Annotated in this window: 46 protein-coding genes (2 of these 46 cut by a window edge); 34 read left to right on the top strand and 12 right to left on the bottom strand. The window is 60.8% G+C overall.

The window, feature by feature from the left end:
• The 10 genes from ACR0MO_RS07420 to ACR0MO_RS07375 all read left to right on the top strand — a co-directional run.
• Window positions 1-1,407, top strand: partial view of a type VI secretion system contractile sheath domain-containing protein gene (locus ACR0MO_RS07420; protein ID WP_480890883.1) — the 3' portion only. It extends 1,533 nt beyond the left edge of the window; the window shows 1,407 of its 2,940 coding nt (coding positions 1,534-2,940); its start codon lies off the left edge, out of view; its stop codon occupies window positions 1,405-1,407.
• 34 nt (window positions 1,408-1,441) lie between these two features.
• Complete coding sequence (locus tag ACR0MO_RS07415) at window positions 1,442-3,571, top strand: type VI secretion system Vgr family protein (RefSeq protein WP_480890486.1); 2,130 nt, start codon at window positions 1,442-1,444, stop codon at window positions 3,569-3,571.
• 13 nt (window positions 3,572-3,584) lie between these two features.
• Window positions 3,585-4,196 carry a DUF6931 family protein gene (locus tag ACR0MO_RS07410; RefSeq protein WP_480890484.1) on the top strand — a complete coding sequence of 204 codons (612 nt, stop codon included), beginning with the start codon at window positions 3,585-3,587 and terminating at the stop codon, window positions 4,194-4,196.
• 2 nt (window positions 4,197-4,198) lie between these two features.
• Window positions 4,199-4,507 (top strand): PAAR domain-containing protein, encoded by a 309-nt coding sequence (locus ACR0MO_RS07405; RefSeq protein WP_480890482.1) that lies wholly within the window; start codon window positions 4,199-4,201, stop codon window positions 4,505-4,507.
• 10 nt (window positions 4,508-4,517) lie between these two features.
• Window positions 4,518-5,984 (top strand): type VI secretion system-associated FHA domain protein TagH, encoded by a 1,467-nt coding sequence (tagH, locus tag ACR0MO_RS07400; RefSeq protein ID WP_480890479.1) that lies wholly within the window; start codon window positions 4,518-4,520, stop codon window positions 5,982-5,984.
• 39 nt (window positions 5,985-6,023) lie between these two features.
• Window positions 6,024-7,364 (top strand): type VI secretion system baseplate subunit TssK, encoded by a 1,341-nt coding sequence (gene tssK, locus ACR0MO_RS07395; protein ID WP_170622535.1) that lies wholly within the window; start codon window positions 6,024-6,026, stop codon window positions 7,362-7,364.
• Window positions 7,365-7,462: 98 nt separating this feature from the next.
• Window positions 7,463-8,911 (top strand): type IVB secretion system protein IcmH/DotU, encoded by a 1,449-nt coding sequence (gene icmH / locus ACR0MO_RS07390; protein WP_170622536.1) that lies wholly within the window; start codon window positions 7,463-7,465, stop codon window positions 8,909-8,911.
• Entirely contained in the window at window positions 8,911-12,483 is a 3,573-nt protein-coding gene (gene tssM / locus ACR0MO_RS07385; RefSeq protein WP_170622537.1) for a type VI secretion system membrane subunit TssM, read from the top strand. The genes icmH and tssM overlap by 1 nt, the downstream gene beginning before the upstream one ends.
• A complete protein-coding gene (tagF, locus tag ACR0MO_RS07380) occupies window positions 12,483-13,169 on the top strand; it encodes a type VI secretion system-associated protein TagF (RefSeq protein ID WP_170622538.1) in 687 nt (228 codons plus the stop codon). The genes tssM and tagF overlap by 1 nt, the downstream gene beginning before the upstream one ends.
• Window positions 13,166-13,888, top strand: a complete 723-nt coding sequence (locus tag ACR0MO_RS07375; RefSeq protein WP_170622539.1) for a protein phosphatase 2C domain-containing protein — start codon at window positions 13,166-13,168, stop codon at window positions 13,886-13,888. The genes tagF and ACR0MO_RS07375 overlap by 4 nt, the downstream gene beginning before the upstream one ends.
• Here the strand turns inward: ACR0MO_RS07375 and ACR0MO_RS07370 are convergent.
• The 3 genes from ACR0MO_RS07370 to ACR0MO_RS07360 are packed head-to-tail and all read right to left on the bottom strand — an operon-like array spanning window position 13,885 to window position 17,948.
• Entirely contained in the window at window positions 13,885-15,120 is a 1,236-nt protein-coding gene (locus ACR0MO_RS07370; protein WP_480890475.1) for a hypothetical protein, read from the bottom strand. The genes ACR0MO_RS07375 and ACR0MO_RS07370 overlap by 4 nt on opposite strands.
• Window positions 15,121-15,128: 8 nt before the next feature.
• Window positions 15,129-17,336, bottom strand: coding sequence for a protein kinase domain-containing protein (locus ACR0MO_RS07365; RefSeq protein WP_480890473.1), 2,208 nt, complete (start codon window positions 17,334-17,336; stop codon window positions 15,129-15,131).
• Window positions 17,337-17,372: 36 nt separating this feature from the next.
• A complete protein-coding gene (locus ACR0MO_RS07360; protein ID WP_170622542.1) occupies window positions 17,373-17,948 on the bottom strand; it encodes an OmpA family protein in 576 nt (191 codons plus the stop codon).
• A gap of 166 nt (window positions 17,949-18,114) precedes the next feature.
• Between ACR0MO_RS07360 and ACR0MO_RS07355 the strand changes: the two genes are divergently transcribed.
• The 4 genes from ACR0MO_RS07355 (at window position 18,115) to ACR0MO_RS07340 (ending at window position 26,344) form a co-directional block, all read left to right on the top strand.
• Window positions 18,115-18,954: a M15 family metallopeptidase gene (locus tag ACR0MO_RS07355; RefSeq protein ID WP_480873408.1), complete on the top strand. Its 840-nt coding sequence runs from the start codon at window positions 18,115-18,117 to the stop codon at window positions 18,952-18,954.
• Between the two features lie 203 nt (window positions 18,955-19,157).
• A complete protein-coding gene (locus tag ACR0MO_RS07350) occupies window positions 19,158-20,873 on the top strand; it encodes a ShlB/FhaC/HecB family hemolysin secretion/activation protein (RefSeq protein WP_480890470.1) in 1,716 nt (571 codons plus the stop codon).
• Window positions 20,818-24,393: a two-partner secretion domain-containing protein gene (locus ACR0MO_RS07345; protein WP_480890467.1), complete on the top strand. Its 3,576-nt coding sequence runs from the start codon at window positions 20,818-20,820 to the stop codon at window positions 24,391-24,393. The genes ACR0MO_RS07350 and ACR0MO_RS07345 overlap by 56 nt, the downstream gene beginning before the upstream one ends.
• Before the next feature lie 19 nt (window positions 24,394-24,412).
• A complete protein-coding gene (locus ACR0MO_RS07340; protein WP_480890464.1) occupies window positions 24,413-26,344 on the top strand; it encodes a caspase family protein in 1,932 nt (643 codons plus the stop codon).
• A gap of 29 nt (window positions 26,345-26,373) precedes the next feature.
• On the opposite strand, the gene ACR0MO_RS07335 is transcribed toward ACR0MO_RS07340, so the two are convergent.
• The gene (locus ACR0MO_RS07335) at window positions 26,374-27,429 is read right to left on the bottom strand and encodes an OmpA family protein (protein ID WP_480890461.1); all 1,056 of its coding nucleotides are present in this window, start codon (window positions 27,427-27,429) and stop codon (window positions 26,374-26,376) included.
• Window positions 27,430-27,580: 151 nt separating this feature from the next.
• Between ACR0MO_RS07335 and ACR0MO_RS07330 the strand changes: the two genes are divergently transcribed.
• Window positions 27,581-29,065, top strand: coding sequence for a caspase family protein (locus ACR0MO_RS07330; RefSeq protein WP_480890458.1), 1,485 nt, complete (start codon window positions 27,581-27,583; stop codon window positions 29,063-29,065).
• Window positions 29,066-29,335: 270 nt separating this feature from the next.
• On the opposite strand, the gene ACR0MO_RS07325 is transcribed toward ACR0MO_RS07330, so the two are convergent.
• Window positions 29,336-30,478, bottom strand: coding sequence for a mandelate racemase/muconate lactonizing enzyme family protein (locus ACR0MO_RS07325; protein WP_480890457.1), 1,143 nt, complete (start codon window positions 30,476-30,478; stop codon window positions 29,336-29,338).
• 154 nt (window positions 30,479-30,632) lie between these two features.
• Between ACR0MO_RS07325 and ACR0MO_RS07320 the strand changes: the two genes are divergently transcribed.
• The gene (locus tag ACR0MO_RS07320) at window positions 30,633-31,997 is read left to right on the top strand and encodes an FAD-dependent oxidoreductase (RefSeq protein WP_480890454.1); all 1,365 of its coding nucleotides are present in this window, start codon (window positions 30,633-30,635) and stop codon (window positions 31,995-31,997) included.
• 91 nt (window positions 31,998-32,088) lie between these two features.
• Here ACR0MO_RS07320 and ACR0MO_RS07315 read toward each other — a convergent pair whose 3' ends face one another.
• Entirely contained in the window at window positions 32,089-32,736 is a 648-nt protein-coding gene (locus ACR0MO_RS07315) for a GntR family transcriptional regulator (RefSeq protein ID WP_170622551.1), read from the bottom strand.
• A gap of 89 nt (window positions 32,737-32,825) precedes the next feature.
• Window positions 32,826-33,707: a LysR family transcriptional regulator gene (locus ACR0MO_RS07310; RefSeq protein WP_170630591.1), complete on the bottom strand. Its 882-nt coding sequence runs from the start codon at window positions 33,705-33,707 to the stop codon at window positions 32,826-32,828.
• Window positions 33,708-33,813: 106 nt separating this feature from the next.
• Between ACR0MO_RS07310 and ACR0MO_RS07305 the strand changes: the two genes are divergently transcribed.
• The 6 genes from ACR0MO_RS07305 to ACR0MO_RS07280 all read left to right on the top strand — a co-directional run bounded on the left by ACR0MO_RS07305 (window position 33,814) and on the right by ACR0MO_RS07280 (window position 39,820).
• Complete coding sequence (locus ACR0MO_RS07305) at window positions 33,814-34,569, top strand: class II aldolase and adducin N-terminal domain-containing protein (RefSeq protein WP_480890452.1); 756 nt, start codon at window positions 33,814-33,816, stop codon at window positions 34,567-34,569.
• 4 nt (window positions 34,570-34,573) lie between these two features.
• Window positions 34,574-35,602 (top strand): fatty acid desaturase, encoded by a 1,029-nt coding sequence (locus tag ACR0MO_RS07300; RefSeq protein WP_480890449.1) that lies wholly within the window; start codon window positions 34,574-34,576, stop codon window positions 35,600-35,602.
• Window positions 35,603-36,451, top strand: coding sequence for a 3-methyl-2-oxobutanoate hydroxymethyltransferase (locus ACR0MO_RS07295; RefSeq protein WP_170622555.1), 849 nt, complete (start codon window positions 35,603-35,605; stop codon window positions 36,449-36,451). It begins immediately after the preceding gene.
• Window positions 36,448-37,749, top strand: a complete 1,302-nt coding sequence (locus tag ACR0MO_RS07290) for a M24 family metallopeptidase (protein WP_480890446.1) — start codon at window positions 36,448-36,450, stop codon at window positions 37,747-37,749. Before ACR0MO_RS07295 ends, ACR0MO_RS07290 begins: the two co-directional genes overlap by 4 nt.
• 4 nt (window positions 37,750-37,753) lie before the next feature.
• Entirely contained in the window at window positions 37,754-38,065 is a 312-nt protein-coding gene (locus ACR0MO_RS07285; RefSeq protein WP_480584181.1) for a non-heme iron oxygenase ferredoxin subunit, read from the top strand.
• A gap of 84 nt (window positions 38,066-38,149) precedes the next feature.
• Window positions 38,150-39,820 (top strand): BCCT family transporter, encoded by a 1,671-nt coding sequence (locus ACR0MO_RS07280; protein ID WP_480873386.1) that lies wholly within the window; start codon window positions 38,150-38,152, stop codon window positions 39,818-39,820.
• Between the two features lie 123 nt (window positions 39,821-39,943).
• Here ACR0MO_RS07280 and ACR0MO_RS07275 read toward each other — a convergent pair whose 3' ends face one another.
• A complete protein-coding gene (locus ACR0MO_RS07275) occupies window positions 39,944-40,816 on the bottom strand; it encodes a LysR substrate-binding domain-containing protein (protein WP_170622558.1) in 873 nt (290 codons plus the stop codon).
• Between the two features lie 106 nt (window positions 40,817-40,922).
• On the opposite strand from ACR0MO_RS07275, the gene ACR0MO_RS07270 reads away from it, so the two are divergent.
• The 3 genes from ACR0MO_RS07270 to ACR0MO_RS07260 all read left to right on the top strand — a co-directional run bounded on the left by ACR0MO_RS07270 (window position 40,923) and on the right by ACR0MO_RS07260 (window position 44,691).
• Window positions 40,923-42,473, top strand: a complete 1,551-nt coding sequence (locus ACR0MO_RS07270; protein WP_480890443.1) for a trimethylamine methyltransferase family protein — start codon at window positions 40,923-40,925, stop codon at window positions 42,471-42,473.
• A gap of 12 nt (window positions 42,474-42,485) precedes the next feature.
• Complete coding sequence (locus ACR0MO_RS07265) at window positions 42,486-43,577, top strand: aminomethyl transferase family protein (RefSeq protein WP_480890440.1); 1,092 nt, start codon at window positions 42,486-42,488, stop codon at window positions 43,575-43,577.
• Between the two features lie 109 nt (window positions 43,578-43,686).
• Window positions 43,687-44,691 carry a carbohydrate kinase family protein gene (locus tag ACR0MO_RS07260; RefSeq protein ID WP_480890437.1) on the top strand — a complete coding sequence of 335 codons (1,005 nt, stop codon included), beginning with the start codon at window positions 43,687-43,689 and terminating at the stop codon, window positions 44,689-44,691.
• Between the two features lie 37 nt (window positions 44,692-44,728).
• Here the strand turns inward: ACR0MO_RS07260 and ACR0MO_RS07255 are convergent, their stop codons facing one another.
• Window positions 44,729-45,910, bottom strand: a complete 1,182-nt coding sequence (locus ACR0MO_RS07255; protein WP_170622562.1) for an aromatic ring-hydroxylating oxygenase subunit alpha — start codon at window positions 45,908-45,910, stop codon at window positions 44,729-44,731.
• Window positions 45,911-45,969: 59 nt separating this feature from the next.
• Here ACR0MO_RS07255 and ACR0MO_RS07250 point away from each other — a divergent pair, with 59 nt between their 5' ends.
• On the top strand, window positions 45,970-46,593 hold the full coding sequence (locus ACR0MO_RS07250) for a cupin domain-containing protein (protein ID WP_480890434.1): 624 nt from the start codon (window positions 45,970-45,972) through the stop codon (window positions 46,591-46,593).
• 3 nt (window positions 46,594-46,596) lie between these two features.
• A complete protein-coding gene (locus ACR0MO_RS07245; protein ID WP_480890431.1) occupies window positions 46,597-48,993 on the top strand; it encodes an FAD-dependent oxidoreductase in 2,397 nt (798 codons plus the stop codon).
• 18 nt (window positions 48,994-49,011) lie between these two features.
• Here ACR0MO_RS07245 and ACR0MO_RS07240 read toward each other — a convergent pair whose 3' ends face one another.
• From ACR0MO_RS07240 to ACR0MO_RS07230, 3 genes are all read right to left on the bottom strand, one after another.
• Window positions 49,012-49,215 carry a hypothetical protein gene (locus ACR0MO_RS07240; RefSeq protein WP_480890429.1) on the bottom strand — a complete coding sequence of 68 codons (204 nt, stop codon included), beginning with the start codon at window positions 49,213-49,215 and terminating at the stop codon, window positions 49,012-49,014.
• A gap of 67 nt (window positions 49,216-49,282) precedes the next feature.
• Window positions 49,283-50,626 carry an MmgE/PrpD family protein gene (locus ACR0MO_RS07235; RefSeq protein WP_480890426.1) on the bottom strand — a complete coding sequence of 448 codons (1,344 nt, stop codon included), beginning with the start codon at window positions 50,624-50,626 and terminating at the stop codon, window positions 49,283-49,285.
• A gap of 38 nt (window positions 50,627-50,664) precedes the next feature.
• Window positions 50,665-51,585 (bottom strand): LysR family transcriptional regulator, encoded by a 921-nt coding sequence (locus ACR0MO_RS07230; RefSeq protein ID WP_480707885.1) that lies wholly within the window; start codon window positions 51,583-51,585, stop codon window positions 50,665-50,667.
• Window positions 51,586-51,734: 149 nt separating this feature from the next.
• On the opposite strand from ACR0MO_RS07230, the gene ACR0MO_RS07225 reads away from it, so the two are divergent.
• The 7 genes from ACR0MO_RS07225 to ACR0MO_RS07195 all read left to right on the top strand — a co-directional run.
• The gene (locus ACR0MO_RS07225; RefSeq protein WP_170622568.1) at window positions 51,735-52,751 is read left to right on the top strand and encodes a TRAP transporter substrate-binding protein; all 1,017 of its coding nucleotides are present in this window, start codon (window positions 51,735-51,737) and stop codon (window positions 52,749-52,751) included.
• A 60-nt stretch (window positions 52,752-52,811) separates the two neighbouring features.
• Complete coding sequence (locus tag ACR0MO_RS07220; RefSeq protein WP_170622569.1) at window positions 52,812-53,354, top strand: TRAP transporter small permease; 543 nt, start codon at window positions 52,812-52,814, stop codon at window positions 53,352-53,354.
• Window positions 53,354-54,694: a TRAP transporter large permease gene (locus ACR0MO_RS07215; protein ID WP_170622570.1), complete on the top strand. Its 1,341-nt coding sequence runs from the start codon at window positions 53,354-53,356 to the stop codon at window positions 54,692-54,694. The genes ACR0MO_RS07220 and ACR0MO_RS07215 overlap by 1 nt, the downstream gene beginning before the upstream one ends.
• A gap of 24 nt (window positions 54,695-54,718) precedes the next feature.
• The gene (locus ACR0MO_RS07210; RefSeq protein ID WP_170622571.1) at window positions 54,719-55,207 is read left to right on the top strand and encodes a universal stress protein; all 489 of its coding nucleotides are present in this window, start codon (window positions 54,719-54,721) and stop codon (window positions 55,205-55,207) included.
• 196 nt (window positions 55,208-55,403) lie between these two features.
• The gene (locus ACR0MO_RS07205; RefSeq protein WP_480873363.1) at window positions 55,404-56,654 is read left to right on the top strand and encodes a sarcosine oxidase subunit beta family protein; all 1,251 of its coding nucleotides are present in this window, start codon (window positions 55,404-55,406) and stop codon (window positions 56,652-56,654) included.
• A 12-nt stretch (window positions 56,655-56,666) separates the two neighbouring features.
• A complete protein-coding gene (locus tag ACR0MO_RS07200; RefSeq protein WP_170630557.1) occupies window positions 56,667-56,954 on the top strand; it encodes a sarcosine oxidase subunit delta in 288 nt (95 codons plus the stop codon).
• A protein-coding gene (locus tag ACR0MO_RS07195; RefSeq protein WP_480890422.1) for a sarcosine oxidase subunit alpha family protein crosses the window boundary here: on the top strand, window positions 56,951-57,671 show its 5' portion. It continues 2,240 nt past the right edge of the window; 721 of the gene's 2,961 nt are visible here — the first part of the coding sequence; its start codon is at window positions 56,951-56,953; the stop codon falls past the right edge of the window. The genes ACR0MO_RS07200 and ACR0MO_RS07195 overlap by 4 nt, the downstream gene beginning before the upstream one ends.

Below are 57,671 nucleotides of genomic sequence, written 5' to 3'. Positions count from 1 at the left end.
GCTGCCAAGCAGTTGATTGCCTGGGGTGAGGAATTTGGGCAGGCGGTGGTGCCGCCGCGCAAGACTTCGGGCGGCAATACGGTGCGCGCCGACCTGAAACTCAGCGATTTTCAGAAGCTGATCGGCGATACCTCGGGCGAATTGGCGCAAGCCTCGCCGGTGGATGATCTGCTGAAACGGGTGGTCGGCCCGCATATCCGCAAGCTGCCCAGCCCGGACGTGAGCGCCATGCAGACGGCGGTGGATGAGGCGCTGAGTGCGGCGATGCGGATGGTGCTGCATCACCCGGAATTCCAGTCGGTCGAGGCGCAATGGCGCAGCCTCGATCTGATTGCCCGCAGCGTCGAGGATGACGATACGCTGGATGTGATCCTGTATGATGTGTCCGCCGAGGAAATCGCTGCCGATCTGGCCGCCGAAGAGGATCTGGCCAAGACCGGTCTGGTGCGGTTGCTGACCGAAGAACCGCTGGATGAGGAAAACGGGCGCGGCGGATATTCGGCGATGATCGGGCTTTATACGTTCGAGGAAACGCCGCCCCATGCCGAGCTGCTGGGCCGGATCGGTCGGGTCGCGGCCCATGTGGATGCACCCTTCCTCAGCGCCATTACCCCGGCCTATCTGGACATCAAGAAAGAGGACCGGCATCCGCTGGTGGTCAAAGCCTGGGATACATTCCGCGCCATGCCCGAGGCGGGGCATGTGGGTCTGGCCTCACCCCGGTTCCTGCTGCGCCGCCCCTATGGCGCCAAGTCCGAGCCGATCTACGAGTTCGATTTCGAGGAATTCACCGAGACCGAGGGCCTGCGCGGCATGCTCTGGGCCAACCCGGCGGTTCTGGTGACGATCCTGCTGGCGCGGTCCTTCAAACAGAATGGCAAGGCGATGAATCTGGGCTCGGTTATGAGCCTTGGAGGCATGCCCTATCACTATGTCAATGACCGCTATGGCGATCAGGTGGCGCTGCCCTGCACGGAACGCAATATCACGCTGGACAAACACGAACACTCGGTCCAGCGCGGCTATATGCCGGTGCTGTCGGTCAAGGGTCGCGATGAGATCCGGCTGGGTTCGTTCAACTCGGTGGCGGGGCAGGAAATTCTGGGGCCGTGGACCGGCGTGCCGGTGCCGGAACCCTCGCCCGATGTGCCGCCCGAGCCCGAGGCAGAAGAAACGCCGGATGCGGATGATTTCGATCTGGATCTGGGTGGCGACGACTCGGATGATCTCGATCTGGGCGGCGATGATGCGCTGGATCTTGGGACCGACGATTTTGATCTGGATCTGGGCGATGGTGACTCCAGCGATCTGGATGATTTCCTGTCCGGATTTGGCGATGACGACGACGATGAAGAAGACGACGAAGAAATGGACCCGGAACTGGCTGCCTTGCTGGCTGATCTGTGACGGCAAGGCGAACAAGATGTGGAAGGAACGGTAAATGGCTGAGAGTTTGCAAAGCAAGGAATGGCCGCTTCGGATCACCGGGTCATATACGTATGACGAGGATGAGTTGGTCATCCGCCGCGCCATCGTGACCGAACAGCTGGGCGAGTTGACGGATATTCAGGTCGAGGTGCTTTCGCCTGACAAGTCCATCGCGCTGGACAAGCTGCTGGGCAAGATCATGACCATCCATATGGCCGCAGCAGAAGGGGCCGAGCGCAAGTTTACCGGTACCATCGTGCGGGTCGAGCGCCTGGCGCTGCGGGACGGGTTCGTGCAGCTGCTGGTCGAACTGCGCCCCTGGTTCTGGATGCTGGATCAGACCACTGACAGCCGCATCTTTCAGGAAAAGACTGCCGTGCAGATCATCGAGCAGATCTTTGGCGAATACGGGTTCTCGGACTTCAAGAAAAGCCTCAGCGCGACTTATCAGCCACGCGAATATTGCGTGCAGTATCGCGAGACGGATTTCGACTTTATCTCGCGCCTGATGCAGGAAGAGGGCATCTATTACTACTTTGACTACTCAAAGGCCGAAGACAAGCTTGAGACGCTGGTGCTGTGCGACGATGTCTCGGCCCACAAGCCGATTGAAGGGGACTCGTCGGTCGAATACCGCCCGGGTGACGATTACAAGCAGCGCCTGTCGGATTGCGTGTCCGAGTGGGCCAGTTCCCAGCAGATCGTGCCGGGTGTCGTTTCGCTGAGAGATTTTGAATTCGAAACGCCGAACGCCAAGCTGGAAGTGCGCGCCAACACCAAGACCAAGGCCAAGCACAAATACAATAAATACGAACTGTACGATACGCCGGGGCACTACAAGGAAACCAAGCTTGGCACGACCCGCGCCCAGATGCGGATTGAGGCCGAGGATGCCCGGTTCGACCGCCGCCGGGCGCGCGCCTCGGTCCGCGCGATGGAGGTCGGACGGACGTTCACGCTGAAGGAGCATCCTGACAAGGATCAGAACGATGATTACCTGATCACGGGCGCAACTTATTATCTGCAGACCACCGAAGGTTACGGGTTCGAAAAGAACGAAAAGGATCTGGACACCGGTGCGCTGGAATTCCCCGACGACAGCGGCGAGATGTTCATGGTCGAGTTCGACGCGCAGCCGAAATCGGTCAAGTATCGCTCGGCCCTGACGACGCCGTGGCCCGAGATCTCGGGTCTGCACACGGCGATTGTCACCGGCAAAAGCGGCGAGGAGATTTGGACCGACAAGCATGGCCGCATCAAGGTGCAGTTCCATTGGGACCGCGAAGGCAAGAAGGATGAAAACACCACCTGCTGGGTCCGCGTTGTGACCCCGTGGTCCGGCAAGAACTGGGGCATGGTCAGCATTCCCCGGATCGGGCAGGAGGTTGTGATTCAGTTTGAAGAAGGCGACCCGGATCGGCCGATCTGCACCGGTATGCTGTATAACGCCGATACGATGCCGCCTTACGCTCTGCCCGCCAATCAAACCCAGTCGGGCATCAAGACGCGGTCTTCGAAAGGCGGTAGCGCCGAGATGTTCAATGAGCTGATGTTCGAGGACAAGAAGGGCGAGGAACTCGTGCGCTTTCAGGCGCAGAAGGATCACGAGAAACTGGTCAAGAACAAGTCCACCATCACCGTTGGCTATGACAAGCTGGATGTGGGCGGCAATGGCGGTGATGGCTGTCTGAGTCAGGTGGTCAAGAAAAACGTCGATGAGACGATCAAGGAAGGCGATCACACCTTCACCATCGAAACCGGCAGCCAGAAGGTCAGTATCAAGACCGACCAGACCGAGACTATCGAAGGGAAGTCCACCCGCACCGTGACCGGCAACCATGCCGAGACGATCAAGCAAGGCAACCTGACGACCGAGGTCAGCCAGGGCGATAAATCCACGACGGTCAAGATGGGGGACATCAAGGTCGATGCCAAAATGGGCAAGATCACCATGACCGCCATGAAGTCGATCGAATTGAAGGTTGGTGGCTCATCGATCAAACTGGACCCGACAAGCGTGACGATCAAAAGCACGATGATCAAGGTTCAGGCCAATGCCAAGCTTGATGCGAAAAGCCCGATGACCACGGTAAATGGCGATGCCATGCTGACCCTCAAGGGCGGCCTGACGATGATCAACTAAGGGGGGCCGAGTGATGAGCGATAGATTTACCGGAATGGCCAAGGTGCCTCAGGTCCCTGCTGCGCGGATGCTGGCGGACGCCCATGCGCGGCTGGCCACCAAGCTGGACGCGCCCGCCAGTGCGCCGTTGGACGTGGTGCTGACCGAGCTAGAGGAAAAAGGCGCAGTGGTCGACATATTGCGCCTGCTGGGCGTTGCCTTGCCTGCGCGGGAACGGGTCTGGTGGTCCTGTCTGGCCGCGCGCGACTATATCGGCGAAGCGCCGGACAACAACACACCGGCATTGGCCGCGTCTGAGGAGTGGGTGTTCCGCCCGACGCCCGAGAACCGCGAAAAGGCCGAAGAGACAATCGATCTGGCCGAACCCGATGACGAGACCATCAATTGCGCGATGGGCGTGTTATACTCGGATGGAACGCTGGGCACCGGGGATCTGGCGACCATGCCAGCGCCGCCCGGCGCGGCCGAGATTATGGCATTTGCGATGAATGTTGTTGCAATGGATATGCACGAAGATGACTTTGATGCCTATGTGCAGTTGCTGATTGATCGCGGCGTCGATATTGCTCGGGGTGGGAATGGTAAGCTGGACCGCTCGGACGGCGGTCTGGAGACGAAGGAGTAGACATGGGATTTCCACAAGCCCGCGTCACTGACATGCATTTGTGCACGCTGCCGGCCCCGCCGCCAGCGCCGCCGCCTCCTGCGCCGGTTCCGATGCCGATCATGCCGCCCTGTTGCCCCACGGTTCTGGTGTCCAAACTGCCTGCGGCGCGTATGTCGGATATGGCCACGCCCGCTTTCCCGCATCCGATTGTCAAAGGGTCCGCAACGGTGCTGATCAGCAAGCTTCCTGCGGCGCGGGTTACAGATAATTGCGCCTGTGGCGGTCTTATCATACCGCCGTGCTGCCCTACCGTACTGGTCGGAGGATGAAGACAAACGCATGACGGTCACGTTGAAATTCCAATCCACCGGCGTTGTGCCGGGCGACGGGCGCCCGGTGTCGATGCAGGGGGGCTCTTTGACCGTCGGGCGTGGCCCGGCCAATGATCTGGTATTGCCAGACCCCGAACGCACGCTGAGCAAAAGCCATTTCGTGATCGAGGATCACAATGGCAATGTGGTGATCGTCGATCTGTCGACCAATGGTACGTTCCTGAACTACTCGAAAATCCCCTTGGGCCGCACGCCGACGCCGCTGAACAACGGCGATGTGCTGACCGCAGGCGGGTATGAGATGGTGGTCGAGATCGGGGCCGATCTGCCCACGTTCGAGGAGATGATCCCGCAGCCGATGCAACAGGCCGGGGTGTCCCCGGGCCAGTCGCAGAACGCGCCGGACCCGTTGGCCTTGCTGGACGATGCAGGGCCGGGCGGGGATTTTCTGGATGACCTGCTGGGGGGCGATGCCAAGGGGCCGGGGCAGATTGCAACGCCCGACCCGATGGACGAATTGCTGCCGCCGTTGGACGATGATGACCCGTTTTTTGCCAAGCCCAAGGACATTCACGCGGATATGGGCGCAAGCGATCCGATGCATAACCCGTCGGCCAGCGATGCGTTTTCGGCACCGCAATCCGGGGGCGGGGCGAACCTGATCCCCGATGACTGGGATGATGACGATCTGTTGTCGCCCTCGGGCGGCGCGCCGTCGGACCCGTTTGCCGCGCCCGAGCCACCGCAACCTGCGGCCCCTCTGCCGGAACCCGCGCCTTCGCCACCCGCGAAACCGACGCCCGGCGGTCAGGCTGATATTGCACCACCCACCCCCGCCACGCCTGCGCCGGAACCGCCCAAGGCTGAAGCAACTGCGCCTGTGGCCGCAGGTGATCAGGCCGCGGCGCGGGCGCTGTTAGAGGCGCTTGAGGTGGACGACCTGCGCATCGACGATGCCGATTTGCCTGCCACCATGGGCCGCATGGGCCGCGTATTGCGTGCGATGATCACGGGGTTGCGGGAAATCCTGATGACCCGCACTTCGATCAAGTCGGAATTCCGCATCGATCAGACCATGATCAGCGCGGGCGGGAACAACCCGCTGAAATTCTCTATCAGCCCGGAACAAGCCATCGAGGCTTTGGTCAAGCCGCGCGTCAAAGGCTATCTGGCCGCAGAAGAGGCCACCGAACAGGCGCTGAACGACATCAAGGCGCATGAGGTTGCGATGGTCACCGGTATGGAAGCCGCGCTGAAGGGCGTGCTGGCCCGGCTGGACCCCGAGGTGCTGGCGGGAAAAATCGAAGGCTCGGGCAAACTTGGGTCACTTTTCAAGGGTAAAAAGGCCCAGTACTGGGAAGTGTATGAAAAGATGTATGCTGAAATCTCGGATCAGGCAGAGAACGATTTTCATGATCTCTTTAGCCGGGAATTCGCGCGCGCATATAAAGAACAGCTGGAAAAGCTGAAATAACGCCCTGATCAGGGCGGCAAGAACAAGGGAGGGCAGCCATTGTCCTGGGACAGCAAGGTGCTTTGGACCGAAGGGTTGTTTCTGCAACCCCATCATTTCCAGCAGGCGGATCGGTATACCGAGGCGCTGGTGGCTGGCCTTGCGCGGCGCGTCACGCCCTATGCCTGGGGTGTCAGCGCGCTGGAGATCGACGATGAGGTTCTGAAGGTTGGGCAGTTTGCACTGAAATCCTGCTCGGGGCTTACCCCGGACGGGCAAGTGTTTCGTGTGCCACAAGCCGAAGACCACCCGCCCGCGCTGGAAGTGCCCGAAACGATCAAGGATTGCGTGGTCTACTTGACGGTGCCGCAGCGGCGGCAGGGTGCGTCTGAAGTTGATCTGAGCGGGGCCGAACAATCGGTCAGCCGGTTGCGCCCGGCGGAGCAGGAAATCTCTGACGTGATGAGCCAGCAGAAAAAGCCGGTGACGCTGGGCATCGGCAAGCTGCGCCTGCAATTCGCGCTGGCGGTGGATGATCTGGCCGACAAGCTGGCCATTCCAATTGCCAAGATCATCGAGGTACGCCCCGATAAGGAAATCATTCTGGATCGCGGCTTTATCCCCTCCGTTCTGGATGTACGCGCGGCACCCGCGCTGGCCGGGTTCATGAACGAATTGGAAGGGATGCTGTCGCACCGGATGCAGGCCCTGGCCGGGAGATTGTCAGAAGGCGGGCCCGCGAAGGGTGCCGCCGAGATTTCGGACTTCCTGCTGCTGATGACCATCAACCGCAACCTGCCGCTGGTGCGCCATTTCGCCAATATCGAGAATGTGCATCCCGAGCACGCCTACCGCGTCTGCGCCTCGCTGGCCGGGGAACTGGCCACCTTCATGAGCACCGAGAAAGAGGCCGTGCAATTCCCGGCCTATCAGCATGACAACCTTACGGAATCCTTCGCGCCGGTGATCCGCACCCTGCGCCAATACCTCAGCTCGGTTCTCGAGCAGACGGCGATTTCGATCCCGCTGGAGCCACGAAAATACGGTATCAGTGTTGGTGTCATTGCCGACCGCAAGCTGATCGGCAATGCGGGCTTCGTGCTGGCGGTCAATGCCGACATCCCCGCCGAAGACGTGCGGCGGCATTTCGCAGGTCAGGCCAAAACCGGCCCGGTCGAGGAAATTCGCCAGCTTGTGAACTCGGCCCTGCCGGGTATCACGCTGCGCCCGCTGCCCGTTGCGCCGCGCCAGATCCCCTACCATTCCGGCGTCGTCTATTTCGAGCTGGACGCGGCCAGCCCCTATTGGGGCAAGATGACAACTTCGGGCGGGATCGCGGTGCATGTCTCGGGCCAGTATCCGGGGCTGCAGATGGAGCTTTGGGCGATCCGCAACCAGTAAGAGTGAACGCGATCACTGGCTGCGCCGAAACAATTTGATAGGGCTTCCCAAGTGGGTCACACTTGTGACGTGGAAGCCTTGAGGAAACAGGTCAAACGATGTCCGACAAAGATCCTTTCGCCGAACCGGACGATACCGACAAGACGGTGATCCGACCCAATCCGGGCGGGCGGCGTCAGGCAGGCGGTGCGCCGCAACAGCCTGCTGCGCCTCAGCAACCGGCGGGGTATCCGGACCCGATGCAGATCCCGCAGCCGTCGCTTGCGCCGGAACCTGCTGCTGCGCCCGCAGGGGCTGGCTATGGCGTGCCCCCGGCACAGCCTCAGCAATCGCGGCCCGCGCCGGGCGGCGGCGAAGAGGTAGCGACCACCGGCATGAACAGGCTGAATGCGTGTGCTGCACCGCTGTTTTCTCTGATCAGCCGCATCCGCAACCGCGCCCAGCATATGGACCCCGACAAGCTGCGCCAAAGCGTCGTGGCCGAGGTGCGGTCGTTTGAAAACGCCGCCCTACAGGCGGGTATCGCGGCCCAGACCGTCAAGGTGGCGCGCTATGCGTTGTGTGCGACGCTGGACGATGTGGTGCTGAACACGCCCTGGGGCGGACAATCCAGTTGGGCCACGCAGTCTCTGGTCGGCACGTTCCACCGCGAAACCGTGGGCGGCGATCGCTTCTATGACCTTCTGGCCCGTCTGGAACAGGATCCGGCCAACAATATCGAGTTGCTGGAATTCGTCTATATGTGCCTGTCGCTGGGGTTCGAGGGGCGGTTGCGCGTCGAACAGGGTGGCTCGGACAAGCATTTGCAAATCCGGCAGGGCCTGGCCCGTATCATCCGCGGCCAGCGCGGTGCGATTGAGCGTGATCTGTCCCCGCATTGGGAAGGGGTCGACAAACCCTATCGCGCGCTCAGCATGTGGAAACCGGTCTGGATCGCCGTCGGCGTCACCGCCTTGCTGTTGATGATCGAGTTTGGCGGGCTGTCCTTCCTGCTGTCGAACAAGACCGAAAACCTGGTGGGTCAGATGTCGGTGATCGATGCAGGTCCGGTGGCTGAATTGCAGCGCCGCGCACCGCCTCCGCCGCCTCCACCCCCGCAGGCGCAGCCGCAGGTCGAGAAGGTGGTGGCCTTCCTGCAGCCCGAGATCGACGAAGGGCTGGTCGAGGTTTTTGAAAAGGGCAACACGCTGATCATCCGCATCAAAGGCTCGGGCATGTTCGGCTCGGGCTCGGACCATTTGCAGGACAAGTTCCGCGAACCGGTGCGTCGGGTGGCTGTGGCCCTGAATGAAGAACCCGGCTCGGTCATTGTGGCGGGGCATTCGGACAATGTGCCGATCCGCTCGTCCCGGTTCCCGTCAAACCTAGCGCTGTCGCTGGCGCGGGCGAAATCAGTGATGAACCAGATGGCGGTTGAGATGGGCAACCCGGACCGCCTGAGCGCCGAAGGCCGGGCCGACAGCGAGCCCATCGCCGATAACTCAACCCGTGAAGGCCGCGCGACCAATCGCCGGATCGAAGTCCTGCTGGTTCAGGAGGAGAACTGATGTATTTCCGCCGAATTCTGAGATACGTGTTCTTGTCGATCTACACCGTGCTGTTCTTCACGGCCACGGTGCTGTCATTCAGCCTGTTCTATTTTGGCCCGCTGATCGGGTCCGACGAGTGGCGTCCGCTGGACGGTACGGGCACGCGCCTGATCTGGTGTGGCGTCATCTATCTGATCTTCCTGATCATCGGGCTGACCATATTCTTTATCCGGCGCAGGCGTGAAAAGAAGCTGACCGAAGAGATCACGGAATCCGTCGCCGATGGCGGCGACATGATCGACAGCGAGATTGCCGAGCTGCGCGGTAAGCTGAAAACCGCGATGGCGGCGCTGCGCAAGTCCAAGAACGGGCGGCGGCATCTGAACGAGTTGCCGTGGTACGTGATGATCGGCCCGCCGGGTGCGGGCAAGACCACGGCCATCGTGAACTCGGGCCTGAACTTCCCGCTGGCCGATGAGCTGGGCAAGACCGCCGTTGGCGGGGTCGGTGGCACGCGTAATTGCGATTGGTGGTTCACGGAAAACGCGGTGCTGATCGACACCGCCGGGCGTTATACCACGCAGGAAAGCGATGCCGAGGTCGACAATGCCGCCTGGATCGGGTTCCTGAATCTGCTGAAAAAGTACCGCAAACGCCAGCCCATAAACGGCGCGATGATTGCGATTTCCCTGTCCGATCTGTCTTTGCAGGACGAGATCACGCAGAAAGAACACGCCAAAGCCGTGCGCCGCCGCCTTGAGGAGTTGCGCGAAAAGCTGGGTGTGCGTTTCCCGGTCTACATCCTGTTCACCAAGGCCGACCTGATCGCAGGCTTTGCCGAGTTCCACGACAATCTGGGTAAGGAAGACCGCGAGCAGGTCTGGGGCTTTACCTTGCCGCTGGACAAGTCGAAATCCGAGCAATCTCCGGTCGCGGCATTCGATGACGAGTTTGCCCAGCTTCTGGGCCGCCTGAACGCGCAATCGCTTGAGCGGATGCAGACGGAAACCGACCCACAGCGCCGCGCGCTGATTGCGGGCTTCCCAATGCAGGTCGCCTCGGTCCGCAAGGTGGCGCATGAGTTCCTGACCGAAGTGTTCCAGGACAGCCGTTATCAGCATCGTCACATGCTGCGCGGGGTCTATTTCACCTCTGGCACGCAGGAAGGCACGCCGATTGACCGGCTGATGCTGGGCATGGCGCGCACCTTCGGGATCGGGCGTCAGGCGATCGGGTCCGGGCAGGGCTCGGGTCGGTCCTATTTCCTGACCCGCCTGTTCGATCAGGTGATTTTCCGCGAGGCCGGTCTGGTCAGTGCCGATGACAAGGTCGAGCGGCGTTATAAGATCACCAAATGGGCCTCGATGGCGGCGACGGTTGTGGCCGCCGCGACCGTTGGTGCGTTGCTGGTGCGCAGCTTCATGGGCAATTCCGACCTGATTGCCGAGGCGCAAAAGGGTGTGTCCGCCTATCAGGCCGCCGCCGCGACCCTGCCGCCCAGCCCGGTGGGGGATACCGATCTGGTGCCGGTGGTGCAGGCGCTGAACACGCTGCGCGATCTGCCGGCCAACCCGACCCTGTCCGATCCGGACCCCGAAACGCGCCTGACCTATGGCCTGTATCAGGGCGATGTCATCGGCACTCAGGCGGCGCAGACCTATCGCGCCGCATTGAACCAGCGCTTCCTGCCGCGTCTGCTGCTGCGTCTGGAAGAGCAGATGAGCGCCAATATCAACAACGCGGATGTGCTGTATGAGGCGCTCAAGGTCTATCTGATGCTGGGCTTGCAAGGCCCGATGAACCAGGATCTGGTCAAGGAATGGATGAATATCGACTGGACGGTCTCGTTCCCCGGTCCGGCGCGGGAAGAGTTCCGGGCCGATCTGAATGACCATCTGGACGCGTTGCTGAGCCAGCCGATGCGCGAGGTTGCCTTGAACGGTCCGATGGTCGAGCAGATTCAGGGCATCCTGTCCGAATTACCGCTGGCGCAGCGGGTTTATAACGGCATCATCTCCAGCCCCGCCGCCACCGCGCTGCCCGAATGGCGTATTACCGAGGTTGGCGGCCCTGCCGTGGGCCGGGTTCTGGTGCGGTCCTCTGGCAAGCCGTTGAATGACGGTATTGAAGGCATCTTTACCTATAACGGGTTCAACAACGTCTTCGTGGGCGAGGCCGTCGGCGTCGCCAAACGGGTGCAAAAGGAAAGCTGGGTTCTGGGTCCGCGCGGCGAGGCGGAACAGACCGAACAGGCGCTGGCCGCGCTCAGCCGGGACGTGCTGGACCTGTATTATAACGACTATATCGCGCGCTATGACGCGATGCTGGGCGATATCGATATTGTGCCCATGGAAAGCCTGAGCCACGCGGTTGAGGTGACCAATGTGCTGTCCGGCCCGACCTCGCCGATTGTGAATGTGCTGAACTCGATCTCGGACGAGACCAAGCTGACCGAGACCCGCTCGGTTCTGGGGGACACGGATGCTCTGAGCGAGGGGCTGTCGGACGCCGCCAGCCTGGAGCTGCAATCGGCCACCTCGGTCCAGACGCAGATTCTGCTGGAAGCACTGGCCAAAACCAGCGGTGCGAGCGTGACCGAGCCTGTGGCGGCGCCGGGACAATATGTCGAGGATCGCTTTAGCTGGCTGCATGATCTGGTCGATCAGCAAGAGGGCCAGCCCTCGCAGCTTGATCTGCTGATGGGGTCGCTGACCGGTGTCTATCAGGAGTTGAACAAGATGTCCTTCAGCGGCGTCTCGGACGGGCAGACCGGTCAGGCGCTGCAGCAGTTCCAGCAAGAGGCCGCGCGCATTCCCGGCCCGATGGAACGTTGGGCGGTGCAGATCATCGATGGGTCCTCGGGGATCACCTCGGACAGCACACGGTCGTCGATCAACGCGCGCTGGCAGGCCTCGGTTCTGCCGTTCTGCGAGCAGGTGGTGACGGATCGCTATCCGTTCAATCGCCGGTCCGGTGCTGATGTGGCGATGGGCGATTTTGGCAAGCTGTTTGGCCCGCAAGGTCTGATCGACAACTTCTTCAACGAGAATCTGGCCAAGCATGTGGATATGCGCACGCGGCCATGGTCGTGGAAATCGGGTGTGAACGAGGCCGATCTGGGCATTAGTCAGGCGGTTCTGACCCAATTCCAGAACGCCGCCGAGATCAAAGAGGCGTTCTTTGCCGGTGGCCCGCAGCCGCAGATTCAGTTCCAGATCATGCCCGAAGCGCTGGATCCCAAGGCCAAGGGCGTCAAACTTGAGATTGATGGCCAGTCGCTGGAATTCCGCCATCGCGGCGGGCTGCCCTCGCCCCTGGCGGTGACATGGCCGGGGTCGGTCGGGCTGGCGCGCGTCAGCTTCGAGCCGGAAAAGCGCAATATCGAAAGCGTGTTGTCCAAGGACGGCCCATGGGCGTGGTTTAGGTTGCTGGACGCAGCCGAGGTGCGGCGGACCAATGTGTCGGACCGCAAGAAGGTGATCTTTAACGTCGGTGGCCGGATCGCGATCTTTCAGCTGCAATCGGGCTCGGTGATCAACCCGTTTGCGCTGCCGGCGTTGCAGAACTTCAGCTGTCCAAAGTCGTTCTGATGCCAGCGGACGGGTTCGGCGCATTTGGCAAGATGCCCTCGGTCGGGGATTTCTTCCGGCTTGGGGTCTCACCCGCTTTTGTGCAGCCATGGGACGAATGGATTCAGCGCAGCATGCTAGCGGTTTCGCAGGTGATGGGCGACGCGTGGGATGCGCATTACATGTCTGCGCCGATCTGGCGGTTTTGCCTGTCGCCGGGCTTGAGCGGGCCGCAGAAGATGCTGGGTGTGCTGATGCCGTCGGTAGACCGTGTCGGGCGGCGGTTTCCGCTGACGCTGGTGGCCCCGGTCTCGAACGAGGGATCGGCGATCCTGACCCATTTCCGCACGGATCAGACCTTTCGCCAGTTGGAAGACATCGCTTTGGCCGCGCTTGAAGATGACATGACACGCGACAAGCTGGCTGGCAGCCTGGCCGAACTGACAGTGCCGGTGCAGCAACCAACGGCGCCGATCCGCGGGTATGAAAGCACCATGGTTCTGACACGGGGCGAGGCCGCAGACAGCGTGCTGCCCGATCTTGCCGCCGGATTGATGTCGCAAAGATATCGCACTCCCAGCATTTGGAGCACGGAAATCGGTGGCGTCCCGCGGATGATGGTCTGCGAAGGTTTACCGGCACTGGCAAACATGCAAGGCTTGTTCAACCTTCACGCCGCATTGTGGACCGAGGCAAGACCAATATGAATTCAAGTCACCGCGTTCGGTACAGTGCACGCAGCCATGTCGGTCACAAGCGCAAAGTCAACGAAGATTCAGTGCTGGCCCTGCCCGAGGAAAGCCTGTGGCTGGTGGCCGATGGCATGGGCGGGCATGAGGCCGGTGACTATGCCAGCCGTCTGGTGGCCGACATGGTGGCCTCGATCCAACCCGGTCTGGCCCCGTCGGATCGGTTGGGCGCTTTGCGCGACGCGCTGACCCGGGCCCATGCAGTGATCCGGCAGGAAGCGGCGGCGCGCGGGGGCGGCACCATCGGAACCACGGTGGCCTGCCTGATGCTGGCCAATGGGCATTTCGTCGGGCTTTGGGCCGGTGACAGCCGGATTTACCTGCTGCGCGGGGGCGAGATCCAGATGCTCAGTTCAGATCATTCCGTCGTGGCCGAGCTGGTTCTGGCCGGGCAGATGACCTGGGATGAGGCCGAGCAACACCCGCAATCCAACGCCATCACCCGCGCGGTTGGCGTCGGTGAGGAGCTGGAGCTGGACAAGGTCCGGGGCGAGGTTCAGCCGGGCGACCGGTTCCTGATCTGCTCGGACGGCCTCAGCAAATACGCGACTTTCGCGATGCTGCAAAAAGCGCTGTCGGAAATGCCGATCGAGACGGTCTCGGACCAGCTTGTGCAGGTGGCCCTGGATGGTGGCGGGGCCGACAATATCACCGTTGTGGTGGTGGATATTCTCTAGAATACAGATGGCAACGCCGGGATCGGCGGCGGCGAGGGCAGTTGCATCCCCGCGATGCTGTCTTTGATCGCGCCAATGTCGAAATTGCAGGCGTTGCATGGCCCCAGCGGCAGACCGGGCAGGGATTTTGCCATTTTCGCAAGGGATTGCAGGGTTGGAAGCACAGGCATGGGCGGGGCCTGAACGCTCATGGACATGGCCATGTTCACCGCGCCGCTTTGCGCCGCCTGTGCGCCTTGGGTGATGTCGTCGATCTTGGGCAGGGCGTCCAGTTGCATTTGCAGCGCCTGCGCGTCCAGCGGTACGGGAATATTCAACCGGGCCACATAGCTGAGCATCGCATTGATCCGGGCCACGCCAGCGGGCGTCAGGGCGTCGGGGCCGAATGCCTCTTGGATTGTCGCCAGGTCCGACAATTGATCCGCCAGCGCCCGCAACTCGTCCAGCGAGATTGGCAGGTTGGGGATTGGCACCGTGGACAGGGCGGCCAACTGGCCCATCAGCGCCTTCATCAGATTCGGGTCCGAGAAGGCCGGCAGGCCCAGATCGCCCGGCGCGGTTGCCGCCGGGGCCAGCAGCGCCAGTTCCTTGGCCAGATTGAGCTTGGGCAGTGGCAGCGCAAAGGGCGGCAGCGTGATCCGGGGCAGCGAGGCGGCAAAGTTCAGCGCCGCCGAGCAGGTCCCACGAGAGCTTCCGGCCTCGCCCAGTTCCATTTCCGATTCAAAGGAATAATCAAGCCCGGCCAGCGCCATAGGGCAGATACCTTGTGCCCGCAGCGCCAAGGTCATCTTGGCGGCCAGCGTGATGTTCTGCATTTGCGGGCCGGGGATCTTGGGCATGGCCTGCGCCTGCGGCATGACATTTGCGGCAAGGCTCAGCACCGCTTGCTGGATTTCGGCCAGCAGGGCGCGCGGGTCCGCCAAGGGGAAACCGGTCGCCGCCAGTTTCATCATCAGCGAAATCGCTCCACCGCCACCGGGCGGAAGGATCGCGGGCAGGGCGATGTTGGGTGCCTTCGCGTTCATCGTCGCCCTGAGGTATATGTCCGGCGTCATCGCGGGCAACATGGCGTTCAGCTTGAGGTCCGCGCGCGCCTGTCCGCTGGCTGTGCCCTGCAGGCCCAGCAGCGATAACAGTTTCATCATCTGCGGCGGCACCGCCTGCACCGACAGGTTGGCCGTTGCGTTCAGACCGGGCAGCATTGCGGCATTGGATTTGCAGAAACAGGGCATGACGCGGCCTACTGCTCCAAGGTCGTCAGGATGCGGCTGTCCAGAGACAGGATCTGCGTCTCGACATTGCGGTCCTGTTCGCGCAGCGCCTCGGCGTAACCGGCAGCGGACTCGGTGGTTGGGCGCATCGTGTTGAACAGCTGATTGTCGGTGTGCAGCACGATCACCTTGCTTTTGCCCAAGGCGCTGTCATCGACCTGAAAGGCAATACCGCCGTTGTCCTGGCTTTCGGGGATGGAATAGGCCACCCGTACGGACATCGGCCCGGAATCCCCGTCGCGCAACGCGGCAATCGAATTGTCCGGGCGGATGACGTTGGGCAGCAGGTGGAACACATTGCCTGAAACATCCAGCACAGACACCGACAGATAGCCGTCCTGCACATCATCCGGAAGGTCCACATCGATCACCGGGTTCTGGCCGACGATGAAATCGCCGGTCGGATTGGGGGCGTTGTTCTGCTCGCCGTTGTAGAAGGCGATCGAGATATCGCTGGTCGGGGCCGAGGGCAGGAAGTTCTCGATCAGACACAGGGTCGGGTTCAGCAGCGCCACCCGATCCAGATCGATGGGGCGCGGTCCGGCCAGCGCGGTCAGGGCGGTGTCCAGACCCACGAGACTGTCGCGCGAGGCCAGGGTGCCGCTGACTTCGATAGGAGTTTCCGGGCCATATCCGGCGGTTGGCACGTCGACCAGCGTCAGGGCGCCACAATCGGCCATGCCTGACAGGATCGGGCGGACCTCATCGGGGGACAGGAACAGGGATTCCAGTTCGATTTCGGCCGACCCCTGCAACCCGGCGGGCAGACCGGCGGAATAGAGCTGTTCCAACTGCGCATGCAGCGCCTGATCGGTGGTTTGTCCGGTCAGGCGGGCCTGATTGCCCTCAACCACCAGCCGCCATTCGTCCAGCGGCATGGCAGCGTCGATCACATCGACCACAGCGGTGCCCCAGCTGTCCGAGATGTCGCCCGAGGCCAGCGTCAGATCAACCTCGCCCCCTTCGCCGGTGATCTCGCCGGTCATCGCGTCGCGCACGGTTTCCGAGGGCACAAAGCCAACGGCGCGCGGCGGCAGGCCATCGCGCTTGTCGGCGACCAGAGTATAGGGCGCGGCAACGGGATATTGAGGTCCGGTCAACCCGTCGAAGACCCCGCCGAAATACCCGCCCGCGCCGACGCCTGCGACGGCAAGCACGCCAAACACCGCGACCAGCCAGCCGCGAGATTTTGTCGGTTCGTCCACCTGTACCGGTTTCGGAGTTGCAACTTCGGCCTTTGGGGCCGAGGCGGGGGTCGGTTTTGGGGCGGGGGCCGGTGCGACCGCCTCGCCGCGCGGTTTGATCACCGTGGCGTCGTCAAGATCATCCGTTGCCGGTGCGGGCGCGCCATTGCGGGCCGTGGCCAGGGCGCGCAGGACTTCTCCGGCTGTTTGGTACCGATCATCCGGGTTCGGAGCCGTCATCTTGTCGAGGATCGATTTCAGCGGCTCGGGCACGCCTTCGGTATCCAAAGGCTCTTTCTTGTTTTCGACCACTTCCAGCAGGTTGCGACCCGCATCGGCCTTCTGGCCGCGGAAATTGGCCAGCAGCAGCGCGCCCAGCGAATAGATGTCGGTGCGCTGGTCGGTCTTGCCCGACAGTTGTTCGGGCGCGGCATAGGCGTATTTCCCGGCGAACTCGCCACCGACGATGGTTTCCGCGCCGGGATTGGTGTCTTTGGCGATGCCGAAATCGATGATCACCGCCTGCGCCGGGTCGCCGTCGCGCAGGATGATGTTGTCGGGGCTCAGATCGCGGTGGACGATGTTGCGGGCATGAGCGGCCTCCAGCCCCTCACACACCCGTTTGCACACGGTCAGAACGTCACCGGCGGGCATCGGCGCTTCGCGCAGCTTCTGGTCCAGACCCGGACCATCGACATAATCCATCACCAGATAGACATGGCCATCGGCGGTGCGGTTGTTTTCGGAATAGCGGACAACCGCATCGTGGCGGATGTCGCGGATCTCTTCCTCGCGCGTCAGAAGGACAAGATAGTCGTCATTGCTGGAAAACTCGGCCTTCAGCACCTTCAGCGCGGCAAGCCGCCCGGAAATTTCCGAGCGGGCCCGATAGACGTCAGAAGTACCGCCCCGCCCAAGGATGGCTTCGATCCGATAGGTATTGTTCACCAGATCGCCCGGCTGAAACAGGTCGCCTGCGCGGGATTCAGTCATACTGCCCTCAGTCTTGTTAGTCAGGTGGTGTGGCGATCAGCCGAGGGCTTGGAATTCGACGCGACGGTTTTCATCGGCGCGCGGATTGTCCTTGTTCAGCGGTTCCGCCTCACCCACGCCTAGCACTTCGAGGCGTTCATCGGCAATGCCGCAATCGCCGACGAGGAAACGCTTGACCTCTTTGGCGCGCAGCAGCGACAGGTTCTGGTTGTATTCGGCGGAACCGGCACTGTCGGTGTGGCCGATGATCTGGAAGACGTTGACGTCAACGCCCTTCATCGCCTCGCACAGGGCGGCCAGCTTGGGCTTTTCATCATCGCGCAGCGCGGCCGAGGCAAAGTCGAACCGGACCTGGATATTCACCTGATCTTCGGCGGCAACCGGCTGGTATTCTGTCGGCGCGGCAGCGACGGTGGTATCGGCATCATCGGTTGCTGCGGCGTCATCGCCGGTCGAGGGCACGATCACCAGCCCGCGTGTCTTTTGCTTGTTGAACGCGTCGGTGATTTCGTCGGCTGTCAGATCATTGGATTGCGCCAGCGCGATCTGCGTGGTGCACAGGGCGGCAAAAGCCGTGGCCCCGATGAATTTCAGCGAAAAAAACGTGGACATATACCTATTCCTTACCTGTTTCACGCAAAGAGTACCCCTGCGCCCGACAACCGACAATGAAGAAAGTCACACTTCTGACGTTCATTTTGGTGCAATGACGTGACATCCCGACGGGTGGCTTCTAGGTTCGGGTGAGAAGACGGCGGAAATAGGAAAATCCAAAGACATGCGCATCGTTCCAGCGATAATTCTGGGTGTGGCCATCATCCTGGCCCCGATCATCTGGTATGTTTTCCCTTTGATTGTCCCGCTTGAGGAGAATTTCGAAGGCCCCGCCATCGATTCGGGCGCCCGGATCGAGATCGAAATGCTAAGCCAGCAGGTCGAGGATATGCGCGACCAGATCGAACGCCTGTCGCTGGAGCTGTCGCGATCGCAAAACAACTCGGCCGTTGTGCCGCAGGACAATTCGGCCGCTGATGATTACGGGTTTGACCGGTCCAGCCCGAACGACATCATCGACGCTTACGCGCAGGTCGTGCTGATCGCCAACCGCAACAACGTGAACAAGGGGCTGGAGCTGGCAAATTCGTCCTTCCTGCGCGACACGTTCGGCCTGCCGCGCGAGGATCTGACGGATGAGTGCCAGTCGATGACCAACCCGCGACTGGAAGATCTGCTGGTGCTGGAAGAGGTAGGCCCCGTGCGGGTGCGGATGCTGAAACCGGCTGTCGATTCCCTGCGCAATGTGTTCGAGAATATTCAGCGCACGGACCCGGACCTGTATGACCGTATCAACACTGCCGGGTCGCTGTGTGTGCGGCGCATTCGCGGGGCGACCTCATCCGCGTCGGCGCATGCTTACGGTTTGGCGGTCGATCTGAACATCGACGGGGTTCTGGACACGCTGGGCGATGGAAAAACCCAGCTGGGTCTGACCATTTTGGCCGATTTCTTCCGCGATGAAGGCTGGGTCTGGGGGGCTGCCTGGGGGCGCGAGGATTCGATGCATTTTGAGGTCAGCCGCAACAAGATCGAAGAATGGGTTGAGGCCGGGCTGCTCTGAATTCGAAAAAACGATAATAAAATCGGCACATTGTGAAGTCAGACACAGACGGGTGCCGGATAACTGTGTTCAGGTTGTGGGGCAATTTCAACGGTGGCCAGAGAAGTTTGAGTTCAACCTTGCTTTGGTCCCCTGATTGGGATTTGCTATTTGCAGACGACAGCGTGGGGCAGGTCGGAAAATGCGTAAAGGTTACCTTTAATATGATGTGGGTCCGACAGTTTGTGTGTCTGGCAGCCCTTGCTGCGCTATGTGTTTTCGGCGCGGCAGAGACGGCACTGGCACAAAGCGCGTCGAACCTTGCGCCCTCGACATTTCAGCCGCAGAATCAGCGTGGGACCGGGCCGGTTACGGTTGCGCGCGATCCCGGCGCACCGGCGCCCGAAGGGGCCGACCGGCTGTTTGTCACCGTCGGCAGCGTCCGGATTGAAGGGGCCTTGCCGCAGATGGAGGCCGCAAATGCCGGTTTTGTCGAACGGCTGACGGGCAAACGCGTTGCAGTGTCCGAGATTTTTGCCGCCACCAACCAGTTGGAAGGCGCGTATACCAATGCGGGCTTTGTCCTCAGCCGGGTTGTGTTGCCGCAGCAGACCCTGCGCGATGGTGGCACCCTGCGCATCGTGGTGATCGACGGGTTCATCGAACGGATCGACGCCGAGAAAGTGCCCGAACAGGCCCGCGCGCGGGTGGTTGAGATCACCAAGCCGCTGATCGGCAAGCGTGGCATCAAGCTGCAACAGATCGAACGCGCCCTGCTGCTGGCGGGGGATACGTTTGGCATCCGTCTGGCCTCGACCCTGTCGGCGGGCGACGCGCGGGGCGGCACGGTGCTGACGCTGGATGGCCAGTTCAAGCAGATCACCGGCTCTTACGGGTTCGATAACACCCTGTCGGATCAACTGGGCCCGGTGAACCTGAGCCTGGGGCTTGAGGTCAATGGCGCGCTGGAAATGGGCGAGACCTTCTATTTCAACCTCGGCGGCTCTCCGACCCGGTTCTTTTCCAGCGATCCGGAATATCGCATCGCCGCGGCGGGGGCCGTGTTCCCGATCGGCTATGACGGGCTGACCTTCAATGCCGAGGTCACATCCAGCGTGGCGCAGCCGGACTCGGATTTTCTGCCCAATGAAAGCACGTTCCAGCGTCTGTCGCTGCGGCTGTATTACCCGTGGATCCGGACGCGGAAACTGAATGTATCTTCGCAACTGATCTTCGACCGGGTCAGCGATTCACAGGATTTGCTGGTGGGCTCGCTGAACCTGCCGATTTATGACGATGATCTCAGCGTGCTGCGGGCGACTGTAGATGCCAGCTGGAACCAGACCAATGGCGGTTTCCTGACCGCCGGGGCCGTGCTGTCGCGCGGACTGGATGCCTTTGGGGCCAGCGCCTCGGTCGGGCCGGGCGATACGCCCTTGTCGCGGCAGGGGGCCAGTGCCGAATTTACCAAGCTGGTGCTGTCGGCGCAGTATCAGCGCCCGCTGAACGCAAACTGGTCGGTGAACGTCAATGGCCGCGTCCAGACCAGCTTTGGCGACCCGTTGGTGACCTCGGAACAATTCAGCATTGCCAGCAGCAACGAGCTGTCCACATTTGACGCGGGCGAGCTGCGCGGCGATGATGGTTGGGTGCTGCGCGGTGAGGTTGGCCGTTCGCAACAGGTTCAGGTTGCCGATTTTCCGTTTATTTTCAAACCATACGTATTTGGCGCATATGGTGAACTTGGGGTGGAACAACCCACATTTTTTGAGCAAAGCACAACAACGGCTTATTCTTACGGCGTCGGTTTTGACGTGTTTACGATTGAGGATTCGGTCTATCGGTCCGGATCGGTACGAGTTGAATATGGGAGAGGTGAACGTGATGATCTGGGGGAAGACGGAAACCGCTTCAGCATTGTTGCAAGCCGCCGGTTCTGACGGCGCGACAGCTATGAAACACGGGCTTTTTGCACTGGCCTCGGCCTCGGCCCTTCTTTGGGGCACCACCGCGCTGGCGCAATCGCTGCCCAATGGCGGGACGGTGGCTGCCGGGAATGTGGTCATCACCCAGCCCAACGGCACTCAACTGAACATTAACCAGAACAGTGGCGCGGCCATCGTGAACTGGAACGGGTTCTCTATTGGCAAGGGTTCGACCGTCAATATCAACCAACCGGGCAAGAACAGCGTGATCCTGAACCGGGTCACGGGCGACACCACCAGTCAGATCCACGGACAACTGAACGCCAACGGTCAGGTGCATTTGGTCAATCCGAATGGCATTTTCATCGGTCCGAACGGGCATGTGAACACGGCGGGCTTTGTGGCCTCGACCCTGAATATCTCGGATGACGACTTCCTCAACGGACGTTACCGGTACAAGGGCAACGGCAACTCGGTTGCGGTCGAGAATGCCGGAACGATCTCGGTCGTGCCCGGCGGCTATGCGGCGCTGATTGGGGGCAAAGTGTCCAATTCGGGCCTGATCCGTGTGCCTTTGGGCAAGGTGGGTCTTGGGGCCGGTGAAAAGGTCACTCTGGACGTGTCGGGCGACGGATTCCTGCAGGTTGCGGTGCCGTCGAACAGCGACGATGCCTCGATGGAGGCGCTGGTGTCCAACTCGGGCCGGATCGAGGCGGATGGCGGGATCGTCCACCTCAAGGCAGCAAGCGCGCGCAATGCGGCGCGGCAGGTGATCAACATGTCCGGCGTGATCGAGGCGCGCACGGTCGGCGGTGTGTCCGGCGCGGTGGTGCTGGGCGGCAGCGGCGGCGCGGTTGAGGTCAGCGGTCGCATCGATACCTCGGCCAAGACCCTTGTGGCCAGTTCGCCCCGCCCGGTGGCGCGCGGTCAGGATGGCGGATCGATCACCATCACGGGTGAGGCGATTGCACTGCGTGGTGCGACGCTTAAGGCCAGCGGGTCAGGTAATGGCGAGGGCGGCAACATTCGCGTCGGCGGAAACTATCAGGGCGGCGCTGGATTGCAGACGGCCCATTCGACCTATGTGGATGGCGACACCCGGATCATCTCGGACGGCGGCAACCGCGGCAATGGCGGTGAGATCATCATCTGGTCGGACGTTCTGACCGAGTTCCACGGCAATATCTCGGCCCGTGGTGGGGCGCAGGGCGGCAATGGCGGTTTTGCCGAAGTGTCGGGCAAGCAGGATCTGGTCTATCGCGGGCTTGCCGATCTGCGCGCACCAAAGGGAACGGTCGGACACCTGTTGCTGGACCCGACGAACATCACGGTTCCCGGCACCATCGACGTAGCAACGCTTGAGGCAAACCTTGCGAATGGAGACGTGACGCTGGATACGTCCGGGACGGGCCCGGATGTCGGCAACATCACGATCAACGCGGATATCGACTGGACGTCCGGTTTCGATCTGACGCTGCTTGCGGACAACAACGTCGTCCTGAACGGCGCGATCACCACAAATGGTGGCTTGATCATCGATGCAGTGGGCACGATCACCACCGGGGCAGGGGGCATCGTGAATGTGGGCGCATTCACCTTGCTGAACGGATCGTGGCAGCAAATTTCCAGCACCCTGCCATCCTTCTTTGCCGCAGATTTCACCATCGAATCCGGCGGCACGTTCCTGCGGGTTCTTGGCGGGGCAGGGACGGCTGGCAACCCGTACCGGCTGACCGATATTTACGGATTGCAGGGGCTGGGTGGATCCAGTCAGAACTTTGAGCTGGCAAACAATATTGACGCTTCGGTGACCTCAAGCTGGACGCGAGGGTTTGAGCCGATGGACTTCGACGGCACGCTCGACGGCAACCGATTTGCGATTGATAGCCTGTTCATCGACGATGCATTTGCCTTTGGTGGCATTTTTGGTGATCTGAACGGCACCGTTCGCAACCTGAGCGTTACCAATGCCGATGTCACCTCGGCCGAGGGCGGCATTCTGGCGGGATCAAACAACGGCACGATTTCCGGCGTCATGGTGTCCGGCAGCTATACCAGCACCGATTTTGAGGCAGGCGGTATTGCCGGGTTCAATACCGGGACCATCATCGACAGCTTTTCTACTGCCTCTGTGAGTGTCTTTACAATTGAATCAGACTTTGTTGTTGCGGGCGGTCTTGTCGGAGACAACTCGGGCTCGATCATCCGGTCCAACAGCTCGGGTGCGGTTCTGGGCACAACCGCCGGCGGACATGCTATGGGGGGACTGGTCGGGGTGAACTCGGGCTCGATTACCGATTCTTACTCAACCTCGGATGTATTTGGCGTCAATCTGACAGATGTGCAGACCTTTACAGCGACATTGGGCGGGTTGGTCGGCAGGAATGTCGGCGGAACGATTAACCGCACGTACTCAACCGGTAGTCTTGGTTTTTCAGGAATAAACACCCCGACGTTTGGCGGGTTGGTCGGCAGCAATTCCGGGTCGGTCAGCGCGTCCTTCTGGAACACCCAGACCTCAGGTCAAAGTTCCAGCGCCGGGGGCACGGGCCTGACCACCGCGCAGTTGCAAAATACCCAAAGCTTCTACAACCGCGCCTCGGCACAGGGCTGGGATTTTGCCAATGTCTGGGCACCGGGCACCGGCAGCACGAACCCGGCGAACTACACCACGTCGCCGGTGGTCTTTGCCATCCCCAACCCGCTGGTCGTGGCGCAGGGGCAAACCGGCAGCGCATCGGCTACCGGTACCGTGGCAGGCGGCCCGTCGGTTTATCGCTTTGGCCCGGCTTCGGACAGTCTGAACACATCGCCGATCTTTGGATCGCCGACCTTCGCCAGCACGTCGCCCGGGACCACGACCTTTACGCTGAACACCTCGTCGCTGACCAGTTCCGGGGGGCAGGTCTATACGGTGGCGGCCTTGCCCGGTACGGCTGTGATCGGGGGCGGAACCACCATTGTCACCATCCCGCCGACGCCGACGATCAAGATCACGCCGACGGTGGACACGACAATTACCAGCGGTGGCAGCGGTGGCACGGTCACAACCACCGTCACCGAGGCGGAAACCGCGCTTGGTACCGTCGACAACGCCTCGCAGGATTTTGACGCCACGCTGTCGGCCTGTGCCTCGCAAGGGGCCGATGTCAGCGCCTATCTTGCCTGTCTGGCCGAGGCGATGGACGATTACGCCTCGGATCTGGATGCGATTGTCAGCGGTCTGCCGCCCGGGCTGGAATCCGTGGGCGACATTATTCGCGGCGCCAGCGCCGGTATTCGCGAAGCCGGCAATGACGCCAACCGCCGTCTGGCACTTGCAACCACCGCCGAAGAGCGCTCGGCGATCCGTCGTGAAGCAGTGCAGGAAGCCCGCCGCCAGATCCGTCAGGCGCAGCGCGAAATTCGCAAGGCGATCACATTGATACGAGCGACCGATCCGGAACTTGTCAGCGTCCAGAACCAGCAGGTAGAGTCGATTGTGGCGGCCGTTGGACAAGCCGAAATCGGCCTGAGCCGCGCCATCGGTCTGTAATCCTTCGGAGGCATAGCCTATGTTCGTGATCCGTCTTTGTGCGGCCTTTCTGGTGACGCTGATCAGTGCCTGCATGGCGCTGGCCGATAAACGCGTGGCCCTTGTGATCGGCAATTCGGACTATGCGTCTGTCAGCCCGCTGGACAACCCGATCAACGATGCCTCGGACCTGACCCTTGCGCTGGAAGGGTTGGGGTTTGACGTGTTTCTGGGGATGGACCTGACACGGGATGAGATGCTGTCGCTGGCGGAATCCTATGGCGCGACAGCGGCGGATTCGGATGTTTCGCTGTTTTTCTATGCCGGGCACGGGTTTCAGGTGGGGGGGCGGAACTATCTGGTTCCGGTCGATGCCAACCTGACCAGCGCGGCGGACATCCCTGAACAGACCGTTGCGATGGAAGAATTCGTGACCCGGATGGAACGGTCCGACGGTATTCGCCTGGTCTTTCTGGATGCCTGCCGCGACAACCCGTTCGAGGATGCCGGGATCAGCGTCGATAACGGTCTGGCCCGCGTCGGCAGCGCAGCGGATTTCCTGTTCGCCTACGCCACCCAGCCCGACAACGTGGCCTATGACGGCACAGGTCGGAACAGTTTCTTCACCGAGGCGCTGCTGAGCCATATCTATACGCCGGGACAGGATATCTCGGACCTGCTGATCTCGGTCCGCAAGGATGTCCTGACCTCGACCGGCGGGCGGCAGATTCCGTGGGATAACTCGTCGCTGACACGGCAATTCCGTTTTGACAACAGCCCCGTAACAGCCTCGGAAGAGACGCTGTTGTGGCAGGTGGCGGCGAATTCGCAGGAGCCGTCGCTGATGCAGCTGTATGTCGACCGCTACCCGCAAGGCGCGCATGTGAATGAGGTTGTGGCCTTTCTGGACCGGGCCGGGCAGGCGGGGCCACAGACCCGCGCGCTGTCGGTCGAGGAAGAGGATGAACAGGCCGAGCGTCTGTGGAAACTGGCCCAACGCAGCCGGATGCGGCCTTTGCTGGAATTCTACCTTGAGCAATACCCCGATGGTGTCCATGTCGATCAGGCGCGACGGTTGATCGCGTCGGTGCCGCGCCCCGAAGACAGCACGCCGGGCGGGATTTGCGAGCGTCTGGCGACCCACCCAAGGGACCGCACCGCCAGCATTCCCGGCGTGCCCTTCACCCGCTTGCAGGAAAACGCCCTGACCGCGATTCAGGCATGCAGCGCCGCTGCCGCGCAATCCCCGGAGTTGTCGCATTACGTCGCCCTGCTGGCGCGGGCCACGATTGCCGCCGGGGATGTTGACCGGGCCGTGACCCTGTATAAGCAAGCCGCGGATGAGGGCGACTTGCGGGCCATGGTCTCGCTGGCGCAACTGCATGAAAGCGGCACCGGCGTGCCGCAGGACATGACCCGTGCGCTGGACCTGTATGAACAGGCCGCCGCCGGGGGCAGTTTCGATGCGATGATCAATCTGGCTGTCACCCTGTTCGAAGGCCAGATCGTTCCCAAGGACGAGGCGCGCGCCATTGCCCTGTTGCAGCAGGCCGCTGACGGAGGTTCGGCCAAGGCTACTTTCAATCTGGGCGTTCTGGCGCAGGACGGGGTGGCGGGCGTGCCTGCGCAGGCGCTTGGTTATTTCCAGAAGGCGGCCCAGAATGGCGAATATCAGGGCTATCTGGCCGCCGCCATTCTGCTGGACGAAGGACGCGGCATCCCGCGCGATCCGCAGGAGGCCGCGCGCATGCTGCTGCGCGGTGCGGCTGAGGATAACGGCGCGATCCTCGATCAGCTCTCGCTCGCCTCGGACCAGTGGTCGCGCGACACGCTGATGGAGGTGCAGAAATTCCTGCAGACCGCCGGCTACTACAACAGCACTATTGACGGCGTACCGGGGCCGAACTTTGTCGAGGCCCTGCGCCAATGGCGCAGTGGCGGGTTCGACCCGGTCATTCTGGCCGCGAACTAAGCGCCAAGCCCCGCCCGGCAAGGGCGGGATCAGTTCACCGGAACAAACTCGATCCGGCGGTTGCGGCGTTTGCCCTCTGCCGTGTCATTCGAGACCACGGGACGGGTTTCGCCATAACCCACTGTCACCAGACGTTCGGGCGCGATGCCTTTTTCGACAAGGTAGGTGTTCACCGCACGGGCGCGACGCTCGCTGAGGGCCAGGTTGTCCGCATCCGATCCGTCACTGTCCGTATGACCGCCGATTTCGATTTTCAGCTCGGGGCAGCGATCCACGATGTCATAGAGGTTGGTCAACAGCGGGATCGAGTCAGTTTTCAGCCGCGCACTGCCCGAGTTGAAATAGATATTGCCGGTGCGCGTCAGGATTTCCATCCGGCCCTCACAGGCGGTGCGGTCCAAATCGCCCTTGGTTTCCAGCGCGGCCGCACCCGGCGTGGCCGACACAAGTTCCAGTTGCGGCGGTGTGCCCGCCTTGGCGCGGTCGAAGACAAAGCCAAAGCTGACAAAACCAAAGGGCAGGATATCGACGCCAGCAGCCTCTTGCAGCTTGCCACGGCCTTCTTCCAGATTGAAATCGGGCAGGGCGATGGCAATCGGCGTCGTGTTCGCCACCGCCACCCGGTCATTATCGACCAAAGTGATCGCCACCTGCGCCACGCTGTCCTTGGTCACGCCATGCAGGGTCAGCCGATAGGGCAGGTCGATGATCTTGTGGCGGGACTGATGCAGATCGACCAGTTGTTCGGGCGGCAATTGGGCGGTGATCACGGCCTCGGGGAAGTTGAAGGTCTCGAAAAACAGAAACCGCATCCGCACGTTGCGCAGGTCGATCTTGGTATCGACACTGTCCATCTGCACCCGGATATCCGCCGCCCCATCCGGGCCGATCACGCCCGACAATGTGGCAAACCCGGAATTTTCGGCGACCGAGTTCTTTTTCACCGACAGGAATTGCAGTTCCGAGGCTGCGGCATCCAGTTTCCAGCCGTGTTCGAACGGATCCACGTTTTGTGCCCACGCGGATTGTGCGATCAGCACCCCGGCTATCGCAGAAACGAGTCGCATCAGGGTTGAATGCGGCATGTGTGAACCTCTTCCTATTCTTGATACCTTTTTCGGGATATGGCAGGGCGTGGCCATAAGAAAGCCCAAAAAGGTTTGTAAGGGATTTCCGGGTCAAATGATGCCCGGGGATCACGGGCAAGGGCCGAAGATTAGGATCAAGGAACCAGACGTGCTTGGACTGTGCAGAATACTGATTGCGATCTTCGCGATGATGTGGGCGGCGCATGCCGTGGCCGAGCCGCGCATTGCGCTGGTGGTCGGCAATTCCGCCTATGGTTCGGTCTCTGCGCTGGACAACCCGGTCAATGACGCGCGTCTGATCGCCGAAAAGCTGGAAGGGCTGGGGTTCGAGGTCCGGCATCTGTCCGACAGCAATCAGATCGAAATGAAGCGCGCCATTTCCCAGTTCGGGCGCGATCTGCGGCGCGGTGGTGAGGATGCGGTCGGTCTGTTTTATTACGCAGGCCATGGCGTGCAGTCCTTCGGGTCGAACTATCTGCTGCCGGTGGATGTGTCGCTGGACGACCCGGCGGATCTGGACCTGATGGCGGTCGAGGCGCGCTCGGTCCTGCATCAGATGGCCTCGGCCAACAACAAGACAAACATCGTGATTCTGGACGCTTGCCGGAATAACCCGTTCGAAGATCTGGCCGATATGGACGACAATGGTCTGGCCGAGATGAAGGCGCCCACCGGCACCTTTCTGGCCTATGCGACCGATCCCGGCGGTGTCGCGCTGGATGGTGAGACGGGCAACAGTCCCTTTACCCTGAGCCTGGCCAAACATATCGAAACGCCCGGCATGGCGATTGAGCAGCTATTCAAGAAGGTCCGGGTCGAGGTTCTGGACCAGACGCGCGGCTTGCAGACGCCGTGGGATACCTCGTCCCTGACGCAGGACTTCGCGTTTTCGCTGGAGACTGAAACCCAGATCGTTCAATCTCTGCAAAGCGAAGAGGAACAGTGGCAGCAGGCCGTGAACTCGCGCGATCCGGTGCAGATCATGCTGTTCATGCGCAGCTTTCCCGAAAGCGTCCACGCCGATAAGGCCAGCGATCTGTTGCAGGTTGTTCTGGCCGAATCCTTCGGCACCGCCCTGACGCCTCCGACCCCCGAGGCAAAGCCCGAAGTGGCCGATGCCAATGAAACTGACCGTTTGATGTTCGAACTGGCGCAGGTGGACGATTCGATTCATTCCTACGAGGTCTATTTGCACAGCTTCCCGGACGGCGCGTTTTCGGATCAGGCCATCGAACGGCTGGCGGCGCTGCAGTTGCAGGGCGAGACAATGACCCGCAAGGCCGAACCCAACGTGAAGGCCCCCGACACCCAGACCACCGGCACCATCGACGCCTCGGCTGCGGTGACGATGCAGTCGGTCCTGACCTTCGGAAACTCGCATGTGCGCGGCAAAACGATTGAAGAGCTGGTCGCAGGCTCACCGCAATTCCCGCCCATCGAGGGGCTGCCGGATGAACTGTGGAAGAACCAGAACTGTTCGAACTGCCACCAATGGACCGCTGACGCGCTGTGCGAACAGGCGCAGACCTATGTCAAACGTCCGGCAGCAGGCAACGTGGCCAAACAGCATCCGTTCGGCGGCGGGCTGAAGGTCAATCTGCGCCGTTGGGCCATTGACGGGTGCCAGGGCTAAGCGACCTTGGATTGCGCCCTAAAACAACCATTTGCGGATCCTGGGTAAATTAGTCACATAATCTACGGCTCAGTCAGATCCTTCGGAATCATGCCCGGCCTTTACGAACTCAGCCCGCCTATCAGCCCGTACGCGAAAGGAGCGCTTTATGACGCTTGCATCCTTCGCCCCGACGGATGGCCGTCTGGGCGCGACTGGCCGCTGGATGGTTTTTGGGACCGGCTTGCCGCAATGGGTTTCGCAGCAAGCCGACGTCTCGGTTGCTAACGCTCAGCTATGGACCTCGATCTTGCAGATCGACATCTCTTCGACCTCATCCCAGTCGATCTCAAGACCCAGCCCGGCACCGCCTGAGGCGTTGATATAGCCGTCAGCGTCAACCTCGATCCGGCCAAGCGCGTCGACCTGAAAGTCGGCATAGGGCACCGGCATTTCGAAATAGTCGCAATTGTCATAGGCCAGCATCAGGTGCAGGTTCGCCGCCATCGACAGGGCACAGCCCCAGCTTTGGAACTCGACGTTGAAGTTGTTGGCCTCGGCCAGTGCCATGACCTTGCGCGACGGCGTGATGCCGCCTGCGGTGGTGGCGTCGATGCGCACCCCGTCCCAACAATCGTGCCGCATGGCGTGGGCGATGTTCGGCAGGTCGACGATGGTGTTGCCGCCCGGCAGGATCGGCAGTTCGGTGCGGCGGCGCAGCTCGCGATAGCCGTCCAGATCGTGATCGGGGAAGGGCGCTTCGAGCCAGACATAGCCCATTTCATGCATCGCCCGGGCCACTTTCAGCGCGCCCTTGTGGCTGTAATAGGCGTCGGCGTCGAACATGAAATCCAGCCCCTTGTCGCCATGGGCGGCATGGACCGCGCGCATCATGTCGATATCGGCGTTGGGCTCGCATTTATAGTGGAATTTGAACGCGCCAAAACCCTGTTCGCGCAGCTCGTCAATCAGATCCACATAAGGCTCGGGCCCGTCGAAAACCTGGGTCGAGGCATAGGCCTTGACCCGGTCGCGCGCGCCGCCGAGGAACATATACAGCGGCATGTCCGCCCGTTTCGCGGCCAGATCCCACATGGCCATGTCCAGCCCGGCGATCGAGGTGTTGGGGATCGACAGGCGGCGCAGCTGCATCCATTTCCAGATATCCTCGCGGCGCAGCGCTGCACGGCCCAGCAGCCCTTTGAGCAGCGGGCGCATCCCTTCGGCCACGGCGCGGTCGAAATCATGTTCGGTGCAGGAAAACACACCGCCCGCACCCTCATACCCGTCCGAGGTGGTGATTCTGGCGATTGTATTGGTCGTCAGCAGCGCGGGTATGGTCGGCGACCATGAGAATTTGGGGATTCCGGTCTTGACCACATAGACCTGGATTCTTTCGATCTTACCAAAACGATCTTCTGTCATTTCAGCCATTTGCGCGCCCTCGGATGCGGGGGTTGAGGTTGAATTGCGTTCCTACGCTCTACTCAACTATGTCAAAGACTATTGACGATCAATAGATATATCAGTTAATGCGCCAAAAATCGATCACCGCCCAAATGGCAGTCAGTTGTAGAGGAGACCGCAGATGGCCAGCTTTGAATCGCAGTGGCAGAGCACCTATAAGGACAGCGCGGACAGCACTCTTCCCGTGTTCGCCGATGTCGATGTTGTTGTCGTCGGCGGTGGGGCCGCCGGTGTTGCGGCGGCTGAAACGCTGGGGCGCAAGGGGCGCTCGGTTCTGGTGATCGAACGCTATGGGTTCTGTGGCGGCGGGGCCGTGGCGGGCCTGTCCGGCACGATCTGCGGCATGTTCCAGTCGACCGAGAACGAAAAGGCTGCGCCCGAGCAGGTGGTCTTTGGATGGGCCGAGAAATTCCGCGCCGCGCTGGAAAGCCGCAATGGCGTCAGCGGGCCGCAGCGCTATGGCAAGACCTTCACCGTCACCCACGACCCGCTGGTCTGGCGCGAGGTTGCCGACGGTTTCCTGCGCGAGGCGGGCGTTCAGATCCTGTATCACTCGCAGGTCGTCGGCGTGCTGATGGAAGGCGACGCGTTTGGCGGCGTCATCGTGAACTCGAAATCCGGGCTGACGCAGGTGCGGGCCAAGCGGATCATCGACGCGTCGGGGGATGGTGACGTGATCCACCGTGCCGGTTTTGCCACCACCAAGGGCAACAACGGCGCAATCCAGAACCCGACCATGATCTTCCGCATGGGCGGCATCGACGTGGATCGGTTCTGTGATTACTGGGGCGAGGATACGATCAGCCCGCAAAAGGTGATCGACAAGCTGATCGCCGCCGACAACGAAGGCCGTCGCCTGCCGCGCAAGAAGATCTGGATTTTCCCGACCACCCGCCCGGGCGAGCTGATGATCAACGCCACCCGCATTCTGGGCTTTGACGGGCGCGATCTGGATGTGACCAACCCGGTTGACCATTCCGAGGGCGAGTTGGTCGCCCGCCTGCAGGTGCGCGAATACGCGAACTTCCTGCGTCAGCACATTCCGGGCTGCGAAGAGGGCTATGTCAACGACACCGGGGTCGAGATCGGCATCCGCCAGACCCGCACCGTGACCGGCATCGCCACCCTGACCAATGACGATGTGCTGGGCCGGGGCAAATCGCCCGACGCCATCGCCGCCTCACCGTGGCCGATCGAGCTGCATTCCGGCACCAAGCCCAAGGTCGAGTGGCTGTTCGATGACACCTACGAAATCCCCTATGGCACGCTGGTGCCGGTGCAGGGCGAAAACATCATCGTCGCGGGCCGCTGCCTGTCGGCCGAGCATGAGGCGCTGGCCTCGGCCCGGGTGACCGCGCAGTGCTTTGGCTATGGCCACGCTGCCGCGCTGGCGACCGATCTGTCGATCAACGAAGGCATCGCCATCCGCGACATCAAGGGTGCCGATATCCGCACCCTTCTGAACCAAGAGGGCGCGCGCCTGTAACCGCGCCTTCGGTGCCGTCTCGGAATGCGCCTTGGGGCCGTCGTTTGGCGCCAAAGCATTCTGGACGGCGGCTGACCAAGGCGTACCGCGATCAGCCCATGGCAGGGCGCAAGTCGATGGTCGCCCTGGCAAATTCTTCAAGGTAATCGATCAGCGCATGTGACGCAGCGCAGGCCGCCGCCCGGTCGCCAGAGCTGACGGCGCGCAAAATCGCGGCGTGCAGACCGGCGGCCTTCTGATAATCGTCAAAGGTCGCGTTGAAGAACCAAAACCGTCGCGACAGGCCCTGAACCGGGCGCATCGCGCGGATCAGATAGGGGTTTTCGGCTGCATCCGTCAGTGCTTCATGCGCCGTGCGCAGGGTTTTCAGGAAATCGGTCCGGTTTTCCACATTTTGCGCCATGCGGGGCAGGTCGTCGGCCAGCGCGGCCAGTTCCTTGCGCTGATGGTCCGAGGCGTTGTCACAGGCGGATTCGACACAGATTGCCTCGACCGCGCGGCGGACCTTCAGCAGTTTGAGCTGATCGCCCGCGCTGATCTGCGGAACCTGAATGCCGCGGCGCGACTGAACCTCGAGCATACCTTCATGTGCCAGCTTCTGCAGCGCCTCGCGGACCGGAGTGCGCCCAAGGTTCAACATCTCGCCCAATTCGCGTTCGGTATACAGGCCGCCGGGGGTTAGCTGGCCGATAACCACCATCGCCTCCAGCGCTTCATACGCCTTTTCCGTATCTGTCACACCAAACTCCGATCAATTCATATATCAGGGTCAGCCCTTATTATGCCAAGCCGTCCTCTTCTGCCAGTTCAGAGTCCCAAGGCGTGCAATCATGGCTTTTCGGTTTCCTCGCGCAGCCAGTTCAGGAACGTCTCGCGCGCTGGGGTCATCGCATGCGGGGACGGAGGGAGAAGGTAATACCCTTCGACCTGTTTGACCGACGCCTCGAAAGGCCGGACCAACTGCCCCTTTGCCAGCAGATCGGACACCAACGTATCATGGGCCATCGCCATCCCGGCATTGTTGAGCGCCGCCGTGATCGAAATCACGTAGGTCGAGGCCAGATTGACATTTCCGGATCTGCTGAACGGGATGTTGCTGGCCTTGCTCCAGGCATCCCATGTTCCGGTTGTTCCGGCACAATCGAACAGAACCGCCGTATTCAGGTCTATGTTCCCGCCTTGATAGCCGGGTGTGCAGACCGGAAAGAAATTGTCGGTGGACAAGCGTTCGGCGGACTCGAGCATTTCCTCGGGCCGTCCAAACCGGATTTCCATCGCCGCCTGTGATGCGTGACGCTCGGGGTCCCAGATCGGGGTCACAATATCGAGAACAAGCCACGGATAGCGCGCATAAAGCCGGTGCAGGCGCGGGGTCAGCCAGAAGACGGAAAACGCCATGTTGCATTGCACGCGCACGATCTCGCCGCTGGGAGAGCCGGTAAAGGCACGGGTCCCGCTGGCGATCAGGGCAAAGGCCTCGCGAATGCTGGGCAGATAGTTCGCGCCATCCTCGGTCAGCTCTAACACTCTGGTTTTGCGGATAAATAAGTCCCGGCCCAGATAAGCTTCGAGGTTTCGCACATGCTGGCTGACCGCTGATTGCGTCAGCCCAAGTTCATTGGCCGCGCGGGTGAAGTTCAGATGACGGGCGCTTTCTTCAAAGGCGCGCAGCCATGTCAACGGGGGAAGGCCCGAGGCCGGGTCGATCATTCGCGATCACTCCATTAATTTTTCTAATAGTATAGCCAAAGATTCATCATTTGTCACCAAAGCCCATCCTGAGGCATCTCTTTTTGAATTCAGGAGGAGAGGGCCAATGCTGCAAACCGCGCATAGCGAAAACCTATCACACTGGGCGGAACGGGCGGATCTGGCGGCAACGTTCCGCTGGACGGCGCGGCTGAACATGCATGAGGCGGTCGCCAACCATTTTTCCCTGGCGGTCAATGAGGACGGAACCCAGTTTCTGATGAACCCCAATCAGATGCATTTCAGCCGCATCCGGGCGTCGGACCTGTTGTTGCTGGATGCGAACGACCCCGAAACGCTGGACCGTCCAGGCGCCCCGGACCCGACAGCGTGGGGGCTGCATGGCTCGGTTCATCGCGGCTGCCCGCATCACCGCTGTTTGATGCATGTGCATTCGATCTATTCCACCGTTCTGGCCTGTCTGGCCGACAGCACCCTGCCGCCGATCGACCAGAACACCGCGACCTTCCTCAACCGCTATGTGGTCGATGAGCATTTCGGCGGGCTGGCTTTCGACGACGAAGGCGCGCGCTGCGCCGCCGCCCTGCAGGACCCGAAGAAAAAGGTCATGATCATGGGCAACCACGGCGTTCTGGTCATGGGCGACAGCGTCGCGGACACGTTCAACCGTCTCTATTACTTCGAGCGCGCCGCCGAGACCTATGTCCGCGCGCTGCAATGCAACGTGCCGCTGCGCGTCCTGTCGGACGAGATCGCCGAGAAAACCGCACAGGAACTGGAAGACTATCCCGGTCAGGCTGAACGCCATCTGGCCGAACTGAAAGCCATTCTGGACCACGAAAACGACGACTACGCGAGCTGAGATCATGCCAGACTACGTCCCAACGAATGCGGCTTCTTCCGGCGTCAAGCTGGACAAGAAGACCCTGAAATCCATCGCTGCCCGGTCTGATCGTCCGGGTCTGATCTATCTGGCCAAATGGGCGGTGGCTCTTGGCCTGACCGGTGTGCTGGTCTGGCTGAGCCTCGGGACGCAGTGGATGTGGCCCGCCGTGTTCGTGCATGGCATCGTGCTGACCGTGCCCGCCTATTCCTTCAGCCACGAGGCGGCGCATGGCACCGCCTTCCGCACCCGCTGGCTGAACGAGACCGTGCTGTGGGTCACTTCGCTGCTGTACATGGAAGAGCCGCTGCACCGGCGTTACACCCACACCAACCACCACACGCATACATGGCATGTGGGCAAAGACAGCCAGATGCCGTTCGACACCCCGATGGGGTTCGGCGGCTGGATGACCGAGATCACCGGCTTTGGTCTGCTGCGCTTTCACATGCAGGTGTTCTGGCATCTGGCCATCGGTCACTACACCGACACCATGAAAATGGTAACGCCCGAGAACGAGTTCGCGAAGATGACCCGCAACGCGCGGATCATGCTGGCGATCTATGCGCTGATCGCGGTGGCTCCCTTCGTTGGCATCTGGTGGCCCGTCTGGTTCATCGTGATCCCACGTATCATGGGCGCACCCGTCATGCTGCTGTTCACTCTGATCCAGCACGTGGAATTGCAGGAAAACTCGCCCTCGATCCTGGACAGCACCCGGTCGTTCCGCGGGCACTGGCTGGCGAACTTCCTCTACATGAACATGAACAACCACGTCGAACATCACCTCTATCCGCAGGTGCCGTTCCACGCCCTGCCCAAGCTGGCCGAGGCGGTGCAGGACCAACTGCCCGAACCCGATCCCGGTTTCCTGCGCACCAATTGGGAGGTCTTCGTGGTCACGCTGCGCCGTTCGCTGGGCCTGTCGACCAAGGCGGGTTCCATCCGGCAGGCCCCTCATATGATCACCAGCGGCGGGCCGATCGAGCGTGTCGCGGAAAGGACAATGTAAATGAAGCGCATCTACGATTTCAGTCGTAACCCTGCGGTCCGCAACTATACGGTTGCGGACCTCAAGGCACTCAAGGGGTCGGGCAAAAAGCTGTCGATGGCGAACCCGGCGGACCGGGACCAGATCACCGCCTGTGTCGAGGCGGGGATTGACCTGTTCGTGGTCGGCACCGATCAGATGGAAGATGTGCGCGAACTGGCCCCGGCGCATTTCACCGGCGCGGGCTCAAGCTGGGCGCAGTTCGGATCAGATGATGAGATCGTCGCCCACGCTTATGAGGCGATGCGGCGCGGGGCGGATATGTACTATACCCTGCGGTCCTTCGACGTGATGGAGCGTATGGCCAGCGACGGCATCCCGGTGCAAAGCCATATCGGCCTGATCCCCACCTTCAGCCACCATTGCGGCGGCCTGCGCGCCTTTGGCCGCAAAGCGGATGAGGCGATACAGGTCTGGAACACGCTGAAACGCATGGAAGATGTCGGCGTCTTCGCGGTCGAGGTCGAATGTCTGGCCGAAGAAGTGCTGGAAGCGGTGAACGACAAAACCTCGGTCGTCACCTTCTCGCTGGGCTCCGGCATGGCGGGCGACGCGATCTTTTCCTTTGTGGCGGATATCTGTGGCGAGGCCAGCGAAGAGGACAAGCCGCCGAAACACGCCTATGCCTTTGGACAGGTGGGCCGTCTGCACAAGCAGATCCACGAAGAACGCGTGGCCGCCTTGGGTGAATACCACCGCGAAGTCACGGCGGGCAACTTCCCCTATCCGCAAACCAACATCTCAATGCATGCGGGCGAGAAAGAGAAATTCCTCGAAGCCCTCGATAAATGGACGCCGACCCATCAATGAACGACGCCACCGACTATAGCCAGGCCTTCGCCGCCAAGCCCCAGCCGCTGACGCTTGAACAAGCCGCCTGGATCACCCCCCCGATGCAGGCCGTCGATACCGAAGGGATGATCGACGTGCCCCGGATGCGCCGGTATCGCCAGAACCGGCTGCGCGAACAGATCAGGGCGCAAGGCCTTGATGCGATCATTCTGGTCGAGCCGCTGTCGATCCGCTACGCCACCGGCGTGCGCAATTGTACCCTGTTCCAGATGCATATTCAGGCCGGGTATCTGTTCATGCCCGCCGAGGGGCCGGTGGTGTATTTCGACTCGGAACCGGGTCGGAATACAGGCAGCACGCTGGAGACCATCGACGAGATCCGGGACGATCTGCTGCCGCTTTCCTATATGTTCGCAGGTCCGCGCCATGACGAATGGACGCGCAAATGGGCCGATCAGATGGATGATCTGATCCAGAAACATTGCGGCCCGGGCAAACGGAAAATCTCCATCGAACGCGCCGGTTTCCATGCCGAGCAGGCGCTGGTCGACAAGGGCCACACTGTGTCGGATGTTGCCCCGGTTCTGGCCCATGCCCGCAAGATCAAATCGCCCGAGGAAATTCTGGCGATGAACCTGACCATTGCGGTGGCCGAGGATGGCATGACCCGGATGCGCGACAACCTGCGTAACGGCGTGATGGAGCAGGAACTGTGGGCACATATGTGGTCGGCCCTGATCGAGGGTGGCGGTGAATGGCTGGATTACCGCCTGCTGGCCTCGGGCGAGCGGACGAACCCGTGGCAGCAAGAGGCATCATCGCGCATGATCCGCGCCGGTGATCTGGTGGTGTTCGATTGCGGCATGGTCGGGCCGTTCAGCTATGGCGCCGATATTTCACGCGCCTTCCGCTGCGGGCCGGGTCGGTCGTCTGACTATCAGAAAAGCCTGTATACCATGGCCCATACCGAGGTGATGGAAAACACCAAGCTGGTTCAAAGCGGTGCGGCCTATTCCGACATCGCGCTGAACCGCCACCTGCCGCCTGCGGGCTTTGGCGATCAGCCTTACCCCTGCATGATGCACGGGCTGGGCATGGCCGATGAATGGCCGGTGATCCTGCATTCCCCCGACCACCCGGAATTCTATGACGGCGAGCTTGAGCCCGGCATGGTGATCTGCGTCGAAAGCTATATCGGCGAGGTTGGCGGGGTCGAGGGCGTGAAGCTCGAAGACATGGTGCTGGTCACGGAAAGCGGTCCAATCACCCTGTCGCGGTATCCCTTTGAAGAAGAACTGATGACGAAAGAGGTCTAGGCACATGAGCAACTGGATTGAAGCGTGCAGCACCGATGACATCGACGAGGAAGACCTGATCCGCTGGGATCACGGCGGTCAGACCTATGCGATCTACAACACCGAAAAAGGCTTCTTTGCCACCGATGGCCACTGCACCCACGAAGAACAGCACCTTGAGGACGGTCTGGTCATCGACTGCGTGATCGAGTGCCCGCTGCATGGCGGACGGTTCGACATCTGCACCGGCAAGGCGCTGTCCGCGCCCTGTACCGAGGACCTGAAAACCTATCCCGTCAAAATCGAAAACGGTCACGTTTTTGTGCAGCTCGGATGACGCGCGCGGCTGATGACCTGTCGCTTCCATGCGGCGGGCCCATCAGCCAGCAACTAAGAAAACTAAGTCTACAGGAGGAGAAATATGAAACCACCCCTAATGGATCTGCCCATTAAGGTCGCAGATAGCGGCTTTTATCGAGGGTTTACAAAGGACGTAACCGTCTCGGCCAAATTGATCGTGGGCATCATTATCATCTGGGCCGTGGCCTTCCCTGATAATGCTGCTGCCTTTCTTGGCGGGATAAACTCGTTCATTCTGTCCACGTTCAACTACTGGTACGTCTACGCCATGGCGTTCTACGTGCTGACCTGTCTGGCGCTGGCGGTCTGGCCCGCATCGGGACGGCTGAAACTGGGCCTGGACGATGACAAGCCCGAGTTTTCGAACTTCTCATGGTTTTCGATGATGTTCGGTGCCGGGATCGGTATCGGGATGCTGACCTTTGCAACAGCCGAGCCCATCTACCACTTCAAATCCAACCCCTCGACCATCATGGGTCTGACCGAGGGCGAAACGCTGGGCAACGTCCGTGACGCCTATATCTGGTCATTTACCCATTGGGGCGTGGCGGCCTGGGCCTCTTACGCGGTTGTGGGTCTGTCGCTGGGCTATTTCTCGTACCGTCGTGGCTTGCCGCTGACCATTCGGTCGGGTCTGACCCCGATTTTCGGCAAGGCGCTGTCCGGCCCGCTGGGCCACCTGGTTGACGTTGTGGCGGTTGTCGCAACCATTCTGGGTATGGCGCAAACGCTGGGCTTTGGCGTCGATCAGTTCGTGTCCGGCCTGTACCGGATCGGCTTTGGCGAATGGCTTTACACCGTGGATGCCGAAGGAACGCGCACCGTGTCCAAGGCGGCGATCATCTTCTCGCTGTTCGTGATCATGGGCGCCTCGACCCTGTCGGCGCTGTCCGGTGTGGGCAAAGGCATCAAGTGGCTGTCGAACCTGAACATGGGCCTCAGCTTCTTCCTGCTGGCCTTCTTCCTGATCTTCGGCTCGACCTTCTTTGGTCTGCAGGCGCTGGTTGTCGGGATTTTCGACTATATCACCAACCTGCCATGGATCCTGTTCAACGTCTGGAGCAGCGATGGCGTCGAAGGCTCGGTGGCCGATCAGCTGGCCAGCTGGCAGGGTGGTTGGAACATCTTCTACTGGGCGTGGTGGATCGCATTCGCGCCGTTTGTGGGTCTGTTCCTTGCCCGCGTCTCGCGTGGTCGCACCGTGCGTGAATACGTGATCGGCGCGATGTTCATCCCCGGCCTGATGTGCTTTGTCTGGTTCTCGATGGTTGGCGGTACCGCCATTGATCTGGAACTGAACGGCGACGCCAACCGCGCCATTCTGGATGCCGGTCAGGCGGATCAGCTGTTCGCCATGCTGGGCGTGATGCTGAGCGAAGGTATGGCCTGGGTCATGTCCCTGGTCGTCATGGTCCTGCTGCTGACCTATCTGGTCACTACGGCGGACTCGGGCGTTCTGATCATCAACACGATCAACGCAGCCGGTGACGAAGGCCCGAAAGCCCGCCCGCATATCCTGTTCTGGGGTGTTGCCATGGCGCTGGTTGTCGGCGGTCTGATCATCGCGGGCGGCTTGTCGGCGATCCAGACGGCCATGGTGATCGGAGCACTTCCGTTCAGCCTTGTGATGGTTCTGATGGGCATCTCGGTCCTGAAGGCGATCTACAAGGACGGCAAACGCCAGGCCGCGGGTGTGAAAAGCACCGTAAACGACGAAGTTGCCGCCGAATAACGCGGCATAAAGATATGGGCCGCCGGTTTCGGCGGCCCATTTTTCCCGGCTAAAGGGCGGCAATAGTCCGAACCTTTGGTGCCAGAGAATGGCCTTCTCATCCCAGCCAGTGCAAACGCCCCCTCAGGTCTGACCCTGCAACCAATCGGAAAACAGCCGCGCCGTTTCGGTCTCAACAACGTGATGCGGTCTGAACAGGAAATAGCCGTAGTCGGACAGCACAATATCTGACAGCCGGGCCAATCTGCCAGTGCCCAATTCGTCGCTGACAAGATCATCCATCAAGGCGATGCCCTGACCGTCGATCACAGCCTGCGCCCGCACGTTCGGGTCCGGCACGATCAGCGCGTCCCGCCGGGTTTGCAGGGGCAGGCCCGCCAGGGTCAACCACTCGGACCAGGCGTTGCTGTCGTCGCGATCCCGCAGCAGTGTCAAACGCGAGATTGCGTTCCCGATGCCCAGTTGAGCGACCAGTTGCGCGGCTTCCGCATTGCCAACTGGGAACGATCGGATGGGCATGAAAGGCGTGACCACGCCGTCCTGCCAGTTTCCGTTGCCCCAGCGAATGGCCAGATCGACATCCTGCAACTCTTGCCCCGAGAACTGCACCATGGGTTGAATTCGCAGCTGGACGTCCTGATGGCTTTGCATGAAGGACATCAGCCGGGGCGACAGCCAGCGTGCCGCGAAATAGGTCGAAACGCCCACAGTCAGGGTTTTCGATGTTGTGCCCTTCAGGGCAAGCAATCCGGCCTCGATCCCCTCGTAATGCGTCTGACAGGCGGCCAGGACCTTTAGCCCTTCGCCGGTCAAAACCACCCCGCGCGGCGTGCGCCGAAACAAGGCCATGCCCAGATCACCTTCCAGCGTTTTGATCTGATAGCTGATGGCCCCCTTGGTCATGTTGAGCGCCTCGGCGGCGTCAGAGAAACTTGGGTAGCGGGCTATTTCGACAAACTGCCTGAGAAGATCGTGATGACGGAACAGGGTGCGCATAGTTTTTCGTACAAAATTCTTGAACGCATGGGAAAGAAAAACTCGATTTTCAAAGCCTGATCGCCATGCATAGCTGGTTCTGTTCTTACTGGTCGGAGGGATGTCGTTGGGCAGGTTGAACCCATCGGGTTTGTCAGGCGATCGCGGCAGGATGCGTCGCGGGCGTCTGTCGCGCCATAGCGCGCCGCCCCAGGTTCAGCCGTTTCAGGGACGCAAGATTCCGCCATACGCATTGCTGAACGAAGCCGCGCTTGCCCGGATCGAGGATCAGGCAGACTGGATTCTGGACAGGATCGGGGTCGAGTTTCGCGGCGACCAGACGGCGCTGACCTACTTCTCCGAGGCGGGCGCCCGGGTGGAAGGTGAGCGGGTGCGGTTCGAGCCGGGTCATGCGCGCGCGCTGTGTGCCACCGCCCCCGAAGAATTCCTGCTACATGGCCGCGACCCAAAGCACACCGTCACATTGGGCGGTGACAATGTGGTGCTGATGCCCGGCTATGGCTCACCTTTCGTCAGCCATCTGGCGGGCGGCCGGCGCTATGCCACGCTGCAGGATTTCCGGAACTTCGTGAAGCTTGCCTATGGCTCTCAGGCTTTGCACCATTCCGGCGGGACAGTGGTCGAGCCGACGGATGTGCCAGTCAACAAGCGCCATCTGGACATGATGCTGGCGCATCTGACCCTTTCGACCAAACCGTTCATGGGGTCAGTCACCGCACCAGAGCGCGCCCAGGACAGTATCGAAATGGCGCGGCTGGTCTTTGGGCGCGACATGATGGATCGCCATGCGGTGATGCAGGCCAATATCAACGTGAACTCGCCGCTGATCTACGATCACACCATGTCCGGCGCGTTGCGCGTCTATGCCGAGGCGAACCAGTGCGTCTGTGTTTCACCAGCGATCTTCGCCGGAGCCATGGGGCCGCTTTCCCCCGCGGCTGTGGCGGCGCAAACTTTGGCCGAGGCGATGGTGGGGATTGCGCTGGCGCAGCTTGTCCGGCCCGGTTGCCCGGTGGTGTTCGGCTCGTTTCACTCGACAATGAACCTGCGCAGCGGTGCGCTGACCTTCGGGTCGCCCGAGGCCAACATGACCACCATGGCGCTTGGCCAGCTGGGCCGCAGGCTTGGCGTGCCCGTGCGGTCCGGCGGCGGTCAGATCACGGCCTCAAACGCACCGGACGGGCAGGCGATGCAGGACAGTGTTGGCGCGATGTGGGCGACGCTGTTGTCGGGGGCGCATCAGGTCTGGCACGCGGCGGGCTGGCTCGAAGGTGGGCTGGTGATGTCCTATGAGAAATTCATCATGGATCTCGACCACTGCGGCGCGATGCTGAAACTGTTGCAGGGGTTTGATACCGATGACGAGGCATTTGGCCGCGATGCCTATTTCGAGACCGGGCCGGGCAAAAACTTCCTGTCGACCAGTCACACGCTGCGCCACTACACCTCGGCCAATTACGAGCCGCAGATCGCGGATGCGGGCCCGTACGAGACCTGGATCGAGAACGGTGCGTTGACGGCGGATCAGCGCGCCTCGGCCCGCTGGCGGCAGATGCTGGACGACTACCAACACCCTGAAATGAAACCCGGTATTCGCGCCGCGCTTGAGGCGTTCGTTTCCGAACGCAAGGCGGCAATGCCGGATGAATGGCACTAGAAAGGACCGAAAATGACCGAAGAGCTCAGCCGAACATCTGCCCTGGCATCCCGACACAGGGCGCTTGGGTCGGGGTTGGAGGATTGGAACGGCATGGGCACCGCCTGGACCTATGACACCGACCCCAATGATGAACATGACGCGGTACGGGAACGGGCAGGCATGTTTGACATGTCGCCGCTGAAAAAGGTTTTTGTGCGCGGCCCCGATGCGCAGGCGGCGCTGGATCATCTGACTACGCGCGATCTATCAAAACTTGCACCGGGCAAGGCGGCCTATCTGTGCGTGCTGACCGATCAGGGCGGGATCGCGGACGACGCGATCGTGTCGAACAATGGCGGGGACGAATGGATGATCGTGCATGGCTCGGGCGACACGATGGCCTTGCTTGAGGCGTCGGCCAAGGGGCGCGACGTCGAGGTCGAGTTTACCGACGATCTGCATGACCTGTCGGTGCAGGGTCCGACCGCGCTGGAGATTCTGAACGCCCATACGGATATTGACCTGACCGGGTTGGCCTATTTCGAACACGCCACCGCAAATCTGTTTGGCCATCCCTGCCGGATCTCGCGCACCGGATATTCCGGCGAACGCGGGTACGAGGTTTTTGCGGATGGCGCAGTGATTGGGGACATCTGGGACAAACTGGTCGATGCGGGCGTGATGCCCTGTTCCTTCACTGCGCTGGACAAGGTTCGGATCGAGGCCGGTCTGCTGTTTTACGGCTACGACATGACCGAAGAAAACACGCCGTGGGAAGTTGGGTTGGGGTTTACGATCAGCACAACCAAAGGCGACTTTCGGGGTAGGGCGGCCGTGTTGGCGGCCAGGGGGAACGAAAAGGTCTGCAGTGTTTGCCTCGATATCGACCACCCGGACATGGTTGCGGGCGGTGAAACACTGTTTCTGAACGGCGAGGATGTGGGTGTAATCAACAGCCCGTGTTTCTCGCATCGGATGGGAAAATCACTTGCGTTGGCGCATGTCAGGCCGGGCCTTGCGATTGGCACCAAACTCGAAGTGACGGGCGACGGTTTGAAGACATCGGCCTTGCTGGTGTCCAGCCCGGTCTATGATCCCGACAAGACCCGAACCCATGGTTAGAACCGCCATCCAACAACGGCATCAGGCGACAGAAGCCACTTGAAAGGCATGATCTGGGCAAAGATCGGGTAATGTTGCCGTCAGAACCCGGTTCCATCAGGTGGTTTTCATGCCCAAGCACGTCCAAAAGAAGGTTGAAAGACAAGGCGTTGCCTGTGCGGGCAACTGGATCCTGGACACGGTTCACACAATTTCGCATTGGCCCGAGAAATCGGACCTTGCGCGCATTGAAGCGCAGCATGTGGGCCTTGGAGGCGGTCCGGCAAATGTCGCGTTGGGTTTGAAGGCGATGAAGGTGTCTTACCCGATTTGGCCAATCGGTCTTATAGGCGCCGGAGCGTTGGGAGACGAAGTCCTGCGCCTGTGTAAAGAGGCAAGGTTGCCATTGGACGGGTTGCAGCGAACGGCGCAAGCGGCCACGTCCCAAACCCACGTGATGAACGTTCCGGGCGATAGCCGGACCTTCTTTCACTATCCGGGAGCCAACAGCCATCTGGATGCATCATCGATCAATATCGACCACCTGTCAGAGTCTGGCGTCAAGCTGCTGTATCTTGGCTACCTGACCTTGCTTGATCAGTTGGACGTCATTTTGCCCGGTGGCGAAACCGTTGCGGCACAGGTTTTGTCAAAGTCTCGGGCAAAGGGCATTCAAACCTGCGTTGACCTCGTGTCGTTCAAGTCGGACAGGTTCAGGGATGTGGTCGAAGCCACGCTGCCCTCGATTGATGTTCTGTTTGCCAATGAACAAGAGGCCGAGCAGGCGACCGGAGTGGCTGTGGCCGGTTCCGCCGATGCCATGATGCAGGCTGCCCGCGCTTTGAAGGCGGGCGGTGTGAAAAAGGCCGTTGTTCTGCATTCTCCAGAACAGGTCGTTTGGTGTGGCAATGACGCAGAGTATTCGATTGAACCGGACCCCATTCCTGTGGACCAGATCATCAGCCCGGTCGGCGCGGGGGATGCCTTTGCCGCCGGTGTCATTCATGGTCTGCACGAGGATTGGCCCATTCAAAGCAGCCTTAGGTTCGGGATGCGCGCGGCGGTGGCGTGCCTGTCAGGCTATACGGCAACCGAAGGTCTGACCGATCTTGTTGCGCCGACAAACCCGCCATAAGGGCGACAAGTGACTTTTGCCCGGCAGCGACGGCGGCTCAGGTCAAAATCCGCTCGACCACCCGGCGGCCGAAATCATGGGTTGGTCCTTCCCAATGCGGGCTGAGGCGTCCTCCGTCGTAAACCGGGGACAGGCGGCCCTGTTGCAACAGTTCCAGCATGCCCAGATCTTCGCGGTTCAGATCGTCCCACATCTGCATCAGTTCGGCCCGCGCCTCGGCATGGTCGTCCGAGGTGGCGGCATCGCCGATCAGAAAGACATGCAGTTCTTCGCGGGTTTTGTTCGGGGCAATCGGATAGCTGACCAGCACGGTGAATTGATCGGGGAAGACTTCGGCGGCGAAATGCGGGAAGCACAGGAACCAGAGGCCCCGTTTGGCATCCTGGTCCGACAGGCCGGAGTAGTGGGGCAGGCGGTCGCCTCGGCCTTCGCCCAGTTCCGGGAAGATATAGTCGTTATAGAACACATGCCGGTCCCATTCGCCGGACCAGCGCACGTTCATCGGCGCGAATTTCAGCAGCTTGGGATGCACGGAGAAGACGTGATAGCCCTCCATGTAGTTTTCATAAACCAGCTTCCAGTTGGCCTCGACCTCGAAATCGATCTTGCCCGCCCAGCGGATCGACGTGAAGTCATATCCCAGCGTCCGTTCAAGCATCGGTGCCAGCCACTCCTGCAGCGGTTCGGCATCGCCCGAGACGTTGACGAAGATGCAACCGTTCCAGACCTCGGACCGCACCGGCACCAGATCCAGCTTGTCGCCGCCACCATCCTTGAACCGGTCGGTCACGTCAGGCCCGCTGAAGTGCGGCCGCGCCCGCAGCTTGCCGTTCAGCCCGTAGACCCATGCGTGATAGGGGCAGGTCAGGGTTGATCTCTTACAAGGTTCCGTCACCAGTTTCAGCCCGCGATGGCGGCAGACATTGTGCAGCGCCCGAATTTCCCCATCCTGATCGCGCAGAATGATCAGCGGGGCACCTCCGATTTCCAACGGTTTCATGTCGCCGGGTTCGGGCAATTCGGTCGCCGCACCCGCAAACACCCAGGACCGGCGAAAACAGTGCTCTTTCTCAAGCGCCAGCCATTCGTCAGACCAATAGGCGGCATTGGGCAGCCCGCTGGCCTCTTCGATCGGGGCAAAGGTCTGGGCAAAACCTTCGGGGCCAAGCAGCTCCTTGACCTTTTGCAAAACTGGCGTGTCCGGGAATTGTCCGTCCATCTGTTGCTCCATTCAGAAAAATCTTGCGGGCTTAGGAAAATTATGCACGGTAAATTTTCATGAACGTCAAGAAAAATCATCAAACAAGTTCTCGAGACTCGCTTGGCAAACTGGGCGAAGACCTGCGCGCGTTGCGCAAGGCGCAGAAGATGACGCTGACCGATCTGGCCGAGGTGTCGGGGCGATCGGTATCCTTCCTGTCCAAGATTGAACGCGGTCTGGCCCGCCCTTCGGTTACTGCGCTGCAGGAAATTGCCGAGGCGCTTGGCGTTCCGGTGGGCTGGTTTTTCGAAACCGACATGCCCACCCCCGCCGAGGAACGCCCCTATATCGTGCGCGCTGACCGGCGGCGAAAGCTGACATACTCGGGCCTGTCGGGCACGGATTACATGGGGTTCGAAGACCATCTTTTGTCGGCCAGTCTGGACCGGCAACTGGCGATGGGTATTTCCACCTACGAACCCGGCGGCAGTACTGGCGATGACCTTTATACCCACGAAGGCGAAGAGGCCGGGATGGTTCTGAAGGGCGAGATCGAAGTGACGCTGGACGATCAGGTGTTTCACCTGAAAACCGGCGACAGTTTCAGCTTTTCCGCCGACATTCCACACAGGTATCGCAATCCCGGCAAGGTCGAGGCCCAGATCGTCTGGGCCAACACGCCGGTCACACTGAAAAGATAGGCAATGACGGAACACGCGCGCGTAGTTGTGATCGGCGGCGGCAATATGGGTGCGGGTGTGCTGTATCACCTGGCCCATATGGGCTGGACCGATTGTATCCTGATCGAGAAATCCGAACTGACCAGCGGCGCGACCTGGCACGCTGCCGGTCTGGTCAGCCGTATGGTCGGCGGGCAGGCGCTGGGGTCGATCCATGACTATGGCGTGGACCTGTATAAACGGATCGAGCGTGAGACCGAGGTCGGCGTCAGTTGGCACAATTGCGGCTCGTTGCGGGTGGCGACTAGCCCCGCGCATATGGACTGGATCAACCACATCCGCGACGCGGTGCTGGCGCGCGGGCAAGAGGCTCATATCATCGACGCGGCCGAGGTGGCGCGGCTGAACCCGCTATATGACGTCGAGGCGGCTGGCGTTCTGGGCGCGATCCACACGCCGGATGACGGCCATGTTGATCCCTCGGGCACCTGTCAGGCCATGGCCAAGGGTGCACGGCAGTTGGGGGCGCAGGTGCGGCGCAATTGCCGGGTAACGGGCCTGACGCAGCTGCCCTCGGGCGAATGGCAGGTCAAGACCGAGCAGGGCACGATCATCGCCCAGCATGTGGTCAATGCCGCCGGGTATCACGCCCGGCAGGTGGGGGCGATGGTCGGGCTGGACCTGCCGATCACCACCATGCTGCACCATTACGTCGTGACCGACGCGGTGCCCGAATTTGCGGCGATGGCGCATGAGATCCCTGTCACCCGTGACGACTATTTCTGCGGCTATATTCGGCGCGAACAGGGGTCTGCTCTGATCGGTCTCTATGACAAACAGGACCCGCAATCGGTCTGGCCCGATGGCTGCCCCTGGGACAGCGAGAACGAGCTGTTCGAGCCCAACTGGGATGGCATCACCCCCTGGCTGGAAAACTGTTTTAAACGTATGCCCGCCCTGATGAATCGCGGGATCAAGCGGGTGGTGAATGGTGGCATCACCTATACGCCTGACGGCGCGATGTTGCTTGGCCCTGCGCCGGGGTTGCGGAATTTCTGGCTGGCGTGTGGGGCTACCGTGGGCATTGCCTGGGGGCCGGGGGCAGGGCGCGCGCTGGCTGAATGGATGATCGAAGGCAGCGCGGGTATTTCGACCCGTGCCTTTGATCCGCGCCGGTTCGGCATCTGGGCGGACGCCGACTATGCCCGCCAGCGCGCGACCGAGGATTACACGCTGCGCCAAGCCATGCCCTATCCGCAGCACCAGCGCCAAACCTGCCGCGACGTGAAACGATCCGGCGCCCATGACCGCAGCGCCGCACTTGGGGCCACGTTCGAAGAGGCAGGAGGTTGGGAACGCCCCCGCCTTTACGCGCCCGAGCCAATGGGCTGGCGACGCACCAGCAGCTTTCAGCAAACCGCTGCGGAATGCCATGCGGTCCGCAACCATGTGGGCCTTGCGGATCTTTCGGCCTTTGCCAAATTCCGGATCGAAGGGCCGGGGGCCGAAGCGTGGCTGAACGCGGTCTGCGCCAACAGGATGCCGCGCGTGGGGCGGACCTGTCTGACACTGCTTCTGAACCGTAAGGGCACAATCGAAGGCGAGGCCACCATCGCCCGCACGGGGCCAGACAGTTTCTATTTTGTCACCGGCGCGCCCTCGGAACGGCGGGTCTGGGATTGGCTGACCCTGCATTGCGGTGTGCCGATGGAGGGCGTGACAATCCGGAACGAGACCGATGCAATCGGTCTCCTGTGCCTCGCCGGTCCCAAAGCGCGTGAGGTTCTGGAAACCGTCACCCCGGACGATGTCAGCAACAAGGCCCTGCCGTGGCTTTCGACCAAACAGATCACCATCGCAGGTATTTCCGTTCACGCCCTGCGGCTCAGCTTTACCGGAGAGCTGGCCTATGAGCTTCACGCCCCCAACGATCAATTGGGTGCGTTGTGGGATGTGCTGTGGAACGCTGGGCAGGCCCACGGCTTGGCCCCGTTCGGAACCCGCGCGCTGGACAGTCTGCGGATCGAGAAATTCTATCGCGGCGGCCACGAACTGGCCAACGATGCCAGTCACAAGGATGTCTGTCAGGAACGGTTTGCGGCCACCGACAAGGATTTCGTGGGCCGCTCGGCCATGCTGGCCCGCCAACCGCAAAGCCGCATCGCCCTGCTGGCGCTTCAGGGTGAACCCACGGATGCGCTGATCGGCGAAGCGGTGTTTCTGAACGGTGAACGGGTCGGCTCGATCACCTCGGCGGCCTATGGGCACAGCGTTGATCAGTCTTTGGCCATTGCCTTCCTGAAAGATCACGCACGCGCCGCCGGGACGTTGGTGCATGTCTCGCTTCTCGAGCGATTGATCGACGCGACCGTTCTGTCCGAGGCCCCATGGGACCGGTGCAACGACAGAGCAAAAGCCTGAAGCTAAGCCTGCGACCTCTTACCTGAACGCGCGTGCGAACTGATCGGTCAGTGGTTTTGTCAGGTAACCCACAGGCGTGCGGTTTTCTGTGATCAGGTAGACCTCGGCCTTCATGCCGGACAAAAAGGACAGGTTGGCGTTGTTCAGTTCCTTGACAGAGTCGCGCGTCAGGCTGACCCATACCGGGTAGCGCGGCTCTTGCTCTAGCGACGGTGCGATCAACCGATATTCAGAGAGGTCGTCGCCTGGTTTGGTTCAGTGGCGTTGCGGGACGCTGAATGACTGTGGTTCAGACAGGCAGGCAACAGAGTTCAAGAAGCCGAGCAAAACGGACGCTGTCCAGACTGTCGAATTGCAACGCCAGCTCTGCCATTTCATCGGCGCGGTCCGATCCGAGGACGGGGTCGGCGAGCAGGTGGAATTTCTCGTGAATTTCGGCGTCGCTTAGCGGCATGTCTGCGTCACCGCGGGGGGTGCGGGGTGCATCGGCGATCTGGCGGCCATCGCTCAGAATAAGAGTCACCTGAGCCCAGCGTTTGTCGGTGCTGATACGCGTCATCTCGGGGTCGTCTATCAGGTGAATGGCGCGGCTGACGCGCAGGATGTCGGGGTCGCGCAATGTGTCTGCGCTTAGCTCTTCAATCCCCAGGCGGCCGCGCACAATCATTGCCGCCACCGGAAAGGCAATTGCATATGCAAATTCGTCCTGATTTGCCGGTTCGTGGCCTGTCAGACGGGTGGCGTAGTGAAAGGTTCGGATTTCTACACGTTCGATTTGCTGGTGGGACAGAGCATGTTCGCGCATCAGGTCCCGAACCGAATCAAGTGAGGGATGGGCCCAACGACAACACGGGTAAGCCTTGTAATGCGTGTGATCGACCAACCGCCAACCGGATCCCAGATCGTTCCAGACGGCGGCGCCGTCATCGCCTTCACAGGTCAGGGCAGGGGCGCCCGTAAAGCCTTCCATGGCCAGATAGGCGGCGGTGACGCCTGATGGTGCCCCCCAGCCGACCCCGTCGCGCAGCATGGTCGGATGATCGATGCAGCGCATCATCTGGCTGCGCGGGCCGTGGTATTCGCCGATGCCTGCGGCGTGACGGATATGCTGCGCATGTCCGCCCAGCAGCTTTGCACCGGCTGCCGCGACGCCAACGGCCGTCCAGGCCCCGGATGTGTGATATTCGGCGCAGGTTGCGTGCTGTACCAGACCGGCGCGATAAGACAGCTCGTACGCAGTCGCCATAAGCGTGGCAAAGTCACGCCCGTCCATCTTTGGCGCACTGGCCTGCGCCATTGCGATCAGCGCCGGGAAGATGGCCGATCCCGCATGGCCCTTGCAGGGTGTAGTGCCATCATGGGCGTCTATACTGTCAATCGTGAAGGCACCGGCCATTGCCGCGCCGACGGGGCTGACAGCGCGCCCGTCCATCAGCAATTGTGCCTGTCCCGCACCGCCCGCCCCGAAAATCAGCGGGGCCACGCGACGCGCGATTCCGGACAGCTCGGTGGTGGCCCCGATGGCCGCGACGCCCATGGTATCAAGAAAGGAGCGGCGCAGAGTCCACAACGCCTGTTCGGGCAAATCCTCATAGCGCAGTCCGGCTGCAAAAGCGTCGAAACTGGGGGTCACGCGTTTATCCTCTGCAATCAGAAGGGCTGTGTTCGCGGCTAACTTTCGTGGGCTTTGCGCAGAATATCCAAAAACAAATTCAACCGACGTCCCTTTGATGCGCTTTTTCGGACAATGGCTGCCATGGTCGACGAAAACTCGGCCTCGGGGCAGTTGATCTGTTTGAGGAAACCGTCCTTCACCAAAGCGCGTGCTTTATGTGTCGGCACGAACCCCAAGTATCGACCGGACAGAACCAGAAGCATCAAAGATTCTTCGTTTTGGACGAATGCGGATTTCCTCAGCATCAACTTTTGGTGAACGGCCATGTTGGGCGAGTTGAAGCTCAGACCGGCATAATTGTATTTGCGCAGCTGGTTCAGGGGGACGATGTCGGACGCGGAATGAAACAGCTCGTGCTCTCGGCCGCAGAACAACCGCATTCTTTCGACATAAAGTTCCGAGTAGGACAGCATCGGCGACTGCCGATGCAAGGGAACGATCCCCAGATTGAAGCGCCCGTTGATGACGCCTTCTTCGATGATGTTCGGCGGCTCCATGGATATGTCCAGTGTCACGCCCGGTGCCTTGTCGATAAATAGTCTGATTGCTTCGTCGAGGTTGGATTCCTCGTTTGAAGTGGAATGATCAAACAAGGCGATCCGCAGTTTTCCGGTCAGTTCCGAGCGCACATCCCCCAGCCCGTTCTGGAACTTGTCGATGGCCAGAAACAGCTCATTCGAGGAGTCCAGGACATACTGGCCGTCCGATGTCAGGGAAAACCCGGCGGCCCCCCGATGGCACAGTTTTGCGCCCAGCCGTGTTTCGAGATCGGCAATATGCTTGCTGATCGTCGACCGGCTGATGTTCAGTTCAAACTCTGCCGCTGTGAACCCACCACACCAAACAACAGTACGGAAGACCTGAAGCAGCCTGATGTCGACATCTGATATGCTAGTAATTGCTTTTTTCTGTGGCACGGGTTACGTGTAGTTTTCTGCACCTTTACGTCGATTACTTTATCTTAGCGTTACAGTCAAAACAACTTAGTGTTCGTGCGAAGTGAGTCTAGTGAGCACTCGTTCATGTCGGAACACTTTCCAAAAACCAACGAACAGGAGGAGGTTTTATGACTCTGCTCAACAGTATCAAAACATTTGCGGCGGTTGCATCGCTTGGCGCATTGGCATTGGCCGCGCCTGCAAGCGCCAAGAACTTCAAGATCGCTGTCGGTGACAGCGGCGGGTCCAGCCAGGAAGCAACCGGCCTTGCCTTCAAGGAAAAACTGGAAGAGCTGTCAGGCGGCAATCACACCGCTACACTGTTCCTGAACGGTCAGCTGGGATCCGAGCAGGACACCGTCAACGATGCCGCAATCGGCACGCTGGACATGTCGCTGCTGGCGATCAACAACGTCACGCCGTTCTCGCCAACCGTTGGTGTGTTCACGCTGCCTTACGTGATTCTCAGCCTGGAAGACGCGGAAACGCTGACCCAAGGCCCGATTGGTCAGGAACTGACCGAGAACACCATCAATGACGCGGGTGTGCGCATCATCGCCTGGACCTATACGGGTTTCCGCGTTCTGACGAACTCGAAAAAGCCGGTGAAATCGGTTGCCGATCTGGAAGGTCTGGTCATCCGCGTTCCCAAGAACGAGATCATGATCGACACCTACAAGGCATGGGGCATCAGCCCGACCCCGATGGCATGGTCGGAAACCTTTGCCGGTCTGCAGACCAAGGTTGTGGACGGTCAGGACAACCCCTACACCACCATCAACGCGATGAAGTTCTACGAAGTTCAGGACTACGTCACCGAGATCCGCTATATCTTCTCGATCGAGCCTCTGATCGTGTCCGAGCAGGTATTCCAGGGTCTGTCGGCTGAAGATCAGGCCATGGTTCTGGAAGCCGGTGAATACGCCACCAAAGCCTCGGCTCAGTTCCTGCGCGACAAGGAAGCCGAGATCAAAGAACTGCTGGTCGAAAAGGGCATGGAAATCCACGTTCCTGAAAACGACGAGGCAGAATTCATCGAACTGGCAACCACCGCCGTGTGGCCGAAGTTCTATGACAGCATCGGCGGCGTCGAAAAGCTGAACGCCGTGCTGGCCGCAATCGGCCGCGAGCCGGTCTCGGAATAATAATACAAAAAGACCAAGAGAGCGCCCAAGTGGCGCTCTCTCACTTCTAGGGAGGGGCATATGAAAACCTTTTTAGGGATCCTCAACAATATAGAAAGCTACCTTTGCCGCTTTCTGCTTGCGACATTTGTTTGCTTGTTGTTCCTTCAGGTTGTCGTCCGAACAGTGTTCAATTTCTCGTTCTCCTGGGTCGAGGAGCTGTCTGTCTACATGTTCGTCTGGTTCGTGTTTTTCGGCGCGAGCTATGCGGCCAAGATGGGCGCCCACAACCGGGTGACGTTCCAGTTCAAGTTTCTGCCGCCGCGTGCGATCAAGTATATCGAAGCGTTCGCCGACCTGTTCTGGATCTGCTTCAACCTGTATTTCGTCTATCTGGCGCTGGACTTCATCTTCAATCGGATGAACCGGTTCCAATCGTCCCAGACGCTCGGGTTCCACCTCAGCTGGGTCTACATCGTTCTTCCCATTGCATTTGCCCTGATGACCGTTCGCATTATTCAGGTGAACTACAAGAAAATCGTTCTGGACGAGGATCTGCGCGATCCGGACAAGGTTGACCTGGAAGAGGTCCGCGCAGAACTCGGCGAAGAAGGGGGCAAGTAATGGGCACCGAAATCATCTATATCCTGTTCGGCGGGTTCCTTCTGCTGTTGTTCATCGGCGCGCCGATCACGGTGGCGTTGGGTGTGTCGACGCTGATCACCTTCCTCGTGCTGGATGAAAACCCGATCAAGTTCGTCCAGATCGCCTTTACCTCGGTGGGGTCCTTCCCGCTGATGGCGCTGCCCGCCTTCATTCTGGCCGGTGCGCTGATGGAGGCGTCGGGCCTGTCCCGCAGGCTGATCAACGTGGCCGAAAGCTTTGCCGGGCCGTTTACCGGCGGCATGTCTGCAGCGGCGGTCTTTGCCTGCCTGTTCTTCGGCGCGATCTCGGGCTCGGGGCCCGCGACAACGGCGGCGGTGGGCATGCTGATGATCCCCGCGATGATCCAGCGGAACTACAGCCGCGACTATGCGTCGGCCATCACGGCCTCGTCCGGTGGTCTGGGCATCGTGATCCCGCCATCGATCCCGCTGATCATCTTCGGCATCGCGGCACTGGGTATGCCACCCCCACCCGAGGCGGTGGCCGAGCATGGCACCTTCCAGACTGTGTCGATTCCGAAACTGTTCATCGCGGGCTTTTTCCCGGCCTTCCTGATTGCCGGAAGCCTGCTGGTCATGAACTACATCCTGGCCAGAAAGCGCGGCTACAAAGGCACGACCGAAGGCTGGTCCGCCCGCCATATCTGGTGCGAGATGTACCGTGGGTTCTGGGCGCTGATGGCACCGGTGGTTATTCTGGGCGGCATCTATTCGGGCTTCTTCACCCCGACCGAGGCGGCGATTGTGGCCATCTTCTACACTCTGATCGTGGGTGCGTTCATCTACCGCGAACTGACATGGCCGAAGCTGTTCACCTCGCTTGAGACCACGACCTGGCTGACCGGCCGCGTGCTGCTGATCATGTTCACGGCGACGGTGTTTGGCCGCCTGCTGGTTGAAAACCAGATCCCCGCCATCATCGCGGACGGGATGCTGTCGATCACCGACAACATCTATATCATCTGGACGCTGGTGATCCTGTTCCTGCTGTTCGTCGGCATGTTCATGGAGACGCTGGCGACCATTCTGATCCTGGTTCCGGTGATGCTGCCGGTGGCCTACAGCATGGGGATCGATCCGATCCACTTTGGTGTTGTCATGGTCTGTACTCTGGGCATCGGCTTCCAGACGCCGCCATTGGGTGAAAACCTGTTCATCGCATCGGGTATTTCCAATATCTCGATCGAGCGTATTTCGGTGGCGGCCCTGCCGTTTGCCTTCATCAACACGGTGGCGATCTTCATTATCGCTTTCGTGCCCGAAATCGCGCTATGGCTCCCAAGGTTCTTTGGGTACTGATCCGCGACACGGAGGAAGAAGACAATGCTACCCAAAATCGAGAATATCCTGATCGCAACGGACCTGTCCGAAAACGCGGACAACGCGCTTCGGCACGCATTGAGCATCGCAATCGCACATGGGGCAAAAGCCCATGTGCTGCATGTCACCGAACCGTTGTCGCAGGATGCCATCGTCACCATGCGGATGTTCATTCAGGACGACAAATCCCGCAAGCAGGCCATCAAGGACCGGCACGATGCCGTGAAGTCTCTGCTGACGGACAATCAGCACGATTTCCTGAAATCGCTGACCCCCGAAGATCAGGAGAAATATTCCGCCGTGTCTTCGGTGGAACTGATCGACGGTCACCCTGCCGAATCGATTCTGAAACGCGCCAGAGAGCTGAAATGCGATCTCATCGTGATGGGGTCGCACGAACATGGCACGTCGCATACGTTTCTGGGCACAGTCGTAAAGCGCGTTCTGCGCAGATCAACCATTCCGACGCTTGTGGTGCCGAACCAGAACTAGCAAAACTCCCCATCGCTTTAGCGACCTGGGCAGCCTTTTGGCTGCCCTCTTTTTTTGGTGCCCCAAGGTTCACAGCCCGCTCCTTTTGGGCTTAGGACCCTGTTCAGGTCGCAAAGAGACAAGTGCACACCGCAAAACACCTAAGCCAAGCGATCCAGAATCGCGCATTGTGGGGTCAAACTGACATGAGAGACCCATGCGCTATTCCGGATTTCGGATCATCAAAGAGGCTTTGACCGGCCACAAAGGGTGGACGCCCGCCTGGCGCGACCCCGCGCCTCAAAGCGAATATGACATCATCGTCGTGGGCGGTGGCGGGCACGGGCTGGCCACCGCCTATTATCTGGCCAAGGAATTCGGCGAGGCCCGGATTGCCGTGCTGGAAAAGGGCTGGATCGGTGGCGGCAATGTGGGGCGGAACACGACCATCATCCGTTCGAACTATCTGCTGGACGGGAATGAACCGTTCTATGAGTTCTCGCTGAAACTGTGGGAGGGGTTGGAACAGGATTTCAACTTCAACGCCATGGTCAGCCAGCGTGGCATTCTGAACCTTGTGCACACCGATGCGCAGCGTGATGCGGCGCGGCGGCGGGGCAATGCCATGATCCTGAACGGCTCGGATGCCGAACTGCTGGATACCGAGGGCGTGCGGGCGATGTACCCGTTCCTGAACTTCAACAATGCGCGGTTCCCGATCAAAGGCGGCTTGCTGCACCGACGCGGCGGCACCGTACGCCATGACGCGGTGGCCTGGGGCTATGCGCGTGGCGCGGATATGCGCGGCGTCGATATCATTCAGAACTGCGAAGTGACGGGTTTTCGCATTGAAAACGGCAAGGTGCAGGGGGTCGAAACCTCACGCGGGTATATCGGGGCCAAGAAGGTCGGGGTGGCCGTTGCCGGATCATCCGGCCGGGTGATGGAAAAGGCGGGGATGCGCCTGCCCATCGAAAGCCACGTGTTGCAGGCTTTTGTCTCGGAAGGGCTGAAGCCGTTGATCGACGGCGTGATCACCTATGGTGCCGGGCATTTCTATTGCAGCCAGTCCGACAAGGGCGGGCTGGTCTTTGGCGGCGATATCGACATGTACAACACCTACGCGCAGCGCGGAAACCTGCCCGTGATCGAGGATGTGGTCGAAAGCGGCGTGTCCCTGATCCCGGCCTTGGGTCGCGTGCGCCTGTTGCGGGCCTGGGGCGGCGTCATGGACATGTCGATGGACGGCTCACCCTTCATCGACCGGACGGGGATCGGGGGTCTCTATTTCAATGGTGGCTGGTGTTATGGCGGCTTCAAGGCCACCCCGGCCTCGGGCTGGTGTTTTGCGCATCTGCTGTCCACCGACCGCCCTCATGAGGTTGCAACAGCCTATCGTCTGGACCGGTTCCGCACGGGTCACATGATCGACGAAAAAGGGGTGGGCGCGCAGCCCAACCTGCACTGACGGAGCCGGCATATGATAATAAACCATCCTCTTCTCGGCCCTCGCGATGCGCAGGAATTCGTCTATCTGGGCGACGCTGCCATGATCGACCGCCCCGATTGGCAGGCCGATAACGCGGCCGAGGCGTTTCACGACTATCTATATCTGCGCGACAACCCGGCGGGGGAGCATCAGGAGCTTTGGTATCACGAACAGGGCGACCGGTCCTGGCTGGTGGTCACGCGCAACACGCTGACCCATGAAATTACCGATGTAAAACTGGCCCGCGACGTGGCCCGGGAACGGGGGCGCGGCAGATGAGCGGACAGATCAATCGATTGAGTGGCGGTCTGGTCGACCACGGGCAGAGCCTGAATTTCACCTTTGATGGCAAGCGTTATCAAGGGCTTGCGGGCGATACGCTGGCCTCGGCGTTGTTGGCCAATGGCGTGCGCCTGATGGGCCGGTCCTTCAAATACCATCGTCCGCGTGGGGTTTTAACCGCTGGATCGGAGGAACCGAATGCTCTGGTCGAACTGCGCTCGGGCGGGCGGCAAGAGCCGAATACGCGCGCCACTGTGGCGGAGCTGTATGAAGGGCTGGACGCGCGTTCGCAGAATCGCTGGCCGTCACTGCAGCGGGATGTTCTAGCGGTCAATGACCTGTTCAGCAATTTCCTGACGGCGGGCTTCTACTACAAGACCTTCATGTGGCCCAAGGCGTTTTGGGAAAAGCTGTACGAGCCGATCATCCGCCGCGCTGCCGGATTGGGCAGTGTTTCGGGGCAGGATGATCCAGACCCATACGACAAGGGTTTCCTGCATTGCGATTTGCTGGTGATCGGGGCCGGTCCTGCCGGTTTGTCGGCGGCCCTGACCGCAGGGCGCGCCGGGGCGCGGGTGATACTGGCGGATGAGGATTTTGCCCTTGGTGGTCGGCTGAATTCGGAATCCTATGCCATCGACGACATGGCCGGGTCGGACTGGGCGGCTCAGGCCGTGGCCGAACTGACGTCGATGGACAATGTGCGCCTGCTGC

It is taken from the genome of Ruegeria sp. K5 (assembly GCF_056531805.1).
This window is presented reverse-complemented; position numbering and strand designations above follow the sequence as displayed.

What these genes read in the sequence shown, in the direction of transcription:
- ACR0MO_RS07295 (WP_170622555.1), top strand. Translation starts at nt 35,603, where the DNA reads ATGAAGCGCATCTACGATTTCAGTCGTAACCCTGCGGTCCGCAACTAT.
- ACR0MO_RS07340 (WP_480890464.1), top strand. Translation starts at nt 24,413, where the DNA reads ATGTTCGTGATCCGTCTTTGTGCGGCCTTTCTGGTGACGCTGATCAGT.
- ACR0MO_RS07225 (WP_170622568.1), top strand. Translation starts at nt 51,735, where the DNA reads ATGACTCTGCTCAACAGTATCAAAACATTTGCGGCGGTTGCATCGCTT.
- ACR0MO_RS07250 (WP_480890434.1), top strand. Translation starts at nt 45,970, where the DNA reads ATGAACGTCAAGAAAAATCATCAAACAAGTTCTCGAGACTCGCTTGGC.
- tagF (WP_170622538.1), top strand. Translation starts at nt 12,483, where the DNA reads ATGCCAGCGGACGGGTTCGGCGCATTTGGCAAGATGCCCTCGGTCGGG.
- ACR0MO_RS07300 (WP_480890449.1), top strand. Translation starts at nt 34,574, where the DNA reads ATGCCAGACTACGTCCCAACGAATGCGGCTTCTTCCGGCGTCAAGCTG.
- ACR0MO_RS07245 (WP_480890431.1), top strand. Translation starts at nt 46,597, where the DNA reads ATGACGGAACACGCGCGCGTAGTTGTGATCGGCGGCGGCAATATGGGT.
- ACR0MO_RS07305 (WP_480890452.1), top strand. Translation starts at nt 33,814, where the DNA reads ATGCTGCAAACCGCGCATAGCGAAAACCTATCACACTGGGCGGAACGG.
- ACR0MO_RS07370 (WP_480890475.1), bottom strand. Translation starts at nt 15,120, where the DNA reads ATGCCCTGTTTCTGCAAATCCAATGCCGCAATGCTGCCCGGTCTGAAC.
- ACR0MO_RS07365 (WP_480890473.1), bottom strand. Translation starts at nt 17,336, where the DNA reads ATGACTGAATCCCGCGCAGGCGACCTGTTTCAGCCGGGCGATCTGGTG.
- ACR0MO_RS07205 (WP_480873363.1), top strand. Translation starts at nt 55,404, where the DNA reads ATGCGCTATTCCGGATTTCGGATCATCAAAGAGGCTTTGACCGGCCAC.
- ACR0MO_RS07410 (WP_480890484.1), top strand. Translation starts at nt 3,585, where the DNA reads ATGAGCGATAGATTTACCGGAATGGCCAAGGTGCCTCAGGTCCCTGCT.
- ACR0MO_RS07280 (WP_480873386.1), top strand. Translation starts at nt 38,150, where the DNA reads ATGAAACCACCCCTAATGGATCTGCCCATTAAGGTCGCAGATAGCGGC.
- ACR0MO_RS07360 (WP_170622542.1), bottom strand. Translation starts at nt 17,948, where the DNA reads ATGTCCACGTTTTTTTCGCTGAAATTCATCGGGGCCACGGCTTTTGCC.
- ACR0MO_RS07220 (WP_170622569.1), top strand. Translation starts at nt 52,812, where the DNA reads ATGAAAACCTTTTTAGGGATCCTCAACAATATAGAAAGCTACCTTTGC.
- ACR0MO_RS07260 (WP_480890437.1), top strand. Translation starts at nt 43,687, where the DNA reads ATGCCCAAGCACGTCCAAAAGAAGGTTGAAAGACAAGGCGTTGCCTGT.
- ACR0MO_RS07355 (WP_480873408.1), top strand. Translation starts at nt 18,115, where the DNA reads ATGCGCATCGTTCCAGCGATAATTCTGGGTGTGGCCATCATCCTGGCC.
- ACR0MO_RS07415 (WP_480890486.1), top strand. Translation starts at nt 1,442, where the DNA reads ATGGCTGAGAGTTTGCAAAGCAAGGAATGGCCGCTTCGGATCACCGGG.
- tagH (WP_480890479.1), top strand. Translation starts at nt 4,518, where the DNA reads ATGACGGTCACGTTGAAATTCCAATCCACCGGCGTTGTGCCGGGCGAC.
- ACR0MO_RS07275 (WP_170622558.1), bottom strand. Translation starts at nt 40,816, where the DNA reads ATGCGCACCCTGTTCCGTCATCACGATCTTCTCAGGCAGTTTGTCGAA.
- icmH (WP_170622536.1), top strand. Translation starts at nt 7,463, where the DNA reads ATGTCCGACAAAGATCCTTTCGCCGAACCGGACGATACCGACAAGACG.
- ACR0MO_RS07325 (WP_480890457.1), bottom strand. Translation starts at nt 30,478, where the DNA reads ATGGCTGAAATGACAGAAGATCGTTTTGGTAAGATCGAAAGAATCCAG.
- ACR0MO_RS07375 (WP_170622539.1), top strand. Translation starts at nt 13,166, where the DNA reads ATGAATTCAAGTCACCGCGTTCGGTACAGTGCACGCAGCCATGTCGGT.
- ACR0MO_RS07265 (WP_480890440.1), top strand. Translation starts at nt 42,486, where the DNA reads ATGACCGAAGAGCTCAGCCGAACATCTGCCCTGGCATCCCGACACAGG.
- ACR0MO_RS07405 (WP_480890482.1), top strand. Translation starts at nt 4,199, where the DNA reads ATGGGATTTCCACAAGCCCGCGTCACTGACATGCATTTGTGCACGCTG.
- ACR0MO_RS07215 (WP_170622570.1), top strand. Translation starts at nt 53,354, where the DNA reads ATGGGCACCGAAATCATCTATATCCTGTTCGGCGGGTTCCTTCTGCTG.
- tssM (WP_170622537.1), top strand. Translation starts at nt 8,911, where the DNA reads ATGTATTTCCGCCGAATTCTGAGATACGTGTTCTTGTCGATCTACACC.
- ACR0MO_RS07200 (WP_170630557.1), top strand. Translation starts at nt 56,667, where the DNA reads ATGATAATAAACCATCCTCTTCTCGGCCCTCGCGATGCGCAGGAATTC.
- ACR0MO_RS07285 (WP_480584181.1), top strand. Translation starts at nt 37,754, where the DNA reads ATGAGCAACTGGATTGAAGCGTGCAGCACCGATGACATCGACGAGGAA.
- ACR0MO_RS07335 (WP_480890461.1), bottom strand. Translation starts at nt 27,429, where the DNA reads ATGCCGCATTCAACCCTGATGCGACTCGTTTCTGCGATAGCCGGGGTG.
- ACR0MO_RS07350 (WP_480890470.1), top strand. Translation starts at nt 19,158, where the DNA reads ATGATGTGGGTCCGACAGTTTGTGTGTCTGGCAGCCCTTGCTGCGCTA.
- ACR0MO_RS07320 (WP_480890454.1), top strand. Translation starts at nt 30,633, where the DNA reads ATGGCCAGCTTTGAATCGCAGTGGCAGAGCACCTATAAGGACAGCGCG.
- ACR0MO_RS07255 (WP_170622562.1), bottom strand. Translation starts at nt 45,910, where the DNA reads ATGGACGGACAATTCCCGGACACGCCAGTTTTGCAAAAGGTCAAGGAG.
- ACR0MO_RS07210 (WP_170622571.1), top strand. Translation starts at nt 54,719, where the DNA reads ATGCTACCCAAAATCGAGAATATCCTGATCGCAACGGACCTGTCCGAA.
- ACR0MO_RS07310 (WP_170630591.1), bottom strand. Translation starts at nt 33,707, where the DNA reads ATGATCGACCCGGCCTCGGGCCTTCCCCCGTTGACATGGCTGCGCGCC.
- ACR0MO_RS07345 (WP_480890467.1), top strand. Translation starts at nt 20,818, where the DNA reads ATGATCTGGGGGAAGACGGAAACCGCTTCAGCATTGTTGCAAGCCGCC.
- ACR0MO_RS07290 (WP_480890446.1), top strand. Translation starts at nt 36,448, where the DNA reads ATGAACGACGCCACCGACTATAGCCAGGCCTTCGCCGCCAAGCCCCAG.